Here is a 51,728-nt window from a genome sequence, read left to right as displayed (position 1 = left end):
AATCCTGATATTGTTTCTTTAAGCGGCACAAAAGTGCGTGAGATGCTGGCAAACGGCCAACGTCCGCCTTCTGAATTTTCACGCCCGCTGGTAGCCGATATTTTAATTGAATGGGCAACTAAAAAAGCAGCTGCTTCTGCTTAATTGTTTTCTGTATAAATTAAAAAAGCTGTTCCTTCCGGAACAGCTTTTTTGTTAGTTATAAATTAAAGCAGAAACCAATATTCAATAATTCAATTTTATTTACCCTGACTTTACCCTTCAAAACTGCTGTAGAAATACGGAGTTTTGGCTTCAAACTCTGCGCTGCAGGTATCAACCATTTTATAAATACGGGTTATGCCGAGCGCCTTACGTTTCTCATACACCTCTTCATCCGTGCAGCGGTCAATTAAAATACGGGCAATTTGCTCGTCACTGAAACCATTATGCTTGGCTTCTCTTAAAAGATCTTCCGGCAGGTTTTCCAGCGTATGCTGTGCAATCAGCTTTTCAATTCTTACAATTTCCTGTATCTGGTAAATAAACCAGCGGTCTATGCGGGTGGCCTGCACAATTGTTTTAATGGTTACGCCCTGCATTAGTGCATCTTTTATGCGGAAAATACGGTCCCACTTCGGCGTTTTGATGTATTCGATCAGCTCATCGCTTTTCATCATGCTCTTTCCATAATAACCTAAACCAACAGCTTCATTCTCCAGGCTCTGGCAGGCTTTCTGAATGGCTTCTGTAAAGCTCCTGCCGATGGCCATTACCTCGCCAACACTTTTCATTTGCAGGCCCAGCGTATCATCGGCGCCTTTGAATTTATCAAAATTCCAGCGTGGCACTTTTACAATTACATAATCCAGTGCCGGTTCAAAATAGGCTGAAGTTGTTTTGGTGATCTGATTCTTGAGTTCATCCAATGTAAAACCAATAGCCAGTTTCGCTGCAATTTTTGCAATTGGATAACCTGTTGCCTTACTTGCTAAAGCCGAAGACCGGCTTACACGCGGGTTAATCTCAACCGAAATAATATCTTCTGTTTCAGGATCAATAGCAAACTGCACATTACAGCCACCCGCAAAATTGCCGAGGCTGCGCATCATTTTGATGGCCTGGTTACGCATTTCCTGGAAAGCAGAATCACTTAATGTCATGGCCGGAGCAACGGTGATGGAGTCGCCGGTATGAACGCCCATAGGATCTACGTTTTCAACCGTGCAGATAATAACCACATTATCATTTCTATCGCGCAGCAATTCCAGTTCAAACTCTTTCCAGCCAAGTACCGCTTTTTCAACCAGCACCTCATGAATGGGCGACGCCTGCAAACCGCGCTGCAGGGCTTCATCCAGTTCGCCTTTATCGTGCACAAAACCGCCGCCAGTGCCGCCAAGGGTGAATGAAGGGCGGATTACCAGCGGGAAACCAATTTCCTGGGCGAATTCTTTTCCTTCCAGGAAACTGTTCGCCACCCTGCTGGGCGCCACTTTAATATCTATATCAAGCATTAACTGCCTGAACTTTTCGCGGTCTTCGGCCACTTTTATAGCGTCTATATCAACACCGATGAGGCGTACATTATATTTTTCCCAAATACCCAGTTCATCTGTTTCAATGCAGAGGTTCAATGCTGTTTGCCCGCCCATGGTTGGTAATACAGCATCTATCTCGTTCTCCTGTAAAATCTGCTCAATGCTTTCAGGCGTTAGGGGCAAAAGATAAACCTTGTCGGCCATCATTGGGTCGGTCATAATAGTGGCGGGATTGCTGTTGATAAGCGTAACCCTGATGCCTTCTTCACGCAGGCTGCGGGCTGCCTGCGAGCCGCTGTAATCAAATTCGCAGGCCTGGCCAATAATGATAGGTCCTGAACCAATAATTAAAACCGATTGAATGGAATTGTCTTTAGGCATAGAAATATAAATTGCGCAAATGTAACCTGCTGAAATTTATTTTGGGCAACCTTAAGTTTTTTATGTGAATTTTTTAGGGAGAACTTTTGAAACGGTTTCCTTATAAAGATGGGAACCTGCTTATATATATAAATATTATCTTTCGCAAAATAGTATCATCATTAAATTTATTCTATGCCGGATTATGAAGTAATAAATAATGAGCAGCAGCAACAGTTTGAAGTGCATGCTGAAGGTGAAGTGGCCATTTTAGTGTATCGTTTTTATAAACATGATATTGCATTGATGCACACAGAAGTGCCGCCTAAGCTTGAAGGCAAAGGCATTGCGTCGGTATTGGCAAAACATGCTTTGGAGTGGGCAAAGGCGCATAAGAAAAAAGTAATGGTGTATTGCCCCTTTGTAGCCTCCTATTTAAAACGCCATCCTGAATACAATGAGGTAGTTGATAAAAGCTTTAGTTAGCCCGGTTAGCATATCAGCTAAACAATGAACCTGCAAAACCTGCATTGCCTGGTTTTTTGCCTAAATGTTCATATGCTTTATGGGTTACTTCCCTTCCACGCGGCGTGCGTTGCAAAAAACCTTCCTGTATTAAAAAAGGTTCGTAAACTTCTTCAATGGTTCCCGGTTCTTCACCAACGGCGGTTGCAATGGTTGTAATACCAACAGGGCCGCCCTTGAATTTTTCGATGATGGCTGATAAAATACGGTTATCCATTTCATCTAATCCATGTTCATCCACATTCAGCGCTTTTAATGCATGTTGGGTAATGCCAATATCGATAATACCATCATTCAATACCTGGGCAAAATCCCTTACACGGCGCAGCAAGCCATTGGCAATTCTTGGCGTGCCGCGGCTGCGGCCTGCAATTTCACTGGCGGCATCTGTTGAAATGGAGGTATTTAATATAGAAGCACTGCGCTCAATAATCCTCTTCAGGGTTTCAGCATTATAATATTCAAGCCTCGATTTAATGCCAAACCTTGACAGCAGCGGCGCTGTTAGCAAACCGCTTCGCGTGGTTGCACCAATCAATGTAAAGGGATTGAGATTAAGCTGTATGCTTCTTGCATTTGGTCCGCTGTCAATCATAATATCAATCCGGAAATCTTCCATTGCCGCATACAAATATTCTTCCACAACGGTGCTTAAACGATGTATCTCATCAATAAACAAAACATCATTCGGCTCAAGGTTCGTTAATAAACCCGCAAGATCGCCGGGCTTTTCAATTACAGGGCCGCTGGTTTCCTTGATGTTTACGCCAAGCTCATTCGCTACAATCCTGCTCAGCGTTGTTTTGCCCAAACCCGGCGGGCCATGAAATAAAACATGATCCAGCGCTTCGCCGCGGATTTTCGCCGCTTTAATAAATATGATAAGATTTTCTATCAGTTGCTGCTGCCCTGCAAACTCAACAATCTGTTTAGGCCGAATGTTGTTTTCAAACTCTTTTTCGTCAACACTCAACTGCGATTTCTCATTATGTAAATTAGGATTCGCCATGTTAGTTAATCAAAATAATATCGCCAATAATTTTCTCAAAGTTATCGTTCTTACAGCAGCGCAGGATCAGCCATCAATCATTTTATATAAAACAGCACGCTGTTTATTGATGAAATAGAATGAGACCGCCTACTGAATATGCATTGAGCTTCGTTGCGTCGCACACTGCAGCCGCCTATCATTATTCAGCCAATGCCTGCCGCCCTGCAGTCTCCGGGCTTTTCTTAATATCAACCCGGATTCCTTTTAAAGCTGCAAAACAAAAAATTCTGTTTCGTATTAAACGGTGTTATATGATCTTCTGTTATGCATTTTAATTTATCAAATCCATCTTGCAATTGTGCAGTTAAAGATTGTTCATCATACTGTTTTATTTCCAGCCCGCTGCATTTCAAAGGGCCAGTTGTTGAGAACGTACCAAGCATCATAAATCCCCTTACACATCTTCGTGCAATATCCAGATATTTTGATACCTGTGCTGCCTCTGTAAGAAAATGAAACGCAGCGCGGTCATGCCAAACATCATAAATAGTGGTTGGTTCAAATTCAGTCACTTCGCACACTATCCATTTCACTTTTTCAGCTCTGTTGCCCAAACGTTGTTTTGCTTTTTCAAGCGCTTTGGAAGAAATATCAAGCACCGTAATATTTTCATATCCTTCATCAAGCAGGAAATCCGCCAGCCGGCTGTCGCCGCCGCCAACATCAATTATCTGCGCATCTTTTCTTAATGAAAATGAATGAATAAAATCAAGGGAAGTTTTTGGCACATCCTGCGTCCAGCTTACTTCATCAGAATTTTTGGTTTCGTAAATTGATTCCCAGTGTTTTTTATTAGTAATATTCCCCATAGTTGAATTTTATAGGAACTTATGCATTCTGCGAAGCCTCCGGGCTTTAAAAACACAAACATATTACCGCCCGTAGAAACTTGAGGCACTTACATTTGCGTAAACAGTCTAAATTAATTACAAAGTACAAACTTCACTTCAGGAAACTGCGTATGCATATTCACTTCATACAACACATGCCATTTGAACATCCCGCTTCCATTGCAGACCGGGCGGCAGCAAAAAATTATACCACCTCTTATACAAAAGTTTTTGAAGCCGCTACTTTCCCTTCATTAGGTTCTTTTAATATGCTCGTAATTATGGGCGGCACTATGGGTGTATATGAAGAAGATAAATATAGCTGGATGGCTGCTGAAAAAGATTTCATCAAACAATCTATCAACGCCGGAAAAAAAGTACTGGGCATTTGCCTTGGTGCGCAATTTATAGCGGAGGCTTTAGGCGCAGGCGTATTCCCGCATACAACAAAAGAAATCGGCTGGTTGCCGGTTGAAAAAGTTGCGCTGCATCCGCTTACTGATGGACTGCCCCAAACATTCACCACTTTTCACTGGCATGGAGATACATTCACCCTTCCACCAAACGCAATTCATCTTTTTAAAACAAAAGGTTGTGCGCAACAGGGTTTTGTATATAATAATCATGTGGCAGGTTTGCAATTTCATATGGAAGTAAAAGAAGATTTGCTGGATGGCATGACAGCGCATGAACGGGCAGAGCTGGCAAAAGATGAGTATGTGCAAACGAAAGAAGAATTAAAAATATTAACGCAGCGGCATATAAGTTTACAAAAAGGTTACATGTATAAATTGTTAGACACTTTTGTTGACCTGCATTGATACTATGGCTGCCCGCATAGCTTTTGTACCGTTCATGGCAGCTTTATAGCAATTGATGCAGCTTGTGTTTTATGCAATACATTCAAATAATAATGTTTGCTTAAAACATAATAATGAAAAAATTATTTGCAATTTGTATGGCAGCCTTATTCTTCGCATCGTGTGAAAAAGATGTGGTACGGGGCACGGGCAGCATAATTACAGAAGAAAGAAGCACCGGAAATTTCAATGCAATAAGCACGTTTGGAAGTGCAAAGATATATGTGTCTTATGCCCCTGAAATTACAGTGAAAGTAAAAGGTTACCAGAACCTTGTTTCCAATTATAAAACAGATGTAAGTGGCAATACACTTAACCTGCGTTACCGCGATAATCTTAATGTAAGGAACGATAATATTGAAGTGTATATAACCATGCCGGGCTTTAATGCGCTAACCTCAAATGGTTCTTCGCCAATAAAAGCCACCGGCAGTTATAATAATACGGAAAGCCTTGCCATTTCAACATCCGGCAATGCTGATATAAGTATTGATGAAATGAATGTGAACAACTATACTATTCAGTCAAGCGGCAACAGCGATATTGCAACGTTGGGCGTTACATCAAAATCGGCCAAAGTGGAATTATCAGGCAATGGAACAATAACACTTTCCGTTCAGGATAAACTTGACGTGCATATTTCAGGTAATGGGAAAGTGTCTTATAAAGGAGAGCCGGGTGAGATTACAACCGATATCAGTGGCAGCGGCACAGTGGTTAAATTATAACAAAATATCATTTGTAAAAAAGCCTCAATCAAGGATTTGATTGAGGCTTTTTATTTACAGGAAAAGTGAATAAATTATTGCGGGTTTTATTTAAATAAATTTTGCTGCCATTACAGCATTTCCTACGTTTAATACTGAAAATACTTAGTTCCGGAAAAATTACAGGCCCTGAATTAAATGTTAGCTTTTTTAAACTAAACCAATCATTAAACATTCTTAAACCATATCTTATGAAAAGAACCAATATCGCCGCATGCGCATGCATGCTCTTACTGCTCAATTCTTGCATAAAAGAAACAGCAGACATAAACCAGGTATCATCAAATAAAAACAGCCTGGCCTCATCCACCGACGGGCCTGTAAAAACGCCCGGCATAGACTGGGCTTCCACAACCAAAACACAATTTATAGCCAATGCAGATGGCAATGGCACAGCTGAATTCACGCTGAACTTTGCGGCAAAGAAACCAGGCATACAAATACAGGCATTTACCTTTCTTGCATATGAAACGAATGAAAATGATGCTTTGTCAATTTTCACAAAAGATATACCTGCCTTTTTCAGCCCCACATCTTATTATGGACAAGCTAAAGCTATTACCACCATCAACGGCACCGATATTGAATTACCTGGTGATGGCAGTATGGTACCGGTTACATTCACTATTCATTACAATGTGCCTTCAGTAACGGGCAATGTAAAAAGCGGCGACACTGTTTCTGTGCAGTTGATCAGTATTGATTTCGTTAATAAAACAAGCCCTTATATTTTATTGCAAAGCCTTGCTTCTCCGCTGTCACCGCAAATGATGATAACAGGCGCCAGGCCCCAATTAGGACTTAATATCTATGATCCCGACGTTTTGCATTTGGGCTTAACCCGCATAATGGAACTTCAATATATTTCCAAAGGCGGCTCGCTGGGCATTAATAATTTACCATTGCATATTAACTGTTCAAACACAAGGATAAGAAACAAACTGATTGTTAAAGATGAATATGGCCAAACGATAAATACAACAACCGTGCGTGATGGAGACAACTATATGATACATTTCCCGCAAGACTATAACCTGAATGGAATAAATACGCATACTTTTTATGTATATGCCAGTGTTTATCTCATGTATGGTCATGCGTCAATACGCACCAAACTGCAACCCGCTTCTTCCTTTGCATGGATGGATATTGCAGGCGGCCAAACCATGCCTTTTACAAATGAAAACGAAGTTTATTATCGTGATTATCCAAAAGGGCTGGTAACGGTTACGAAGAATTATTGATAGTGAAAACTCAATAAAAAAGTTTAGCCACAGATGCACAGATAAAAATCTATGCATCTGTAGCTTTTATACCAGTATCAATATTTCTCAATCACTCCCAAACCAAACAAGGCAAAATCATATTTAACAGGATCATTGGCATCAAATTTTTCAAGCTCTGTTGTCAATTCAACGGCGGCATTCCCAGTCGGTTTGCTTTCGATGATAGCGTATGAACCCGAAATGTAATTTTTAAAGAAAGGTAGACCTTAAATAAAATTATCATTAAATTAGCATACCAATTTTATCAACCTTAATGACTGCATTATGCTAAAACTAAATACCGTATATCGAAATAACCATACCCATATTAATAGATTTATCTTCTTTTTGCTTTTAATAACTGCGGGTATAAGAAGTTATGAGCAACAAAATCAAATTGATTCATTACAAATCGAATTACTTAAATCAAGAAGAGACACCAACAAAGTAAAAACCATTCTTCGCAATTCAAATTACTACTCTATAAGCGGCAATATTTTAAATGGCCTGTATTATGTAAATGGGGAGAAGAGTTAGCTGACAGTTTACATTGTGCAGAAGGAAAATGCAGGAAATATCGACTGGCAAAAGGTTTGGGTGGCAATGATGATGAATATGCTTTCAGTCCAACAAACTAAAAACTTTCACTATGAAAACAAATTCAACCGCCAGCAACGTTTTTAGGCGCATATTACCGGCTGGATATCCGTCCCTTTTACTACGGAAAATGCCATCTATTTTAATAACTACCCGAAGGTGCAATAACTGTAACACAAAACTGATTGCTTTCACAAATATTTTAAAATATACTTCTATGAAAAAAACTTTAGCCACTCTAATTGCCTTAATGACAATTATTTCTTTTTTATATGCACAACCCGGAAGCTTAGACAGCAATTTTGGGGTAAATGGAAAGACAGTGATTACCGGCGGTCAATCAATTGCGCTACAGCCAGATGGCAAGATCCTGATTACTACCAGCAGCGGGAGCAATCGGGTTAGTATAACGCGTTATTTAAAGAACGGCAAAATAGACAGGAACTTTGGAAACAGAGGAACAGCATCAACAGTATTTATGGCTTCATATTTACTGCAATCATCAAACCAGGTTGCAGCAATGCCCGACGGGAAAATCATTGTTGCATCAGGTGTGTTTAATGGGGATATACAGGAAGCTTTTCTTTGTGTAGCCTGTTTTAAATCAACAGGTTTGATAGACAGCAGTTTTGGCACCAACGGACAGGTTGAAGTGCCTGTGGCACAATGGGGCGCAACTGCTTCGGGTATTATAATTCAACCCAATGGAAATTTTATTATATCCATCGCAAACAATGATTTTAGCATACAGCGCATAGCAGCAATACGATTTAAAAAAAACGGAGTTGAAGATAAAGACTTTTATATACAATTCAGTATATATGATATATGCAATGCTATGGACGCGCAGGCTGATGGCAGAGTTATTATAACAGGAAGTTCTGAAGGAAAATTCAATTTATTCAGGTTTAACAAGAATGGTTTAATAGATAAGACTTTTGGGAAAAAAGGCAATACGGTACTTCAAAATAATTTAGAAGGATTGGATGTAGCAGTATTACCTGATGATAAAATTGTTGTAGTTACAGCTGATTCTACATTAATACAATTTCAGTCAAACGGGAAAATTGATACCTCTTTTGGAGAAAGGGGGAAAAAGCACCTTTCGTTTAAAGCCAATTCAGTTGCAATACAAAAAGACGGAAAAATAATTATCGCAGGCAGCATAAATAATGGAACAAATACAGATTTTGCCATAGCCCGTTACCTTCCTTCAGGTCTTCCTGATAAAAAATTTGGCAGCAACGGAATAACGATTACCGATTTTGGTGGTTCAGAACAAGCGTTGGATATGGCTATTCAAACAGATAATAAGATTATAGTCAGTGGCAGCGGCGGGCTGGCAAGATACAAAGCCGGCCATGTTGCTTCTTTTCAAAATATTTCTACAGAAATACAATTATCATCCAACATTATGCTACAGCCTAACCCTGCAAATAACTATATCACTATTACAGGGTTGAAACAACACACTAAAAAAATAGTTGAGATTACCAATGCTTTCGGAATGTTGGTATTTAAACAAATTAGCAACGATGAAAGTTTACGATGTGATATAAGCAGCTTACATCCTGGCATTTATTATGTTTCTGTGAGCGACGCGACAGGAATAGTAAAAAAGAGTTTTATAAAGGAATAAATTATATTATTAAAACGGATAAAGCTGTACACATTGGCAAAAAGCTTTAGCGGATAGTAGTAATAATTATACTAACTACTCTGATGCAACAGATGAGGTTATATTACAGATTAATAGCGATAATACAGACTGGCCCAGTCTTTTGAAACTAAGCCAGTCTGATACCGCTGAGAATGAAACAGGAAAATTTGCTTTAATAAGAGACTTGGTTTCTCATCTTTATATCAATACTTCTCCATCACTCCCAAGCCAAACAAGGCAAAATCATATTTAACAGGATCGTTGGCATCTAACTTTTTAAGCTGTGCTGTTAATTCAAGTGCAGCATTCCAATCGGTTTGTTTACGTTGCAATAAATTCAAGCGTTTCGCAACCCTTGCTACATGCAAATCAACCGGGCAAATTAATTGGGAAGGACTGATATTTTTCCATAAGCCAAAATCAACGCCTTTATTATCATTGCGCACCATCCACCGCAAAAACATATTCAAGCGTTTACAGTTTGATTTTTTTTCTGGCGTTGCAATATGTTTTTTAGTTCGAAGCGGCACATCTTCCAAACTAAAAAAATAATGATGAAACCCGGTTAACATTTGCTCAACAGTACCGCCCCATTTGGTGAATGCAGTTTCCAGGGAATTATTATGACGATAATGATATTGCAAAAATTCAATAAAGTATAAAAGATCGGTTGTATTAAAAGTGCGATGTTTAAATTCCAATAATTTTTTCAGTCTTTTCAAATCTTCATTCACGCAAAATTCATGCGGCTGCATATCCATCAACTTCATCAATTCCTTTGACTTATTGATAATTGTTTTCCGGTTACCCCAGGCAAAAATGCTGGCAAAAAAACCCGCGATTTCTATGTCCTGCTTTTTGGTAAAAAGATGGGGAATGCTGATGGGGTCATCCTTGATAAAAGAAGGCTGGTTGTATAATTCAAATTTGCTGTTGAGAAATTCTTTCAATCGGTACATACTTATATACTGCTCAAACAAAGGCAGGAAATTAATTTAATGTGATTCGTGCAAAAACCATTTTGTTTTTATAACTACAAGGTGCAATAATATTATTCGGGTCTATGCTCACAGCTTTATCAATTAATAAATGATATTTTAAATTCATTACAATCAAATGCGCATATTTAAACCGGTTGTCGTTTGTTAATACAATATATCCTGTAGTTTTTTTATTGCCGTGGTATTGATCAAACAAGATATTAAACCCCGTTGTTGATTGAAATATAGTAGCATTATTGATTAAAGATGTCGTTTCTTTATCCAGCTCTCCTGTAAAACATTCTACACTTTTTACATCTTTTTGTTTTTCTAACACGATTGAAAAAAGCCGGAGATCTTCGGGGTTTGGCTTTGCAGTCGGGATTACGGTTTCTACATAATCATAAGTACCATTTGTTAGAAAGTCATTGAACCCGAAATAATACCGCTGCTGACTATATAAAATATTGAAAAGAACATTACTGTTATATTTTCTGGATAATAAAACCGAGTCTTTAACAGGCTTATTGACAGATTTAATAAAAAGATTCATCCGATTCTTATTTTCATAACCGATTATTTGAAAGTTTTTTGTTTTTTTGAATACTGAATCTTGTATGAATTTATTTGTTATGACAGTATCAGGTTGTATATCTTCCAGATCTGCGTTAAGATGCCATAAAAAAATGCCTTTGGTTGAATCTGCTTCAAAACCTGCACAAACCGTATAGTTGCCATGATACTCAGAAATAGTAAAACTTTCGTTCATCAGGCTCCCATAATTTAATTGCTTCAAAGAATTAATTGTATGATTGTTGTTCAGATTTATCCTATACATCGTGAGCGTGTAAATTTGGCTTTCCTGTTTACTTAATGCAAGAAAAAGATTGCCATCTTCATTCAGCATCAAGCTATTGATGGAAGATGTATTCACATAAAACGGCAGATGTTGGGAGCCGCTGTGCATGTTATCAAATCCAAAATACCTGTAATCAATATCTATCACACCAGGCGAAGCGCTTATGAATTTCACCAGTGCAAACGTTTTTTTATCTTTCGACGTGATAATATTATAAGTATAATCGTTAACGCCGGTTCCTGCTTCCGCGGATATACTGTCAATTGCCTGGAAATTTATGCACTTGCCCACCTCATTAAATACTGCGCGTTTACAGAAGTACACACCTTTATTTAAATATTGGTAGATAACTTCAAATGAATCATTTCTGTTGATAAAGGCAACATTGTACTGTTCACCGTATTGCAGGATATGTGTTTTCACATGCTTCTTTACATGCATATCCTTATCATATATAATAATTTCCGATTTTTTAGGCTTACCGTCCGGCGTTTTCCAAATAAGAATATCATCTTTTACCTGACCTATAATATTAAACTTTGAAATAATGGCATATGACTCCGGCAACGAGTAACGAATTTTTTGACCGGCAGAGATAAAAGGCAGGCAGAAAAATAAACTAAGAGTAATAAGATTGAAAGCTACTTTCATACAATATATTAAAGGTGTAATGTTGAACTAAAACATCCCAAATATACAGTGTGTATAAATTAAATGTTATTCCGGGATTTTGATTTTCGGCAATCACTAAATTGCATTTTTCTATGGATAAGTTTATTGTTTCAGCGAGAAAGTACAGGCCGCAAACTTTTGATACGGTTGTGGGCCAGCAGCATATTACGACTACTTTAAAAAATGCCATCAAAAACAAGCAGTTGGCGCATGCATTTTTGTTCTGCGGGCCGCGTGGTGTAGGTAAAACAACCTGTGCCCGTATTCTTGCCAAAACCATCAACTGTGAAAACCCGCAGCCGGATGGTGAAGCCTGCAATGAATGTAATTCCTGCAAAAGTTTTAACGAAGGCACTTCGCTGAACATACATGAATTGGATGCGGCGAGTAATAATTCTGTTGATGATATAAGAACGCTCGTTGAACAGGTGCGTTTTATGCCACAGGCAGGCAAATACAAAGTCTATATAGTGGATGAGGTGCACATGCTGAGCGCTTCAGCTTTCAACGCTTTCCTGAAAACGCTGGAAGAACCGCCACCCTATGCCATTTTTATTTTAGCCACAACAGAGAAACATAAAATCCTGCCTACCATTTTATCGCGTTGCCAGATATTCGATTTCAAGCGTATTACTACTAATGATACGGTCGAACATCTACAGGAGATTGCTGATAAAGAAAATATAAAAGCAGAAAAATCAGCGTTGCAAATCATTGCGCAAAAGAGCGAAGGCTGTATGCGTGACGCCCTGAGTATTCTTGATAAAATTGTAAGCTTCACCAATGGAGAAGTAAATTACCGGAATACGCTTGAGCACCTGAACATCCTGGATGAAGATTACTATTTTAAATTACTCGATAGTTTATTACAGCAGGATATTGGCGCAGCCATGTTACTGTACGATGAAATAAACAGCAAGGGTTTTGAAGGCGATATGGTGCTGAACGGCTTTGCTGAATTTTTGCGTAACCTTTTGGTGAGCAAAAACGCGAAGGCTGCTTCTTTGCTGGAAGTGGTAGAAGGCATGCAGGAAAAATATATCGTCAAAGCCGAACAGGTGAGCATGAGTTACCTGGTGAGCGCACTCAATATTTTAAATGAGTTTGAGATAAATTATAAAATGGCGCGTAATAAAAGGCTGCATGTTGAGCTGGCACTCATTAAATTAAATTATCTGCAGCAGGCGCTTGAACTGGTGATTGAAAACGGGAATGTTGTTAAAAAAAAACGGGTTGATGCACCCGTAATCTACAAGAGCAAAACCATTGAGCAAACGCAGGGCGCACCGGTAAAAAAAACAGAAGCAAAGGTTATTATTCAGCAGCCGGCAAAAGGAAAAATTGCATCAGCATCGCCACCACAACCTGCTTCAACTAAAGCTGCAAACACAGTTAAAGAACCTTCGGTAAAATATGCTGCTCCTAAAAATACCAATGGCAAAAACCTGTTGGAGGCTTTGCGTGAAAAGGTTGGCGCAGATTATAATGTTGAAGAAGTAAAAGATGCTGAGCCGTTAACACAGGAAAGGCTCAATGAAGTGTGGAATGATTATGCAGCCACGCTGGAAGCACAGCCGAATAAGCACTCTACTTACCAAACATTCAGGATTGCTAAACTGAACGTGGAAACAGATAATCTCTTCACCGTAACCGTTCATGCATTAACCCAGCAAAAATTTGTTGAACAGGAAAAAACATTGCTCTGCGATTTTATACAACGTGCATTTTATAACCGCAGCATTAACTTTAAAATTCTGATTGAAGCAGGCGAAGAAGAAGAAGTACCTATTCATCTTACACTAAACAGCCGCCAGAAATTTGAACGCATTGCTGAAAAATATCCGCTTGTAAGAGAATTAAAAAACAGGCTGAACCTGGATATTGATTATTAGGAAAGAGAAGTTGATTGGCTGATAAGGTAAGAATCAGGAAGTGAACCCGTAAACTTTGAAACAACATTCAAAATTCACGGGTTCATTTTTAATAACAATTGCGCCATCTTATTTTTCAAACACTTCCTCAATTACTTTTCCTATGCAACCGCTGGGCATTTGAATATGCAGCATGGCTGCAACAGTTGCCGCAATATCTGTCATATAAGTTTCGCGGTTGGTTTTTCCCTGTTTTACATTCCACCCGTAAAACAATAAAGGAATGTGCGAATCGTAAGGGTTCCAGAGGCCATGGGATGTGCCAATACCGGAGCCGCTCACATAACCAGGTTTTAGTTCAATAAGAATATCTGAACTGCGCGGCGGGAAATAAGAATTGCTGAACATTAATTTCTGCACATCGGGCAAAGTTGTGGTGCTTACATTTCTCATGGAAACGGCTCTTGCCACACCCGGTTGAAGCTCTGCAAAATCAATGATAGTTCTTTCCACTGCATTCCTGTCAAGATTTAAAGAATCTATCACTTTATTGTTTAAAAGTACCTGGCCATTATACTGGCCTTTTATCAGCCTGCCTGATTTATATTTTTCCAATAACAATTCATTTAACCCTTTACCGAAAGTTGCAGAGCTGAACGGCCCGCCTGGTAAATTATGTTTTACTGAATAACCAGGGCTGTTCGCACCTGCATGATCTGCCGTAAGAAATACTAGGTAATTTCCTTCACCCACCTGTTTGTCAAGAAAAGAGAGGAATCTTCCCAACGTTGAATCAAGTTTTATATAATCATCCATTTGTTCCCAGGAATCGGGGCCAAAGGCATGGCCCACATAATCAGGAGAAGAAAAACTCACTGCCAAAAAATCTGTAGCGTTGCCGCTGCCGAGGTTTTCATTAATAACGGCAGCTTCAGCCATCGCTTCCAAAAAAGTATTGCCATACGGCGTGGATGTAATTTTTGAATAATCTTTCTGAATATAATCAGTGAGTTTATAAGGAAAATGTGTTTGTTCTTTTCCAAAAGGTTTTGCTTCGTAAGGTTGTTCATCATCTCCCGCATATTCTTTATAAAGATTTTCAGACAGGCTTAAGGTCCAGTTAAGTTTATACAAAGAATCCTGCAGGCGGCGGTTGTTGAAAGCATTAACCCACTGCGGCAATTCATTCATGTAATAAGTGCTCGTTATAAATTTGCCTGCTTTGGCATTATACCAGTAAGCTGCATTGGCCACATGGCCTGCAGGCAATATAGAGCCACGGTCTTTCATAGAGATACCAATTACTTTAGATGCGTAATTGGTAGCAATTCTTAATTCATCTGTTATGGTGGTAACAATATTATTACGCGGGCTCATTTTGCCAGCATCGTCTGAAGCGCCAACTGTATTCACAGAATTGTCTTCCACGCAATAGACTTCCCTGTCTTGAATATTATCATACCAGTCATTACCAACAATACCATTAATAGCGGGCACCGAGCCTGTATATACGCAGGCATGGCCTGCGGCTGTTACAGTGGGTGTATAAGGTATAAAAGTATTTTCGGCACTAAAGCCTTTATTCAGCATTCTTTTAAACCCGCCGCTGTTGCTGTATAACGGATAATATTTATACAGGTAATCCCAGCGCATCTGGTCAACAACAATTCCTACAACAAGTTTAGGCCGCTGCACCTTATCTGTTACAGATGGCTGTGCAAAGCTGGTGGCATATAACAAAACTGCAATCGTTATTAAATATGTATATTTCATCATAACTAAAAATAATTAAGGGCAAATGTAAAACCTGCCCATAATCTTAATGCCGGTATTGTAATTATTAACTATCGAATAATATAGAAGTGCTGCTAAATTAAATGCTATTGTGAAGAGTGATACCACGCACAACTGACCACGCACTTTAATTACCACTACTTATAAAGTTTCTCATAATATTCATGTGCCATGCGGTTACTGTCGAACTGTACACGCACGTCACGCATGCCATTCTTTCTTATCTGGCGCCACGTATCAGGCTGATCGTAGTACAAAGGCAATATCTGCTGTTCCAGTATCTCATATATCTTATCAAGATCATAGGTATCCTGCTCCTGCACATTCATATTCCTGTAATCTGCCTTTGGCACCACAAAACCATTATTTCCATTATTAATAAACTCCGGTATCCAGCCATCATCAGTAGAAAAATTAATAGCCCCGTTCATAGCAGCCGTCATACCGCTTGTGCCGGAGGCCTCCCGGGGCACACGTGGGTTATTCAGCCAGATATCCGAGGCCTGTTTCAAACGTTTGCTCAGCGCCAGTTCATATCCAACGAGCACTGCAACATTTTTATAATTCTTGCTTAATTGAACAAGGTTGTTGAATTGTGTAATGGCAGGATAATCCACAGGATAAGGCTTGCCTGCCCAGATGATTTGCACCGGGTATTTTTTATTGTTTATCAGCGCATTAAAACGCTCCATATCCCACGAGAGAAAGTCTGCCCTTTTATATCCTGCAAAACGGCGTGCCCAAACTATGGTTAAAATACTGGGGTTAAACAGCTTGCCGGTTTGATCGGCAACAATCTCAAAAGCACGTTTTTTCAAATACCATTTACGGTCATCAAAACGCCAGTCGTTGTTTTCATCCATAGAAGCATATAACTGCTTATCGGCCCAATAGCGCCAGTTTTGCGCATTGGTGATGGAAGTGATAGGGGCAATACCGCTGTATTTACTCCACATTTCATTCGCTACTTTTCCATGCAGTTTTGAAACACCGTTAGCCATTTTTGCAAACCGCAGCGCCGTCAGCGAATGGTTAAACTGGTCATCTTCAATGCCTGTTAGCTTTCTAACTTCATCAATGCTAAAGCCGCAGAAATAACTCATTTTCTGACACAGGTAGATATCGTGTTTTTCATTTCCCGCTTCTTCAGGTGTATGCGTGGTAAATACCAGGTGCTGCCTGAGTTTCTCAACGCTTTTATATTTCTGCAATAAATAAAACGCAGATGAAATGCCATGCGCTTCATTTAAATGATATAAATCGGGATTGAAATTTAATTCATCTATCAGTTTGGCGCCGCCAATGCCCAGCAGCATAAACTGCGCAACTTTTGTGGAAACATTGGCATCGTATAAACGGTGACAGATAGTTTGAGACACATAATCATTCTCCGGTAAATCGGTGCTTAATAAAAATAGAGGCGCCGAATTAAATGTTTCGGGATTGAGATAATAGGCCTTCACCCAAACAGGCACATCGTGCACAGTTATCTGGAATTTTATGCCTGTATCTTCAAGGAAGCTATATCTTTTTTCCATCCAGGTTACCTGCAGGGTTTGATCCTGGTTGCGGGCCTGGTCGTAATATCCGTATTTCCATAAAATGCCAATGCCTATAAGATTTTGTTTTAGCTCATAAGCGCTGCGAAGATGTGAACCTGAAAGAAAGCCCAGGCCGCCGCTGTAAATTTTCAATGGCTGATGTATGGCAAACTCCATTGAGAAATAAGCAACTTTTTTAGAATAACGATCGTCTGATGTATAGGGAACTTTAAAATTTTTAAAATCCATAGCTCTGTTGATTTTTTATAAAAAGCGCCGCAATATAACGTTAAAATGATAAACGTACTTTTTACACAATCAGCAAGTAATTCACGCGCTATTCGGGTTTTGCTTTTTTGGCGCGCTTTTTCTTTTTAAAAGTAAAATCGAAGGGGCAGGTTATGCCGCGATGGTTGCCGCAGTTATTTTCTTCTTTTACCGTAACGGCGGTTGTTGTAAACTTAAAACGGATTACACAGGGATCTCCGCTTTCTGTAAAGATGCCATCTTTTTCACCTGTTAAGTTCAATGTGCCTTTCAATTCACCAATACAATCACTGCCTTTTTCAAAATGCACAAAAAAGAAATAAGAGTTTGCATTTTTTCCATCACGTATAGAAATAAAATTCTTTTTATCTTTTATATAATCACCGCTGTATTTGTTGGCAACGGGAAGCGTATCTATCGGGTTAATAATTTCGTTATTTCTCGCCGTGTCTTCATTTGAATCACTTAACACTTTTGAAAAATTTCCGGCAGACGCACTGTAGGCAAATCCATTTCTCGTATAAAGGCTCACATTATTAATTATCTTTTCCTTTTTGAGAATAAATGTGGGTTCTGTAGTTATAGAAACACTATGATTATAACCGTCTTTTTCATTGGAAACCAATAGCGGGAATGATGAAAGGAATGCGTGCTTATCATTCAAAACAAAAACCCCGAGGCTTGTTTGCCGGCTTTCTGAAAAAGTTGCCAGTAAAAAATCTTTATCATTTGTATGGATAATACCAGCTGGGTGAATAACCGTTTTCTCCGCATTTTTTACAAACCCTTTCCATGCGGTATCAGCAATAAATTGAGTAAAAACAGCAGCACTTATAACCGTTGAATCACCAAAATTTTTCAAAACAGTGTCACGGATATAAGCGGGAAGTTTCAGGTTTGGGAATGCTGCAAGAAAATCTTCGGCTTTGATCTTTTCATTGCCGGCGAGGTCTGCTTTACCATGCTTACAGCCATAAAAAAACAAGAAGAATACGAATAACACGCAGGTTTTCTGCATAGAAGTATTTAATAATTGCATAAACTTATAAAAATCCCGGCACTTTTAAAAGCGGAATTAACGTATTCTATATTTCAAAATTTGTGCATAATTATTTGCCGCTATATCTTTGCACATGGCAACAATAAATAAAGATTCAAAAGCAACCCGTTTTTTTGGTGAAGGTTTAACCTTCGATGACGTTCTCCTGATGCCTGCTTACAGCCAGGTTCTTCCCCGGGAAACCAACATTTCAACAAGACTTACAAAATCACTTAAACTTAATATTCCCATGCTGTCTGCAGCCATGGACACTGTTACAGACGCCAGTCTTGCCATTGCTTTGGCAAGAGAAGGCGGGCTGGGCATTTTGCATAAAAATATGTCGGTTGAAAGACAGGCTGAGCAGGTGAGAAAGGTAAAACGCAGCGAAAGCGGTTTAATTGTTGACCCTATTACGCTTACGCCCGATGCAACCATTGGCGATGTATTCAAACTGATGAAAGATAATAAGATCGGCGGCATTCCGATTGTTGACAAGAACAATTTTCTCGTTGGTATTCTCACTAATCGCGATTTAAGGTTTGAAACGGATAAGAAGAAAAAGGTAAGTGAGGCTATGACAAAAGAAAACCTTATTACCGCGCCTGATGGCACTGATCTCAAAAAAGCAGAAACCATTCTGCATAAATATAAAATTGAAAAGCTGCCAGTTGTAAACAAAGCCGGCAAGCTTACGGGGTTGATTACCTACAGGGATATTTTACAACTCCGCAATTATCCGCATGCTGTTAAAGATGAGTTTGGAAGACTGCTGGTTGGTGCAGCCTTAGGCATTACAAGAGATTTAAATGACCGGGCGGCAGCGCTCGTAAATGTAGGTGTTGACATTGTAACCTTAGACAGTGCCCACGGCCACAGCAAAGGCGTAATTACCGCTTTAAAAGGATTGAAGAAAAACTTTAAAAACCTGCAGGTTATTGCCGGTAATATAGGCACGGCGGCAGGCGCGAAAGCTTTAGCAGAAGCAGGCGCTGACGCCGTGAAAGTAGGCATTGGCCCGGGTTCAATTTGCACCACAAGAATTGTGGCAGGCACCGGCGTGCCGCAGCTAACTGCCATTATGGAAGCAGCCAATGCCTTAAAATCTTCAGGCACACCGTTAATTGCAGATGGGGGCATTCGCTATACAGGCGATATGGTAAAAGCACTGGCCGCCGGCGCTGATACGGTGATGATGGGAAGCATTTTTGCCGGCACGGAAGAAAGCCCCGGCCAAACCATTATTTATGAAGGAAGGAAGTTTAAAGAATATCGCGGCATGGGAAGCATTTCGGCTATGGCACAAGGCAGCAGCGACCGTTATTTCCAGGACGTGGAAGACGACATTAAAAAGTTCGTGCCAGAAGGCATTGAAGGCCGCGTTGCCTACAAAGGATTTTTAAGTGAAGTGGTTGCCCAGTTTAACGGCGGTTTGCGTGCAGGTATGGGTTATTGCGGCGCAAAAACAATTGCTGATTTGCAAAAGGCCACCTTCGTAAAAATTACCAATGCAGGCATGCGGGAAAGCCACGCACATGACATTGAAATTACACGGGAAGCACCTAATTACAGCAGGAAGTAGAAGTCGGTTTACAGCCTAAAGAAGGAAAGAAAGAAAGTTGTATTGACACAACAATGATACAAAAACAGCGAAGATTAAAAATTGGTTTTCAATAGTCAAAATTCTTTGATGTTTCTTGCCATAAATATATGTGTTATGGGCAAGTTTGCTGATGCACTTCTTAAAATGGATTGTTTTCAAAATAAATAAATTATGAAAAGAAGTTTCATAACAGCACTACTTTCAATTTTACTCGGCTTTTATTGTATTGCTCAAGATACCATTACACTAAAAAATAGTGATGACATTAAAGCAAAAGTTTTAGAAGTGACAACTACAGAAATAAAATACAAAAAATTTGAAAACCTTAATGGTCCAACTTATTCAATATTAAAATCTGACATATTATTAATACGTTATGAAAATGGCACGAAAGATATTTTTAATGAAGAAAAAAATAATAATGGAAATTATCTTCCTTTAAATAAATCATTTTCTGAAAGAACTTTTTATGTGGAAAAAACATCAGAAGGTTATGAGCAAGCAATAATTGATAAGTTATTAAAGCTAAATATAATTGTCACCACAAATAAAGAAACATCTGACTATACTATTAAATGCATAATATCCAAAAATGGTGGTTGGGGTGTACCTGCAGAAGGAAGTATTGTAATTCTTGAATCAAAGACCGAAAATTCGCTTTTAGTATCAAAGTCTGCGAAAGGAATGGTTAACATGTTTAGAGGATTTCAAAATCCCCGTTTTATTATAATGAAAAAAATTGCAGACAATTATCTAGAGGATTTAATTGAGCAACTTAAAAGCCAAACCAATTTACAGAAATAACTCATTTTTCCTGTGCTGCTAAAACGAACAATATGTTTAATCTTCTCTGTTCTTGAAAACTCAGGTATAGCCAGAGAAAATGATATTGCTAATCCGTTAATCTAACCGCAACATGTAAAAGACACAATAACTATTAGACCAATAATTAGTATCAGTAAAAACAAAACGATCTTCTTTTTTACCTGGAAGTTAAATTGCGGATCATCCATTATTAAACCAGTTTGGCAGATAATGCTTTGCTAAAAACAAAAATAATTCTCATCTTATCAGCACCACCGTTCCTTTTTTCATGTAAGGTTTACCGGTATAATCAACGGCTTTTACCATCCACACAAAAGTGCCTGCGCCTTGCTGTTTACCATTTACAGTTCCATCCCAGCCTTTGCCATTTACAGAAGTGCGGAATACCAGTTGCCCCCAACGATTATAAACATTAAACAATTCAACACGCTGCATACCGGCAGCTATGGGTTTTAAAATATCATTTCTTCCGTCACCGTTGGGGGTAAAGCCGGTTGGCACAAATACCGTTGGTGAAGTGGCATAGACTTTTACAGTAAGCGAAGCTGTATCAACACAACCCGCCTCATTATACACAAAAACCGTATAGTGAATGCTTTCATCAGGCATTGTATAAAGAGCAACAGGGTTTGAAATGCCGGCATTTGAAAGGGAAGCTGGTGGCTGCCATTCGTATCTCACCCCGCCCGTTGCATTTAACTGTAAAGGTTGATTAATAACAACCGCCGTATCATTTCCGGCATAAGCTTTCAGAATTGGCAAAACCGTAACCGTTACTGTATCTACACCCGGTTTAGGGCAACCTTTTGTGTCGTAGGCAGTTAATATGTAAGATGCGGTTTTGCCCGGATAAGCCGCCGTTGTAAGCGAGGCAGGGTTTTGCAAACCCGTTTGAGGCGACCAGGCAAATGAACTACCATCGGTGAATCCATGAAGCGTGGCCGATGTGTTAAAACAGATCATTGTATCGTTACCGGCGGCAGCAACAGGATAATCAACTGTTGAAACAAGTATGTTATCCTTTGCAGTGCAGCTTCCAATTGCTGCAATCACTTCATAACTGGTGGTGCCAGGCGGTGTTGCCGCCGGCGTCTTTTCAAAAGCATTGTTTAAAGATGCAGCCGGCGACCAGGTATATTTCAATGCATCGGACACAATGTTTAATGAAATAACATCACCGCTGCAAATAGTTGTATCAGCCATAACATTCAGCTCCACATGATCTGTTACATTTACAATAACAGAATCCCGGTTAAGGCATCCGTTATCATCCAGATCAACATAATAAACAGTTGTTGCAGGTGGCGCTACAACAGGCGATTGTGTATTATTATTGTTCATAAACATAACCGGGGACCATGTTAATGCGCCGCCGGTATTTGCAGATAACTGCACAGAATCTGATTTACAGATAAGCGTATCCTTAAACAAGAGGTTAACCGGCGGCTTGTCCATAATGTTCACCGTATTAAAAACAGTATCCATACAACCCTTCGTATCTGCAGCAATCAACCTTACATTCTTCAGGCTGTTGGAAGTATAGGTATAAGATGGATGTTGCAATTGCGAAACATCCGTAGCCGTATTATCATCAAAATCCCAATCCCAATAATTAATCAGCCCATAAACGGAAGAAGATGTATCCGTGAATTGTGTTGGCTTGTTCGTGCACAATCCGTTAAACATAAAACCTGCTTTAAAGCCCGGGTAAACCCTGATAGATGAGGATGTTGAATCAGCGCATTCGCCACCTTTATTAATCACCAGTTTCACACGATATACACCCGTGTCTGTAAAAGTAAAACCGGGCTGCTGCTGTGTTGTAGTAAAAACGGTATTCCCTTCATTATTGATAAACTGCCAATTCCATGTATTTATCAACGGGCTGGTTGAAAGATTGGCAAGGCTGATGGTTTTCGTATCAGCGCATAATCTATATTCAGGCAGCAATGTAGCAGCCGCAATAGTGCAGGAGGTAATGGTTACCTGTAAATCTTTTCGCTGTGTGGCAATTACAACGTTATTACGTATTTCATCAACGCAAACGGCTATTACATAAGTACCCGCAGGCGGTGCAAGGCCTGTTATAACACCTGTATTGGGATTGATAGAAACATTAGGGCCCAATGGTGAACCGCCACTATAACCTTGCCCATAAGGCACAGAACTGTAAGGCGGCGGGCTGGGCGGATTACTGCGCTCCCCTCCAAACCCGCCACCGGCTGATTCACGGTATGCATTGCTGAACGTGTAACGCAGTTTATCACCGTCATCGTCTTTTGCGGCAAAACTGTAAGAGAAAGAATTATTGGCGCACATTACTACCAGGTCATCTCCTGTAAACCTTGCGCTGTTATTGGCCGGCGCATTTGCAATGCCTGTATTGCCCGGTATTTCTGCCGTATAGGTAGCCCCAATCTGGTTGTAACCGGCCACAAGGTTACGCATATCATCAACCCGGTATACAACACTCGACGATAGCACATAACCATTTTGAGAAGCAGGCAGCGTTACAGAGAAATTGTAATAACCGGCACGATAGCAGATAAGCGGCGGATTGGTCATGCATGGGCCGCCGGCCTGCTCACTGATAACCTGCGTTGACGATAAAATAACGCTTACATCTTTTATTCTCGCATTCGTACCCCTGTCAAAAAAAGATATATAAGTAGGATTATTAAATTCTCTTGCCGTATTACAAATCATAAAGAGTTTAAGGGTAATATTATAAGTATACTGGCCTGAAGAAGAACCGGTAAGTGTATAATATATCTCACCGCCTGTAATGTGGTCTGCCACGGCAGCTTTGGCCGAGGAAAGCAGGATATATAGTAAAAAAAACTTTTTCACATGCCGGTAAGAAAGGTACAATTTTCTTCAATCAGCACAATGCCGTTATTCAACAGGAATATGCAATTACAATAACCGGGTAATAAGCAAAAGCGTTGTTTGAATGTAATTTTTTTTAGAGAAGATGGCGCCTGCAGTTCTCCTCACTCCAGCCACACCGTTTGTGTAAAGGCGCCGTTAACGGCAATATCCCATACTTCGGCGCGAACCCATTTCCTGTTTTTTAAATTGATATTGAATGTAAAATCCTTATCACCAAAAGCAGTGGTATAGTTTAAGCTGATGCTATCGCGATAAACATTTTTTCCGTCACCGGAAATTATTTCCACAAACTGCAAAGGGAAAGTCCAGTTTAAATGCATATTAATTTTTACGTTGCCGTTTGCATCAGTCTTTGCCATTTCATTTGTTGATTTGCCATTCACGGTAAATGAAGGGATCAATACTTCACCCGTTGTTGTAAAGAATTTTCCCTGCTGCATGGCAGTTAAAACCGGTTGCCAGCCATCATCAAACTTTGGCAATGTTTTTAATTGCAGGTAATTCACATTCAAATGTGCATACATTTCATTTTCAGGTTCAATGGTGAAAACATCGGCTTCACCAATTACATGCTTTTTCAAACCCCAGTTATTCATATCATCCATTAAATCCAAAACACGTTTACCCAAACGCGGTTGTGAAAGATCGGCTGGCATTGCCTTCCAGGCTGCCCCTAAAAAATGATCAGAAGCAAAGAAAGATGCGTTCTTATATTTATCAGGATAATCAACAGACCCCTTTGTACGCGGATGCGCCGTCCAGGCCAATCCATTTTCATCTTTCAATAAATTGAACATGTCTGTTGTATCACCAATATGATAAATCTTTCCATGTTGTTTATCAAAACTCAAATAAGGTGTATTTGTATTTCTGCTCATGATCCAATACACCGGTTTTGGAAAAAACGCCAGCCAATGACCGCCAAAAAACTCATTGGGCTCTTCTCCCGGCAACAATAAAAAATCGTTACCCGATAATCTTTTGCATTGCTCAAACAGCGCCTGCAATTCATTCAGCCTTGTACTGTCAGGCCCTTTTGGATGAGCAGTATAATGAAACTCTGCAAGGTGAACAATGTCGATGCCGGTATTCTTAAAAACATCAACAAATGCAGGGCGTTCAGGTACCGGTTTTCCCTTCAGCACCACATTTATAATAAACTCATTATGAAAATGGCTGCTCATGGTTTTATAACCGGGCAGTGCAACATACCGGTCGTTATGCGTAAACTTTTTTACGGCATCCAAATTTTTACCGGCGTTGCTGCTGCTTATCAAACAAAAGAAATTTAAACGCTGCTGTGTACCCGGCGGTGCATTAAACCAGGGCACAAAGCGTTTATCACCTTCGGGCTCCTGCCTTATACCCATGCCAAAACCTTTCAGCATGTTCCGGTAATTATTGCCATACCAAGTAAACTTCAAATTAAAAGCTTCATCCAGCGGGTAAAAATATTGATGCGGCGCAGGGAATACGGCAATACTGCCACTTGTATTATCAGCAGCAATTGTTCTGTATTTTACTGCTATATTTTTTGCTGTATCAGAAGCGTTAAGAGCAGTAGTAACCAGTTCATTGTTTGTGTTATTCCATACAATGTTATTCCATTCTTCCGCTTTACTTATTAAACCCGCATCATATAAAATAGCTGTTGAATCAATATTAGCAGAAAGCACGGCAGCCACATTAAATAAGGGGCTTCCGTTATAAACCGTTATTTCCAGGAAACCATTAAAAGAAGCAGCCTGCACATTATAAATCCTGATTATGGTATGTGAGCCTTCTGTAATAACCGCCGCACTGTCTTTCAAAAAATTTACAACATAAGACTGATGCGGTTTCAACGGTACTTTATCAAAAAAAATATTCCAGCCATTTTGAGAAACAAGGTCACGTTTGCCAACAGTTAATATAAAGGCAGGATCAATGTTATTAGCAATATTCTTTAATGATGTTTTATCACCTGCTGAAATTGCTTTAAACAACGGCTTATTTTTTGAAAGATCAAGTAACATCTTTCCATAATCATCATTGCCTGTTGGCCAGCTTATTGAAATAACACTATCGGTAACAAATAATGACGTTTTACCTTTTTTATCATACTGGTTAGTGCGAACAAGACCTTGCGAATAACCAATAACGGAAATGCATAAACAAATGGCGGGTAATAAATATTTCATGCGTGCATATTTCTTTTAAATTGTCTTATGGAACCTCGCTATGTATTCCCTGGTGTGGGAGAAATTATCAAGCCGGTTTCATCAGTTTTAATTACTGTTACAGAATTCGATTAAAGCAGCAACCGTTTCCGGCTTTTTGAAATTCACCTTATTCTTTTTTGTATAATCTTCTATCACGCTTTCTTTATCGGCAAAAACTTTTTTTATATCTTTTATATTGGTGATCAAAATGTATTTTCCTTCTTTCTTTAAAAAGCATGCCGTTTTGTTCTTAAAGCTATATTCATCCGGAAGCGATAAGGAATAAGCCCTTCCGCCCCGCTTAAGGTCTGTAATATTTGTAACTGCGGTTGTTTGCGATTTGCCAAAACCGGTTTCATTACCCGATGGAATAATATCAGATGTATGTTGTAAAAGCAAAGCAACAGGCGTTTGCGTGGCTACTTCGTAAAACAGGTTATCGCCCGGCACAAACTTTTTACCGTTCAGGTAAACCGTATCTATTTCCTGTATCTTATCCAATGCGAGCAATTGTTCACCCTGTTTAAATACCATTTCCTGCGTGAGTGTGTTATAGTTGAGCTGCGTTTTTGTAACTGTTCCCGATTTTTGTAATACACTTCCTTCCGTAAATTCCGGAAATAAAAATTGGGTTAATTGTCTCTGGGCAAATACGCCGTTATATGCAAGCATTACGGCAAGTATTAATACATACTTTTTCATGATTGATATATTGCAGGATTAATAAATCTTTTCAACAACCGGCCATCCATTTTTATATACAACCGGTTGAATACACATTACACGCCGTACATACTTATTTTTCTTTTCTGCCCTTGAAGCAGCCGCTTCCCTGTTCCATATGGCATGGTAAGCCATCCATATATGTCCATCCTTATCGTGCACAATTGAATTATGGCCGGGCGCAAACCATGTATCATCTTTTGCAAGAATAACGCTGCTGCTGTCCGCGCGGGTTTCTCCCAGTCTTGTAAACGGGCCAAAAGCATTGTCGGCACGTGCAACCATTACTGCATAGTTAGCATTATCACCACAACAATTATCGCCTGAATAATACAAATAATATTGGCCGTCATGATAATCGACCCAGGCGCCTTCAATAAGTTTTGTATATTCTTTTTCAGTGTTGGTAAATAATAAAGGAATGGCTTTACTTCCTGCAACGGTATCTTTCCAGTCATCTGTTAATTCACTTATGCTAATGGGTGCAAAAGCAGAGCCCCAATACATAATTTTCTTTTTTGTCTTTGGGTCGGTCATTGCCATCGGGTCAAGTACTTTAAAATCTTTTCCTTTCATCAGCGGCGATCCTTTATCAACAAAAGGGCCGGTTGGTTTTGATGCAAACGCAACACCAATACACATGCCATACGTTGTATCATCGCTTTTTGCACAATAAAACATTACATATTGTTTTATGTCTTCATCATATAAAACATGTGGCGCCCAGTAATTCTGTGTAGTGCCTGCCCATGAAGCTTTTTGCGGCAGGGCATCGCCAAGATAGGTCCAGTTAAAAAGATCAGTTGAAGAGGCAAGCTGAATATTATTCAGTTTGCCATCATGCCTGCCGTTGGTGGCATAAGCATAATATTTTCCATCGTGCGCAAGTATCACAGTTGGATCAGGAAAGTCTGTATTGATTACAGGATTGTGTTTTGTTTGCGCATGGCTAACTATCGAAATGAATAAGATAAAAATGATTGAAAAATATTTCATGAGTTGATGAGTTTAATGAATGATGTTTTTGAACTTTCAACGTCATTTCGACGATAGGAGAAATCTCTTGAATTATCAACAACTTTAATTTCCAGAGATGTCTCGTACCTCGACATGACGAGTCACAATCTTAACGTTTATTCAAACTATCATTCAAATTATTCGTATCATAAAACAAACGGCAGGCACCGTTTACTTTCTTTAATGCAAGCCCTAAAACTTTTTGTTTATTCAACAACAACAATTGCGAACTATAATTCTCGCAAGGGTTTTTTCCATCCGACGGTGAAGCAACAGGCGCTTTCACTTCAGTCCACAAACCTTTGCCATTATTACGGTTTATCATAAACACATTGCCATTTTCATCAGCCAATTTGTTATCATTATTTTTATTCAACACCTGTCCTATCAACAACAATATACCATTCTTTGTTCCGTCATCAAACCATGCAATTGTTGGCGCATGTGAAAAATGATTTCCATTAGTTGATTCAACTCTCACACCCAAATCTTTTGCATCGCCCCAATCATCGCCATCTTTTGAGTAACGTATATACGTATCGCAGTTGTTGCCGCATACTTCATAACACATAATATACCTGCCATCAGGAAGCTTCGCTACTGTTGGCATTCCGGGGCGTTTGATATTATCATTTACGGCAACATCTTTTATATCATTACTCCAGGTTAAACCTCCATCTGTTGAAATGCGGTGGGCTATTATTTGATTATAACCTTGTGCTTTATATTCTTCGCTTGAAAAAAACATTAATAAATTTTGTTTATCATCCACCATAAACTCAGGTTCCCATAAACCAACCTTACCTTCAACTGCAGTGGAATAAAACTGCCATGTGCGTGCCTGATCTTCGCTTTTATAAATGCGGATAGAACAAGGGGTTCTTGGTGTTTGATCTGTGCCAACAGAAGTTGCCCAAAACAATGTACCGGCTTTGTTACCGCTTATTTTTTTTGGGAACGCATACAATTCGCTGCAGCAATTGCGTGGCGGAGTAATTTCTTCAAGGTTTGAAACAGGCTTCCATGTTTTACCGCTGTCTTTACTTTCATAAAATGCGCCGGTATTGCCATTATCAAAGCTTGCAATAAAGTCGCCGTTTTGCATTTGCGCTACTCTTGGATAATAAGCAACCTTATCTGCAAGCATTGTTTGCGAAAAAATATTATTCATCACAACAGAAAAAGCCATCAACAGGAAAATATATTTTAATTGACTGGGCATAAACAACAGGCTGTTATTGAACTTACATTCACGATTCACTAAAAATCATTCCGCAGGCACATCTAATTGCACACCTTCAGCAACAGGCTCGCCAAAATTGGGCGTTCCATCTGCGTTCCATGTAAACTTTTGTGCACGCGGGCTGCGTTTATTGCCGCAGCCATCACCGGGATTACTGTTGGCATGATATAATATCCAGTTTTCTTTTCCGTTTGGTGAAACAAAAAAGCTGTTATGTCCCGGAGCATATACTTTGTTTGCTGCAGAAGATTGAAATACAGGCGTTGCAGATTTTTTCCAGGAAGCAGCATCCAGTAAATCTGCATCAACATTCGCTGTTAACATACCCAGTGCATAACGATCCGTCCAGCAACCGCTGGCAGAATAGATCAAAAATATTTTGTCATTATGCACTAAAAATTCAGGACCTTCATTCACACTCACATGTGCAGGATCATTCGGTGAATTCAGATCACCGTTTAACTCCCATTCATATTCAGGCTTCGATAACAATGTACGGTTACCTTCAATCGTCCATGGGTTTTTCATGGCAGCAATGTATATATCCTGCTCGCCATTCACATCGCCTTTCCATCCGCTCCATATAAAATACAATTTGCCATTCAATTCGATGGCCGATCCGTCAATACTCCATTTATCTTCCGGCGTTGTAAGCTTGCCTTTCAATATCCATTCGCCCTGCAAAGGATCAGCCGATGCATTCTCCAGCACGTACATGCGGTGATCATTATTGTTTCCGCTGTCTGCAGCAAAATATACATACCATTTATTTTGAAAGAAATGAATTTCAGGCGCCCATAATTCTTTTGAATATTCTTTACCAGGCGATGGTGTCCACACAACTTTTTTCTCTGCTGAAGACAGGTAAGCAATATTTTTTGTTTTCCATATAGTAATGTTGTGCCCGGTTGAATTGGTGTAATAATAATAGCCGTCTTTATAAATCGCCCAGGGGTCAGGCCCCGTTGGCAGCAAAGGATTCGTAAATGTTTTTTGTGCATTGGCTATTGTTCCAAACAGCACTAAAAAAACCGCAATAATGTGTGCCTTCATAATTATTTTATTTAAACAACTTCGTTGTTTTTTAATAATGATATGCTACATGCGACAGAACAGATGGCAGTCCACCGCGACGGGTCACTTCTTTGCACATTATATTTTTATATCAGCTAAACCCGGGGTTACCTATCTGAACACTCATTTCACCGCCTGCAATCTTGCGCAAATCTCCAGCATTGCCGCCTGGTCAATAAGGCTTTTCTTTTTTGCATTACGCCCCAATAAACCATTGGTATCTTTTTCTTCATGCCATATCCTTTCCGCTTCGTTATGCCATAAATGAAGCAACTGTTTATCGTGATTGATATTGTACAATTCTATATAACCTCTCAGCATAACAGCATTAAACCAGTAATGGCCAGGCAGTTTATTCTTTTTATAAAAAAATTTTGTTGCTGATGCAGCAATGCCTTCCGCACGTTGTAAATATTTTTTATCGTGCGTAATATTATACAGCAAAACATTCGATTGCAGCATGGTGCCGGTGTTGTAGGTGTATTTGGCTGAATCAATTTTAAGCGAAGGGATCTTTATGTTATCATAATACAATCCATCCGGTGATTGCAAATGTGCATTTACCCAATCGTATAACTGCAACGCTCTTTGCATATACTTTTTATCGCCCTTTATTTTATACAACTGCAATGCTATTAAAATTCCCGGCCCGTTGGAGCAGGTGTTCTTGGTTGTTTTATCTGCATACTTCCAATATAAGCCACCGCCGGCAGCGGTATCATAACCCGTCATCATAAAATCATAGATCGCCTTCGCCACATTTAAATATTTCATTTCATGTGTACGGTTATAAATATCTATATACGCAATAGCGATCCATTGATTATCGTCATAAAAAGCATCATCTTTTTTTTCCTTTACAACAGAAGCCTGGTAAGAAGGCAATGATGTTGCAGTAGTATAATATTGATCAACAGCATCAACAACAGGCTCAATGTAATTAACTGAAGGATTAATAACAGAAGCTTCGTTTGCAGCCTGTATCAATGCGCACAAAGGCCATAAAAATGAATGCACCTGCTTTTCGCCAGGCGCGTATTCTTCATAATATAGTTTATTGCCCGCATCATAAAAATAGCGGTTAATATTACCATATACTGAATCAATGCATGGCCTGTAATCTTTTGCCGGCTGTGCATTGCAGTAATAAGAACAAGCGATAAAAAAACAATATGTAAAATATCTTTTTAAACTACTCATGATATAAACTGGTGACGGTTGCTGCTATGCAGGCGCCGTCTTCTATTGAAGCCACATAAGCGGCAAGATTAAAACCTGTTTTTTCCCTGTAAGCTTCCCGCACCTCATAGATCAGTTCTTCCACGGCATCTTCTTTTACAATATTGATGGTGCAGCCGCCAAAACCGCCACCCATCATACGGGCGCCAATAACATTGGAATTATTTTTAACAAGATCAACCAATATGTCAAGCTCCGTGCAGCTTACTTCAAACAGTTTACTCAGCCCTTTATGGGTGGCATACATTTTTTTGCCAAAAGCAGCAATATCGTTGTTCTGCAAATCGATGCAGCCGGCAAGCAGTCTTTCATTCTCTTCTAAAACAAAACGGCAGCGGTTATATACAACTTTATCGTGTGCAACATATTTATCAAGCATCTCCATATTTACATCACGCAGGCTTTGCACGTGCGGATGATGCTGCTGAACCAAGGCCACTCCCTGCTCACATTCCCTTCTCCTGCTGTTGTATTCTGAAAAGGCAAGTGAATGGCGGATGCTGCTGTTTAGCAAAACAATTTTAACGCCGTCCTGCTTAAAAGGAAAATATTCATATTCATAAGATCGGCAATCAAGGCATATTACATGATCTTTTTTGCCGAACATACTGGTAAACATATCCATGATGCCGCATTGTAAACCCACAAATTCCTGCTCAGCTTTCTGTGCAATCTTCACCATATCAAGGCGGCTTAGCCTAAGATCGAATAATGTATTCAAAGCAAGCGCTGTGGCGCATTCAATAGCGGCAGAAGAAGCCATACCGCCGCCAACAGGCACATCCCCGTCAATCACTATATTAAACCCGGTAATTGCATAATTTCTTTTTATCAACTGCTCCACAACGCCCAATACATAACAACTCCAGTTAAATTTAGGCTGTCGCAGTTTTTCAATATCAGCAATGTAATTTTCGTTGTATTCTTCTGCGTAGAGATGAATCTTATGATCGTTACGTTTATTTACGGCAACATAAATGGCCTTGTCAATAGCAGCCGGCAACACAAACCCGTTGTTGTAATCAGTATGTTCGCCAATAAGATTTATTCTTCCCGGTGCACGTATTATCAGGGGATCTGTATGATGCATTTGCCGGAAAAGCTTTTGCAATCTGTCTGTATCACACATACAAAAAAAGTTTAGACCGCACTCTTTTTCTCCTAATAAACCGGAGACATCTCAATATATAGTTTCATTATATCATGCGAGAGCGGGTGTTTGATCATTTTAAAGTTGATATTATTTATCTCTGTTTTTTATTAAGTGATTGCCAGGCATTAAAATCATTACATGCACACACATTCGCGTTTGACAATTCACGATCACGTCAATCTTTGTAACCAGCTTCCATTCTCCCCCTTATATATTCTGCGCCAAATGGCAAATGATGCTAATGCAACAATGATTATTGGCGATATGATGAATAAGATTTTTTTCATACCTCACGCTCATTCCCTCTCCATAAATGAAGAGGATGCCCGCTTTGAAGTTTGATCATAAAATTTAAGAGCGGGTGCATGATTTATTCTAGCAGTTGATGCTTACTTATAAATGAATTGCTTGCCTGATATGGATGCAACGCTTAATCATACAACGCACATTCACTTTCACGACACCACTCATAACAGACAATTCATCACTTACTTCGTCATCTTATCTTTCAGCACTTTCATAAAATAGCCGCCAACAACACTGCGTGCCTGGAAGCCAACCTGCCTGCCATCTGTTGTTTCATGCCAATCGCTCAAAGGCACACGGGTGGGCGTTTCTGTTGCATATTTATATAATGGATCTACCAGTGCATCAAAATCATTTTTATTATTGGTTAAACCGGCTGTCCACATTATCCAGTCACTCTTTGTATAAGTTTTACGGCTATCCAAAGGCAAACCAAAAGCGTTTTGTTTGGTGAGATAATATTTAATTTCTTTATCATAAACTTCCTGTGGAAAAAGATGTAAGCCAAGCACCTTATCCCAAACCAGGTTATACTTCTGGCTCCAGGTATTGCCTTTATCAAACGTGAGTGCATAATGATCACCCACATCAGCCATTTGCATCCAGCGCAAAGCCATTGCCTTTGCTGTATCGGTAAATTGCCGTGCTATTGCTTTTTCGCCCAGCATATCAGCCATCATACCATAACACGCAATACCAACAATTGCTTTTGCAGAAAGGTTTGCATTGCGGGCAAGATGCCCTGCAAAATCATCCGTACATAACTGGTTGGCAGGATCAAAGCCATCCTTCACTAAAAAGTTAACCCATTGTGTTAATGTATTCCAATGTTTTTTTGCATATTCCGCATTGCCTTGCGCTTTGCAAAGTGCGGCAGTCGTAATGATCATATTACCGCTTTCTTCCACCGGCATTCCTTCACCATAAGTTTGACCGTTTGCAATTGGATAAGTGCCAAGATCATGCGCTGCATAAGCTTCTTTAAAATTGCCGCTTTCTGTATAATAAAAAATGCCATTCAGCATGCCTTTGATCAACTCAGGATTATAAGTGAGGTATAAAGGCGCTGAAGGATAAGTAATATCAACCGTATTGATTGAACCATTGCTGAAGTTTTCTTTTGACAGGAAAAGAATTTCACCATCCGGGCTTTTTGTAACAGCATGTGCAGCGATTGACTGACGATAAGCCGTTACACAAAGTTTTGCATACGTTTCGCCACCAGCAGCCACTGCATCGTTCCAAATCATTTTATTTACGGCATCGCATTTGGCTAACACATCATTGTATTCTTTATAAGATTGATTCAATAAGCCTTCAATCGTAACGCCGTCTTTTAATTTCCACCAGCTTTTCAAATTTTGATGAAAATATTGAACGGCATATAAATCATCATAGCCAACCATTACGAGTTTTTCAGTAGCCGTTGTTCCAACTTTTTCTGAAGGAAAAACAGTGTTCAGCATTAATTGTTTACCTGCCGATATATTTTTTGCTGCTGCATTGGTAATAAAATCTTTCAGGCCATTATCAACAGATGTAATGCTTTGCTTTGGTTTTGAAGATAAGGGAGCGGCTACGTAAACATAACCCCAGTCGATGCGAAGATTATCGCCTTTCTTTTGCAATACAGGTTGTTCAACGGTGCCCGCTTTCAACAAAGCAAGTGCGCCATTATTATATTGAGATGCGTTAACCGGTTGTGCAGGCACATTTACAGCCAGGTCTGTTGTTGTGCCAAAATACAATTGCACATTATGCTGTGCGCCATCATTGGATTTTGTTTTGAATGATATATATGAAACGGGCCTTGTCATTACGTCAAGGTCGTTTATCAATAATGGTGAAGTAAAGGTTACATCAAGGTCAACAGCGCCGCAGGTAAATGTATAAGCGGTTTGTGTTGCATTCATATCCAGGCCTGTTTGTTTAGCCGGCTGAATACTGTTGAGTGAAGCATCAGGTTTTGGATCAATACTTAAACCAAAATCCAAACCCTGCCCGCCGGCAGTATTGGCCACATGAATGGCGATGATATTTTTTCCTTTTACCAGCTTGCTTTTAACGGCATCATTCATTTCAAAATATTCATTTTGATTATTCCATCCGTGCTTACTGTATATTTTTTCACCATTCAGGTAAACTTCCACATTATCATCATGAAACAATTTCAGGTATAACTTCCTGTCGGGAACCGCATTCAATGTAAATGTTCTGCGCACCCAAAGATCAGCGCTTTTCCAAAGTGTTTTTGCATGCCTGTCATTATCGCTGAAGGGCGCTGCGCCCGTTTTCCATTTACTATCATCAAATGAGGTATTCATCCAGCCACCGGCGGGCTGCACTTCAGTATATTTAACGTTATAACCCGCTTCATCTGATGCAGGCAGTATAGTCTCAGGCGCTTTTTCTTCCTTTCCCAAAAAACGATATACCTTATTGTCAACTTTTATTAAACCTATCAGCGACTGATTCGTGCCTGTCCAGTGTTTCGTGGGCGATGCATTCAGCTCATCGGTAAAACTCCATACACAGAAGTATGGGTTGTGTGTGATCAACGGATAGGCGGGCGCTTTTGCAACCTGCGCAGAAAGTTGTTGTGATACTAATAAGAGTGCTAACAATTTGAATGCTTTCATAACCTCAACCTCGCTCCCTCTCCACAAGTGGCGAAGGATGCCTCTGTGTAATAACATTATATTATTTCAAGAAGCAATGTTTAATTTTTATTTTAAAAATTGTTTTGAACTATCAGTTTTCAGCGACTTACAAAGCCCCACTCCGGGAGTGGAGAGCTGCTCTATTTGCCTGTTAAAGACTTTATCAGCTTCACTTCATCTTCACTATATGGCGTGCCATCTTTCCTGAAAATATCATGAAACCAAACTTTAGGCTCCTTACCATCGGGCATTGGCGTATCCCATGCATACATGGTATTCGTTTTTCCTGCCACGAGCCCCCAGTTGATAGCGCCTACGTTTTCCTTCTTCAGCAAAGGCATAATGTTGCTGAACAGGCTGCCCCTTGTGCGTGCCATATATTCAGTGCAAATAAGCGGACGGCCATATTTCTTAAGTGAATCGATCACTTTTGCGTGCTCATCTTCTTTATTATAGTTATGATAAGTGATAACATCAGAGTTCTCTAACTGAAATTTATTTAAATCGGTAAGCTCCGGCTTCCAAACGCCTGCAGATAAAGGCTGATCGGGATTAACCTGCCTGCTCCAGCTAAACACCTTTCGCAGCAACGGCATGCTTTTGTTGCCATAACCTGAATTGCCCGGTTCATTATACAGATCCCAGAGTAAAATGCGTTTATCATTTTTAAACGTTGTAAGCACATCTTTTACATACATTTCCAATGTATCAACTAAAGAAGGTTCATCGTAATACAACTTACCCGGATCTCTCACCCAGCCTGAATTATGTATGCCGGGTTTAGGTTCACGTTGTTTACCCGCATGATAAACAGAATCCCAAACATCATCAAAAAACACAAACATGGTTTGTATGTGATGTTTATCGGCAATGCCTAAATAAGTATCCATTCTGTTTTTAAAACCATCTTTATCCACCTGCCATGCCAGGTGATGCAAAAACACACGCATCACATTAAAACCAATGCCTTCAGCATAACCTAATTCTTTGTCAATTGTTGCTGTATCAAATGTTTCAGCCTGCCAGAATTCTAATTGATTAATGGCAGTGCTCGGTGTGAAATTACTGCCCGCCAGCCAGCCTTTTGTTGCGTACCAGTCATTTGCTTTTTCTTTGCTCCATACTTCCCGCTCTTTTGTGGCGGTGCCTGTATCTTCACTTTTGTTTTCCTGCTGCCCGCACGATGCAGCAATAACAATCATTAACAGCGGTAATAAATATTTCTTCATCATTTCAGGATTAAATTTTTATTTTTTATGTTTTCAACCAATGAACTTCTATTAAGCTTCCGTTGTGTCATCTATCCCGATTTTAATCGTGGACTCCCTTGTGCTGCATATTTTCATAGCAGCGATGGGTTGCTGTTTTAAAACGTTAATCGAATTCAATCAACTACATCGATCGTCATTTCGACGACAGGAGAAATCTCTTAAAGTATCAACAACTTCAAATTCTGGAGATGTCTCGTTACCTCGACATGACGTTCAAAGAACATTACTAATAATAATCACTTTAAATTATTAACGTTATTGTAATCATCATAAAAGCATTAATTGAATTCAATCAACCACATCGATCGTCATTTCGACGACAGGAGAAATCTCTTAAAGTATCAACAACTTCGAATTCTGGAGATGTCTCGTTACCTCAACATGACGTTCAAAGAACATTACTAATAATAATCACTTAAAACATCAACGTCATTAAAAGAACTTGCTCTGCGAAGTCTGGAGACTTCGCAGTTGCTATGCGCAAAGTCTTTGACTTTTCAATGCCTAACAGGTTTTGAAAACCTGTTAGGCCTGCGTTTATTTATTCAACCCCTTACTACTTTTTATCACTGCTTCATTAATCTCATGCACTTTCTCATAATCCATTTTCTCAACCTGCCTGTCGTATGTGAGAATACCATTGATCTCATGCTCAACATCGGTTGTTTGCGTATAGATCGCAACGCTTAAACCTTTATACTTTACTAACTGCTCCACTTCATTCAATAACAAAACATATTTATTGGTAAGATCTTCTTTTGTTGCCATCATATCATAAGCATTATTGGCCACAGGATATAAATGGCCACGCACAAACAAACCAACGCCGCCAAATTCACCTAACGACGCAGCACGATTTTTATCAGGAACCGATGCGCCATATGGCCCGACATAAATATGTGTATCCACATAATCACCGTTGCCAGGATCGCCATAGGCCTTTTGATAAGAGGGGTTATTGTTGAACCCGGAGTTACCGTTTACCAATCTTGACGGATCATATTGCTTTGTCCAGGCAGTGATTTCTTTCACATCAAATGCGCCCCAGTTTTCATTGAAAGGAACCCATGTAATAATGGATGGCGCATTATAATGTTCATCAATTATTTCTTTCCATTCGTTGCGAAAGCGGCTGCGTACAACAGCGGTATCTTCATCCTGGTACCAGATACAGGGCATATCCTGCCAAACCATCAAACCCATTTTATCACACCAGTAATACCAACGCTGTGGTTCCGTTTTCATGTGCTTGCGGATAAGATTGAAGCCGGCCTTCTTGCTTTCTTCAATATCAAACTTTAAAGCATCATCGGTTGGTGCAGCATAAATTCCGTCGGGCCAATAACCCTGGTCCAGTAAACCCAGTTGCAACACAAATTCATCATTCAGCAAAGCCCTTTTCACACCATTCACATCGCCCAATGTTATTGACCGCATTCCAAAATAGCTATTGATCTCGTCTTGTGTTTTGCCTGACCGGTCTTTTAACTGAATTTTCAAATCATACAAAAAAGGATTTTCAGGCGACCATAAAATTGGATCAGTTATGTTGATTGAAAATTCATTATTGCTTTTACCATTTGCAGTTGCAATTTCTTTGTTCTGAGAAGAAGCAATTGCAACAACCGGTGCAACATTATTGGTAATAATTTTTATTGCAAGTTTTTTATTTACAACATCAGGCGTTAAACGGATACTTTGAATATAATTTGCTGAAACCGGTTCCAGCCAAACGGTTTGCCAAATGCCTGAAGTAAAAGTATAATCGCCACGCGGGCCGTTTTTTCCTGACACGGAGCGGCCATCATTTTTATCCTGCACACCCACAACAATTGTGTTTTCGCCTTTTTGTAAATATGCAGTTATATCAAAGCTGAAAGCATCATATCCGCCAATATGTGTTCCTGCTTTTTTATTATTAATAAAAACGATTGTTTGATAATCTGCAGCGCCAAAATTCAACAACACATGTTTGCCATTGTAAGATGAGGGCAATGTAAATGTGCGTTTGTACCACATGTTTATTTCCTGGTTTCTTTGAATACCGGATAAATATGATTCAGGCGGATAAGGGACCTTAATTTTTTCAGCCTTATCAAACGATGGCGGTTGTGTTGCAGCAATGGCATCCGTTACATTTTTACCACCAATATAATCCCATGTTCCGTTTAAGTTCATCCAGTCAGCGCGTTGCATTTGCGGACGCGGATATTCAGCAAAAGGTGTTGATGTTTTTTCTGCCGCATCTGTAAATGGCGTCTTCATCACAACTTTTGTTTGCGCAAACACAGCTGTTGATGTTGTTACAAATGCCATAAAAAGGAATGAATAAAAATGTTTCATTAATTACTTTAATTCCTGTTTATCTATTATGATAATTTTAATTCAATCATTAACTAAAAATTCAAACTCGTTCAATTTTAAGAGATGTCTCGTTACCTCGACATGACGTTCAAGCTTATAACTAAATACAACAACTTCAAACATCATTCGTCATTTCGACGACAGGAGAAATCTCTCGTCATTAAACAAACTCAAAGGCCTAACAGGTTTTAAAAGCCTGTTAGGTCTAACGTTACTTACTGAACTATTGTATATAATTTTTCGTTCGCCGCTTTCAATTTGTCTATCGGCATCTTCATTACTTTCCTGTCATACGTCATAAAACCATTTATTTCACCTTCCACATCTGTTGTTTGTGTATAAACCGCGGCCGATAAACCATGCCTGATTAATTCAGCGAGCCGGTCGTCCATTCCGCTATAACGATTGAATAGACTATCTTTTGCTTTAAAGCTTTGATAGCCCCAGTTTTTCTCCTGCCATAAATGGCCTTCCACAGGTAATCCAAGCCCGCCGTATTCACCCAGTACCAATGCCTGCTTTGCGCCGAATATTTCAGGGCGCGGCATAGCAGGGTCAGGATAGTTATGTAAATCGACAACATGGCCGGTTAGATAGAAATTGCCGCCACTGGCGCTGTTCACTAATCTTGTTGGATCTTTTTTCATGGTCCATTCTGTTATTTCAACAGTTTTAAATTGTCCCCAGGCCTCATTAAAAGGCTGCCATGAAACAATGCTTGGGAAATTATATAAAGCATCTATGATTGCGTTCCATTCTTTACGGTAATAGCCTTCACTTTCAGGAGTGCGGTCTTTATCGGTTGCACGGCCCAATACACCTGGCCTGGTTTCCCACTGGTTACCTAAATCACCGCTTGGCATATCCTGCCATACCAGCATGCCTATGCTGTCGCAGTAATAATACCAGCGTGCAGGTTCTACTTTAATATGCTTGCGTATCATATTAAAGCCCATTTCTTTTGTTTTTTCTATATCGAATTTTAAAGCTGCATCTGTTGGCGCTGTATATAAACCGTCGGGCCACCAACCCTGGTCGAGCGGGCCAAACTGGAATAAGAATTTATTGTTGAGCATCATTTTTAAAATACCGTTTGCATCGGGTGCAACCGATATTTTACGCATAGCGAAATAGCTTTTTACTTCATCAACTGTTTTGCCCTTGCGTTCAATTGAGATTTTAAGATCGTATAAAAAAGGATTGGAGGGCGACCATGCTTCAGGGTTATCAACCTGTAAAAACATAGTTGCGTCCGTGCCTGATTTTTCAGCAACCTTTTCATCGCCTTTCCAGGCGCTTATATGTATAAGATCGCCGGGCAATAAATTTTCTGTTGAAGTTGTTACCGTAATGGTTTTAGCATCCAGGTCTGGTGTGTGTTTGGTTGAAATGATATAAGTTTCCGGCACTGTTTCCAGCCAAACCGTTTGCCATATACCGGTTACAGGCGTGTACCATATGCCATGCGGGTTAATGATTTGTTTACCCCGAGGCTGAGGGCCTTCATCGGTAGGGTCCCAAACATGCACAGCGAGTTCCTGTTTGCTGCCTTTTTTTAAAGCTGATGTTATATCAACGCTGAACGGATCAAAGCCGCCTTCATGCGTTGTAACCTTATTGCCATTTACATACACATCAGCGCGCCAGTCAACAGCACCAAAATGCAATAATACTTTTTTACCTTTTGTTTTTGTATTAATGCTGAATGTTGTTTTATACCACAACACGCTGTCTTTACCAACTGTTTTGCCAACGCCGGATAATGCAGATTCAACACAAAACGGCACTAAAATATTTCCCTGAAAAGCGGATGGCATCACTTCACCTTCAGCTTTTGGCAGTATGCTATATTGCCAAAGCCCGTTTAAGTTTTGCCATCCATTTCTTTGCAGTTGGGGGCGTGGATAATCAGGTAAAACATTTTTGGTAGTTACACTATCTGCCCATGGCGATTTAATTTTTCCGCCAACTATATGCCAGGCGTCATCCTGTGCCTGAACAATACCAATACTACCCGCTACAACTAATGCTACTAATAAAACTTTTTTCATTAATAAGGTTTATCGTTTATAATACAGCCGGCGTTTTTGCGTCGCCTGCTTCTTTTCATCATTAAAAAAAGTGAGGGAAGAATAAATTTTCACGACTAAAAATTTATTTACTGCTCTCCCCTCAGTAAACAACTGCTTATGAGAAAAAGTTTCTCCCAAACCCTCTCAGGGGAAAGGGCCTGGCCTCCTGCCATTAACAGAGATAATCCTTTATTGCACCTTGCTTTTAAATTATAAGAACTTACTTAAATAAAACACCTGCATTTTCGCGCTCTTCAAAGTCCTTTCCCTTAAGACTTAAGTCGGGCTGCTACTGCACTACAGGAAAAGCTGAGATGCGCAACCTCGCAGCGCCCATTGGAATTAATTCTATTGCTTCTTCTTTGGTTGATACAGCAACGGGGCTTTGCGGCAACGTGTCGCATAAACCATATTTATCTATCGTCCATCCAGGTATAAGTTTTCCTTTCGCCTCTATCACTATCGGTGTTGATTTTGGTGTAAAAGGAAAATTATCAGCAGGCCACTGGCGTTTTATAATTTTAAACTCATCGGCGAGTGATTGCTTATTTAAGTACAAGCCATAATTCCAGGCACTTGCAGGATAAATATCATACGCCGGCCATTTGCTCTGGTCTGCGCCGGGCTGCCATTTTGAATCCCACTGAATACTTTTCTTACTGTCGGCCAATTTATAATCTTCATCAATTTTTAAGGAGAAAGAAAGCGGGCCATAATAAAGGCTTACGCTGTTTTTATTCTTTTGCCATACCTGCAATTTCAACTGCATGGGCAGTGTTAATTCAATTACATCGCCATTTTTCCAGTTGTTTTCCAGCCGTACATAAGATGAAGCCATTATACTATCTGCCTTAACAGACTTTCCGTTAACGCTTACCATTGCATTATTGCACCAATGTGGTATGCGCAGGTATAAAGGGAAGTTTGCATTTTTTGAAGTACTTACTTCAATTTTAATATGTTCATCAAAAGGATAATTGGTTGTTTGTTTTAACGTAACATCGTCGCCTTCACCAACCTTTGCAGTTACCTCGCTGCTGCTGTAAAAGATGGCTGCAATACCATTATCAGGTGTTGCCATCCATAAATGTTCTGCATAATAAGGCCAGCCCTGTGCATGGTTATGCTGGCAGCAACGACTGCTGAAAGGGTTCATCATTAAAAAAGGTCCTTCATTCTCAATACCCGGTGCATGGTTTTTACTATCGCTTACCACCATATTGGGCGCCGTTAAATAACGCAATGCTTTAAAGTCAGGCATAACAGCAGCGGGATAAGTATTGAAGGCAACATCTTCAGCATTGTCGGCCCACATGGGGTCGCCGGTAATACCGGTTAAAATTTCATCAGAGGCCATTTGCTCCACCAGGCCGCAGGTTTCAACTGCCTGCCGCGGGTCATCATAACCTTTACGTGCATTTTCATCGGCGCCAAACATACCGCCCGGCACCTGCCCATATAAATTTCGTATTAAATTAAAATTGTTGTAAGTGGCATGCAGGAAAGACGAATCTTTTGCCTGCATATAATAAGTGGCGGGCTCGCGGAAACACTGTGCAATATTCACATTATGCCAGTTGGGAAGATTATCCGGCTGCATCCAGTTGGCAGTATTATTATGAATTTTAGTGGCAAGGTCAAGCAGCCATTTTTCGCCGGTTTGGTTATACAGCCAATAAATGCTGTAGAGATTATCGCCGCCGCGGCTGTTCTCCCAATAGGTTTCAAGCAAATTGCTATCGGGCAGCTTGGATTGCCATTTAAAATATTTAGTCATGAAAGGAATAACACGCGGGTCTTTGCTGTATTCATAAAAAGACTGCATCGTCCACAGCATGATCATATTCGGCCACAGGTCGAAATGGCCATTTTTATCCGGCCTTATTTTAGGCCCGAAATAACCATCGGGCTGCTGGCTTTGAAACACTTTATCCAGCCAGCTTTTTGTTTCATTAATTATGGTATCATCGTTCAGAATATAACCCAGGTTTCCATAGCCTTTCAGCCAGTAAGGCACTTCTTCCCACCCATGATCACCTTCGCCATCACCGCTAAACCATGCATTATTATTCTTCTCCAGCCAGGCGCTTATTTCACCAAGATGGCCAGTTAAGCCATCGCGCTGCAACTGCAGGTATTTTAATACCCAGCCTTCAGGTTTAATACTTCCGATGGGCAATTTTATAAAATGCAACGGAAGTAAAGGTTGTTTGTTGCTTACATAAAAAGTATTGGTAGCTGTGGTGGAAGGAGATTCTACAACACTCAGTTTTAAAGTTTGTTCCTGTGTTGAATTGCATGCACAAAAAAGAACGCTAAAAAAGAGTATGTTTAAAAATTTGTTCATCCGCTAATAAACTGTTTTTTGAGCATCGCTGATGTTAATTAAGCCTTAATGCTTTTATAGTAATTCATTGATAAAACAACTTGTAAGTTGTTTTGATTTTTTGTTACCAGCCAATAAACGGGTAGCGTCACGGTTGCGTCGCATTACCGTCATCAGCATACCGTTGTTCAGCCAGGAATTGTTGCTCATATTTTTCGAACTGCTACCGGTCTAACGCTTTTGAAGCGTCTGACCGCGTTATCATTTAAACAACTACTTATCTATATCCGGTAACCAGAAATCAAAAGGCTTATTCCTGTCGCACGCCAATGTTCCGTTTTTAAATTCAAGTTGCGCCGCCTGTATAGACGACCTGCGCAAATTAAAAGGGATAATACCATTCTCATCTGCGGGCGCTTCGCCATGCGATCTTCTGCCGGGGTGCGTAAAGTAAAAAATATAGGCTTTATTATTTACCACAATTACATCACCGTGGGCGCCGCTTGGCTTGTCTTCCGGCCGTGAAGATGCTGAATCTAATACCAGGCCTTGTTTTTCCCATGTTAAACCATCTTTTGAGCGATATACCCGCATGCCGCGCCATTCATTAGTAAGCATCCAGTAATAATTTTCATACTGAAATATCTTGGGCCCTTCCTGGCGGCTATCGCTGATAACAGGCTGATGAATCAACTTCCATTTATACAGGTCATGGCTTTCTGCCAGCATAATCCTGGCATTATTTGCATCATCTTTATACCACATACGCCAAATGCCGTTTGGCATTTTAAACAACGATGCATCAATCACATCTTCAGAAGAAAGCTTTAAAAAATCAATGAACTTCCAGTCCCATAAATTGGTGCTGGTATAATGCGCCATTCTTTTGTTGCCGCCCCAATGTATTCTTGCACCTTGTATGTATACTACAAACATGTGGTACAAGCCATTTTCATACACCACATCGGGTGCCCAGAAAGTATTATGGCCCTTCTCCATTTCAAGCTCGAGCGTGCCGCGGTAAACCCAGGTTTGCCCGTGATCTTTTGTTGAGGCAATGCCAATATCATTTCCATAACAATAGGCAACGTCGGGCGCTTCGGTATTGGCACGACGTTGGGAATACAACATCCACCAACTCTTTTCTTCACGGTTCCATATAACAACAGGATCGGCAGCGCCGTCTGTTATGGGGTCCCGGAATAAAGGGGCCGGCGCAGCATGCAGGAAGTTATCCGCATGCTGCGCAGCAACCACTTTGTAAAAGGCCGTTATGCTAACTAATAAAAGAACTTTTTTAAATGCACTTGTTTTCTGCGATTGCATTATCAGAAATCAAGCTTAAATAATGGTGAGAATATCATGTCTTCAACACCGGCTATTTTTAAACCGAAGCGGGCAAACACATAATTCTGCGCCGGCGTTATTGAAGGTATGCTTACTGATAAATTTACGTTGTTGGGATCGGCAATATCAGCGCCTGCAACACTTGCAGATGCTATATTATTTGCACCTGAAACAAATTGTGTTTTGTTGATGTACAGCGTTACGCTTTCAATATCTTTTGCATTGGCGTCAGTAATAACCTTTTCAATTTTACACGTACCCGAAACGTTGCCGCCACTTGCAGAAATGCTGGCATTGCGAACCATGTAGTATGGCGTTACTTCAATGTTCAGTTGCTGGCTGCCACTAACAGTTACATCTAAAGAATCCGGGGCGCCGCTGCCTGTTTTAGGCCAGAGAAAGGGCCCCTGGCCGTTAGGCACAATAAACTTATAACTGCCATTGAACAATACGGCACTTATTCCACCGCTTTGGGTAAACGTTTGTTCAACCGGCCCCACCTTACCAAAACCATACTGGTAAAACTGGTAGGGCACGCGGTTATATTCAAGATAAATGCTATCACCTTTATATAGGATGGCTCCATTGATCTGTTCTTTTGGAGGATCATAATTATCTTTTTTACTGCAGGCACTTGCTGCAACCATCAATAGGATAAGAGAAAAATATGATATGGTCTTCATAATAATTTTTTTTGCTTTTACTTATTGATTTGGCTGTCTTACAATTTTTGGGTTGGCCGCAATAACATCATCATTAATGCGTGAATAATAATTACCAAGCTGGAAGAGGTTGCTGCCGGTAACGGTGCTGGGCAAGGTTTCTTTAAATATCCATTTACCGTTATTAGCACCACCAGGATTGTAATATTTGTAAGGCCATAAACCCCAGGGTTGCGTATTCTTTTTGGTAGCGGAACCGATATTGCTTACCAGGTCATTTTTGCTCATGGGTGAGCCATTCCATACCTGGTGTGCAAGCCGCCAGCGTTTCATGTCATAAAAATAATGGCCTTCAAATGCGAGCTCCACTCTCCTCTCATGTACAATACGGTCGAAGGTTATTTCACCTGGTGCAAGCGGTGTGGTTAAGCCTGCCCTTGCACGCACCTGGTTCATATAACCGGCTGCTGTTGTCTTATCGCCTAACTCGAATGCGGCTTCCGCAGCGTTTAATAAAACTTCAGCATAACGGTAACGAATAAAAGCAACATCGCTGCCACGGCCGCGCCTGCCGGAGCCAACCGTTGGATCTAGCCATTTGCGTATGTAAAAACCTGTTTGAGTGCGCAAAACCAGGCCATTTATGGGCCCATCTTTGCCAACCACCTGTACAGCCACATCTGTACCGGGTAAAGGCTTTGTATTTACGGCATTATCGCTGCTTATAATATTACCATTTGGTTGGATATAACCGGCCCAAATATCAACTTTATTTGCCTTGAATATTGCGCCGGGAATCATTACGGTACCAAGAAGGCGGGCATCCCTGCCGGCAAAAATATCATACACGGTATCATAAAAAATTGGATTGCCGGATGCATCTGTTGTGGTTAACGGTGCAAAAGTGTTATCCAGTTTTTCAAATGACTCCACCAGGTTTAAAGAAGGGTTTAAACGGCCGGCATCATCACCTTCATCCGAAAAAGAAAAAGGCTGGTCATTCGTGGTAAATCCATGTGTTTTACCACCGTTGGCTTTAAAGTCTTCTATAAAAATTGCTTCCTGGTTTACGCTGGTTTTATCTAAAAAAAGTGAAGCGAAGTTGTCTGATAAGTTGGGCAATACTTCATATAATTTATAACTACCGGCACTGCCATTTATAATTTCCTGTGCCGCATCCAGCGCAATTTTATAATAATCATCAGCTTTATCGGCAGCAATACCAACTTCCCCGCCGGGCAAAGAAACCTGTGGGGTATTTTTACCATACTTTGCAATAGAACCGGCATATAAAGCTGCCCTTGATTCCATAGCGAGTGCCGCAGCTTTAGTTGCCCGTGACTTTTCATTCACATCGGCAGGCAAATCATTTTTAATGGCTTCTGCTTCGCTGATAACAAAATCATAAATATCAGATTCTTTAGCACGTGGATATTGAAGAGAACTTACATCACCTTTAGCCGGATCATAAATTAAAGGTTGAAGCACCAGCGGCACACCACCCATTCTTTTTACCATTTCAAAATAAAAGTTAGCGCGAAGGAACCTGCCTTCAGCCATGAACCTTGCTTTATCACCAGCAGATAGTTCAGTAGAAGCGCTATCTCTCTGTATAAAAAGATTCAGGTCTTTAATGTATGCATAACTATCGAACCAATTAACCTGCCATTCGCCATAGCCCCAGCCTGTTCTTTGCACAATATATTTGCTGTCTGCATCAGACGGGAAACTCTCACTAAAATCAGCAAAGGTTGACCAGCCTCCATCCAGGCTTGAGAAATCAAGCTGGCGGTTATACAAGTCACCCAATACTGCCAGCACCAGGGCCGGATCGGAGAAGGCCACATCTGCCGGTATTACCGAAGTTGGCGGAATGTCTAAAAATTCATCATCCGTTTTGCTGCATCCGGTTGCGATAACAACCAATGCAAGTGATATGATGGAAATATATTTTTTCATGATCGTATTAAAATTTTGTCGTTTAATTATTGTACGTGCTGCTTTGTTCAACGCTTTAGAATGTAATGTTTGCGCCTACATTAATCACCCGGTTTTGCGGAAACTGCAAACCGTTATCATCTATCACTTCCGGATCCAGGTTATACTGGGCCAGGTTATCGAGAGAGAAAGCGTTAAACACGTTTAAATAGAACCTTGCTTTTTGAATTTTAATTTTATCTATCCATTTTGATGGCAGTGTATAGCCTAACTCGAGCGTTCTTGCCCTGAACTGTTTTACGTTATGCAGCCAGAAAGTGGAGTTCCTGTCGTAATCGCTGTGACCGGTGCCGGGATTGTACCTGTTGGCAGGATATTTACCGGGTATCCATTCACTGTTAAGATCAAACGGATCTGCGCGGTGCCACCTGTCTTTAAATATTTCATTAAGGTTACCATTACCCTGGAAGGCCCAGCGTTGTTCCCAGTTCTGGAACCAGGTGTAACCTGTAGCGCCGGAGAAGTCGGCATGGAAATCAAACCCTTTGTATGCCATGCCAATCGATAAGCCAAAATTGGTAGTAGGTTGTGAACCGTATCCATAGCCAATTGGTCTTGTATCCAGTCCATCAATTTTATTATCGCCGTTTAGATCCTTGTAGATCAGGTCACCCGGCAATAGCGTCCTGTTACCCTGCCCGTCAATATTTATTGGATAATTGTTAATCTGCTCCATTGACTGGAATTGCCCTTCAACTATATAACCAAAGGTTTTATTATTCAGCCTGCCTTCAGCAGAATTATAGTATTCATCAATTGAGTTAAAGAATAAAGGATTATATGTAGCCAACGATTTTGAGCGGGCAATGGAAATATTTCCGCTAACATTAAACATCAAATCCTGTCCTATCTTTCCATTATAACCTACTGAAAATTCACCACCATACTGCGCATCGCTGTTCACATTTTCCTGGGGTAAATTATAACCCAGTTCAACAGGTATCAATATATCATTCTTGCTGCCCAAAAGGCCGGTACGCTTCCTGTAGAAGTAATCGAATGAACCAGTTATTTTTCCATTCAGGAAACTGTAGTCAAGGCCCACATCTGTGAGCTTGCTTTTCAGCCATGTAATCTTAGTAGTAGGTACACCTTTATCTCTTGCTACCGTAACCGAGTTGCCATCCAGGATAGCTACACCGTTGTTTCCATATGTATAACCCTGGAGATAAGCGTAAGGCGCAACAATGGGATTGTTATTATCATAGGGATTGGTATCATCACCCAATACACCATAAGAAGCCCTGATCTTTAAATCGGTAAGTATTTTTGTACTGTTATTAAGCAGCCTTTTAAAGAAAGGCTCTTCTGTAATTCTCCAGCCACCTGACACACCGGGGAAATAGCCTACACGGTAACCAGGCGCAAACAGGTAAGAAGCATCGCGCCTTACCGAACCTTCTATAAAGTATTTATTAGCGAAACTGTAGTTTACCCTGGCGAGATAACCCACCCTTGCTGTTTTATCATCGCTGTTTTGATACTGATCAATTATAGGGAAGTAAATAAGCGGAAGGTTATTGGAAATTGGATTGGCATGCACCCAGTTCCTGGCACGCCTGGTATCTAATCTTTCAGCCACAACCGTTGCACCTACTGTATGCTCACCAAATGTATTATTATAATTTAACTGGCCCTGGGTTGTAGTATTGATCTGTTTGATCTGTTCCTTTTCGCGCCAGGGGTTAGTGCTGCCGCCTGAGGGCTTATATGTATCTGTCGAGTCAATATACACGTATCCATTGTAGGTATACTCCTGGTTGTCCAGTACATTATCAGCAATATAATAAGAATATAAACCGCGCAACGTAAGACCTTTTATACCGGGTATCTGCCATTCCGCGTGAAAATTTGTTTGCAATACACGCCAGTTGCTTTGCAGGTGGCCGGCTATTTTATTGTTTAAATAAGCATAGTTGGTTTCAATATGGCCTATATCATTTAAATAGGCAGGGTTATCGTTGGCATAAGGCCTTTCGGTAGGATTATTTCTCAATACAGCGTAGCGCGCCAGCCAGTAATCATCGCCGCCTGGTACGCCCGGGTTTTCCCTTGTTTCTATTCTGCCGTTAATATCCATTCCCACCTTTAAACTGTTAGCCAGTTTTGCTGTAACGTTTGACTGGATATTGGTGCGCTTAAACAAATATTCTGCACCCAGTACAGAGTTCTGATAAAAGTGTGTGCCCGAAACATAATAGTTCACTTTATCCGAGCCGCCATTGATGTTTATGTTCATGGAGTTTTGCGGTGCATTGTTATTCCTGGTAATAAACTTGCGCCAGTCGAAGCTCCTGTATTGTTTGCCTGCACTTTCTCCCTGTTTATATTTATCCAGTTCTTCCTGTGTAATGTTGGTTGTACCGTTGCTGTTCATCTGCGCATCGGCCACATAATACATATAATCGTAAGAGTTAGTCAGCACTTTGGGAAAGCGAAACCATTGCTGCCATCCATAATATGCATCAAGGTTCACATTGTTTTTCCCTGTCGTACCTTTTTTAGTGGTAACCACTACTACGCCATTACCGCCGCGCACACCATATATGGCTGCAGAGGCATCTTTCAATATACTGATACTTTCAATATCGTTTGGCGCCAGGTTATTGAACTGTCCTGCATCCTGCTGAATGCCATCAATTACATACAAAGGGTTACCCATGTTGCGTATCTGGATATTGGCTGAAGCACCGGGCCTGCCATCCGGCATCCTGAAAGTAACACCGGGCAGCTTGCCGGCCAGTGTTGTACTTACCGTGGAGCCGCCATGCACACGGTCAATATCTTTGCTGGTAATGGTAGAAATGGCGCCGGTAACAGATCCCTTTTTCTGTGTACCATAACCAACCACCACCACATCACTAAGACCGGATATATCGTTGTTCAAAACAACTTCTATGAAAGACTGGCCTGCCAGGCTTTGTGTAACCGACGACATGCCTACATAAGAAAACAGCAGGCTTTTATCGGCCGGGGTAACCGTAATGGAGAAGTTACCATCATTATCTGTTGTAGCAAACTTTTTTGATTTGTCTGTGGAAACAGTAACACCCGGTAAAGCTTTTGCCGTTGAATCGGTAACATGCCCGGTTATGACAGCATTCTGGGCATTAGCCTGCGTTTGCATTAAAGCAAAAACAAAAACAAGCAGTGTAACCGCTACTGTTTTTGCAAGTTTGCTTTCAGAAAAATTTAAATAATAAAATGATTGATTGCGCAATCGTAAATATTGTTTCATAATATTACAGTTTGTGGTTTGTTCATGTTTTTATAGTTAGTGATTCAATACAATATTTTCAAGTTGAATTATTGATGAAGCGTTTCAGTTTTCCCATAAATTTTTTATTGATACAGCATAATAACAACCTTATCTTCTGCACAAAACATTACCGCATCAACATTATGTTGCTGATGTACAGGTATCATTTACTATGTATTGTTTTTTTAAGTAACCCGGTTTCGCACTACAAGCAATATTTCATACGGCCTTTTCAGCCGGCATACAATTTCAGAACGTAAAAAAAGTTATAATTCATAACTTATGCCTGGTTATTTGTATCAATCTTTCATCAAAAAATCTCAATTTGTTTTTGCTGATTGAGATGTTATGATAATTTAGCCGCGTTTAACTGTATAAATCATACATATTAATTTGAACCGTATTGCAGCCATATTAATTGCTTTATTTTTTATACATGCAAGCATTTATTGCCAGTCGTACCAGTTTAAACATTACCAGGTAGAAAATGGCCTTTCCAACAATACCGTGCAGTGCAGCGTGCAGGATGACCGCGGCTTTATGTGGTTTGGAACAAAAGATGGATTGAACAGGTTTGACGGGTATAATTTTAAAACATTCAGGCACGATGCGGAAGACAGCACTTCGCTGGATAATAATTTTATAAGAGGTTTATATAAAGATGCACATGGGAAAATATATATCGGCAGTTCTGCGGGTATATCAGTGTATAATGAACGGCAGGAAAATTTTAAAGAGCTTGTTGCAACAAGAAATACAATTCGTGAAATGGTTGGAGATACGGCAGGCAATCTTTGGTTCAGCGACGGGCTTGAACTGAAATGCTATCTATCAAAAACAAAACAGGTGCATGTTTATAAGAACGATGCATACGGTGATGCCAATACAGTTTGCCGCTCAGCCGATGGTACAATATGGGTAGGCACCACTAACGGTTATTTAAAAAAATATAATGCCGCCACAGATACTTTTACTGTTTATAATATTTTCTCTCATTCAACCCCGGCAACATCAAAATGGATAGAAAAAATATAT

At 40.1% G+C, this 51,728-nt stretch carries 36 protein-coding genes (1 of these 36 only partly in view); 10 read left to right on the top strand and 26 right to left on the bottom strand.

Annotated features, from left to right (window positions below; all coding sequences use genetic code 11):
* Positions 1-9: 9 nt before the first annotated feature.
* Positions 10-144: a hypothetical protein gene (locus tag ACTHN6_RS15735; RefSeq protein ID WP_440436728.1), complete on the top strand. Its 135-nt coding sequence runs from the start codon at positions 10-12 to the stop codon at positions 142-144.
* Positions 145-254: 110 nt separating this feature from the next.
* Here ACTHN6_RS15735 and carB read toward each other — a convergent pair whose 3' ends face one another.
* Positions 255-1,901, bottom strand: coding sequence for a carbamoyl-phosphate synthase large subunit (gene carB, locus ACTHN6_RS15730; RefSeq protein ID WP_440436726.1), 1,647 nt, complete (start codon positions 1,899-1,901; stop codon positions 255-257).
* A 174-nt stretch (positions 1,902-2,075) separates the two neighbouring features.
* Here carB and ACTHN6_RS15725 point away from each other — a divergent pair, with 174 nt between their 5' ends.
* A complete protein-coding gene (locus ACTHN6_RS15725) occupies positions 2,076-2,366 on the top strand; it encodes a GNAT family N-acetyltransferase (protein WP_440436725.1) in 291 nt (96 codons plus the stop codon).
* A 13-nt stretch (positions 2,367-2,379) separates the two neighbouring features.
* On the opposite strand, the gene ruvB is transcribed toward ACTHN6_RS15725, so the two are convergent.
* Both ruvB and ACTHN6_RS15715 read right to left on the bottom strand, forming a co-directional pair.
* Positions 2,380-3,414 carry a Holliday junction branch migration DNA helicase RuvB gene (gene ruvB / locus ACTHN6_RS15720; RefSeq protein WP_440436724.1) on the bottom strand — a complete coding sequence of 345 codons (1,035 nt, stop codon included), beginning with the start codon at positions 3,412-3,414 and terminating at the stop codon, positions 2,380-2,382.
* Positions 3,415-3,644: 230 nt separating this feature from the next.
* Positions 3,645-4,265 (bottom strand): class I SAM-dependent methyltransferase, encoded by a 621-nt coding sequence (locus ACTHN6_RS15715; protein ID WP_440436723.1) that lies wholly within the window; start codon positions 4,263-4,265, stop codon positions 3,645-3,647.
* 176 nt (positions 4,266-4,441) lie between these two features.
* On the opposite strand from ACTHN6_RS15715, the gene ACTHN6_RS15710 reads away from it, so the two are divergent.
* The 3 genes from ACTHN6_RS15710 to ACTHN6_RS15700 all read left to right on the top strand — a co-directional run bounded on the left by ACTHN6_RS15710 (position 4,442) and on the right by ACTHN6_RS15700 (position 7,157).
* Positions 4,442-5,107, top strand: a complete 666-nt coding sequence (locus tag ACTHN6_RS15710; protein WP_440436722.1) for a type 1 glutamine amidotransferase — start codon at positions 4,442-4,444, stop codon at positions 5,105-5,107.
* 113 nt (positions 5,108-5,220) lie between these two features.
* On the top strand, positions 5,221-5,874 hold the full coding sequence (locus ACTHN6_RS15705) for a GIN domain-containing protein (RefSeq protein WP_440436721.1): 654 nt from the start codon (positions 5,221-5,223) through the stop codon (positions 5,872-5,874).
* A 230-nt stretch (positions 5,875-6,104) separates the two neighbouring features.
* Positions 6,105-7,157, top strand: a complete 1,053-nt coding sequence (locus ACTHN6_RS15700; protein ID WP_440436720.1) for a hypothetical protein — start codon at positions 6,105-6,107, stop codon at positions 7,155-7,157.
* Positions 7,158-7,234: 77 nt separating this feature from the next.
* On the opposite strand, the gene ACTHN6_RS15695 is transcribed toward ACTHN6_RS15700, so the two are convergent.
* Positions 7,235-7,324: a DUF2400 family protein gene (locus ACTHN6_RS15695; protein WP_440436719.1), complete on the bottom strand. Its 90-nt coding sequence runs from the start codon at positions 7,322-7,324 to the stop codon at positions 7,235-7,237.
* A 668-nt stretch (positions 7,325-7,992) separates the two neighbouring features.
* On the opposite strand from ACTHN6_RS15695, the gene ACTHN6_RS15690 reads away from it, so the two are divergent.
* On the top strand, positions 7,993-9,414 hold the full coding sequence (locus tag ACTHN6_RS15690) for a T9SS type A sorting domain-containing protein (RefSeq protein ID WP_440436718.1): 1,422 nt from the start codon (positions 7,993-7,995) through the stop codon (positions 9,412-9,414).
* Positions 9,415-9,638: 224 nt separating this feature from the next.
* On the opposite strand, the gene ACTHN6_RS15685 is transcribed toward ACTHN6_RS15690, so the two are convergent.
* Positions 9,639-10,394 (bottom strand): TIGR02757 family protein, encoded by a 756-nt coding sequence (locus tag ACTHN6_RS15685; protein ID WP_440436717.1) that lies wholly within the window; start codon positions 10,392-10,394, stop codon positions 9,639-9,641.
* A gap of 31 nt (positions 10,395-10,425) precedes the next feature.
* Positions 10,426-11,925, bottom strand: a complete 1,500-nt coding sequence (locus ACTHN6_RS15680; RefSeq protein ID WP_440436716.1) for a hypothetical protein — start codon at positions 11,923-11,925, stop codon at positions 10,426-10,428.
* 113 nt (positions 11,926-12,038) lie between these two features.
* On the opposite strand from ACTHN6_RS15680, the gene ACTHN6_RS15675 reads away from it, so the two are divergent.
* A complete protein-coding gene (locus ACTHN6_RS15675) occupies positions 12,039-13,838 on the top strand; it encodes a DNA polymerase III subunit gamma/tau (RefSeq protein ID WP_440436715.1) in 1,800 nt (599 codons plus the stop codon).
* Positions 13,839-13,946: 108 nt separating this feature from the next.
* Here ACTHN6_RS15675 and pafA read toward each other — a convergent pair whose 3' ends face one another.
* From pafA to ACTHN6_RS15660, 3 genes are all read right to left on the bottom strand, one after another.
* A complete protein-coding gene (gene pafA, locus ACTHN6_RS15670; protein WP_440436714.1) occupies positions 13,947-15,593 on the bottom strand; it encodes an alkaline phosphatase PafA in 1,647 nt (548 codons plus the stop codon).
* Positions 15,594-15,748: 155 nt separating this feature from the next.
* Positions 15,749-17,401 carry an alpha-glucan family phosphorylase gene (gene glgP / locus ACTHN6_RS15665; RefSeq protein ID WP_440436713.1) on the bottom strand — a complete coding sequence of 551 codons (1,653 nt, stop codon included), beginning with the start codon at positions 17,399-17,401 and terminating at the stop codon, positions 15,749-15,751.
* Between the two features lie 88 nt (positions 17,402-17,489).
* Positions 17,490-18,437, bottom strand: a complete 948-nt coding sequence (locus tag ACTHN6_RS15660; RefSeq protein ID WP_440436712.1) for a hypothetical protein — start codon at positions 18,435-18,437, stop codon at positions 17,490-17,492.
* Between the two features lie 115 nt (positions 18,438-18,552).
* Here ACTHN6_RS15660 and guaB point away from each other — a divergent pair, with 115 nt between their 5' ends.
* The gene (guaB, locus tag ACTHN6_RS15655; RefSeq protein ID WP_440436711.1) at positions 18,553-20,040 is read left to right on the top strand and encodes an IMP dehydrogenase; all 1,488 of its coding nucleotides are present in this window, start codon (positions 18,553-18,555) and stop codon (positions 20,038-20,040) included.
* 192 nt (positions 20,041-20,232) lie between these two features.
* The gene (locus ACTHN6_RS15650) at positions 20,233-20,865 is read left to right on the top strand and encodes a hypothetical protein (protein ID WP_440436710.1); all 633 of its coding nucleotides are present in this window, start codon (positions 20,233-20,235) and stop codon (positions 20,863-20,865) included.
* 258 nt (positions 20,866-21,123) lie between these two features.
* Here ACTHN6_RS15650 and ACTHN6_RS15645 read toward each other — a convergent pair whose 3' ends face one another.
* The 17 genes from ACTHN6_RS15645 to ACTHN6_RS15565 form a co-directional block, all read right to left on the bottom strand.
* Entirely contained in the window at positions 21,124-23,736 is a 2,613-nt protein-coding gene (locus tag ACTHN6_RS15645) for a gliding motility-associated C-terminal domain-containing protein (protein WP_440436709.1), read from the bottom strand.
* 143 nt (positions 23,737-23,879) lie between these two features.
* Entirely contained in the window at positions 23,880-25,958 is a 2,079-nt protein-coding gene (locus ACTHN6_RS15640) for a hypothetical protein (protein WP_440436708.1), read from the bottom strand.
* Positions 25,959-26,045: 87 nt separating this feature from the next.
* A complete protein-coding gene (locus ACTHN6_RS15635) occupies positions 26,046-26,681 on the bottom strand; it encodes a hypothetical protein (RefSeq protein WP_440436707.1) in 636 nt (211 codons plus the stop codon).
* Positions 26,682-26,699: 18 nt separating this feature from the next.
* Positions 26,700-27,698 (bottom strand): glycoside hydrolase family 43 protein, encoded by a 999-nt coding sequence (locus ACTHN6_RS15630; protein WP_440436706.1) that lies wholly within the window; start codon positions 27,696-27,698, stop codon positions 26,700-26,702.
* 130 nt (positions 27,699-27,828) lie between these two features.
* On the bottom strand, positions 27,829-28,908 hold the full coding sequence (locus tag ACTHN6_RS15625; RefSeq protein WP_440436705.1) for a sialidase family protein: 1,080 nt from the start codon (positions 28,906-28,908) through the stop codon (positions 27,829-27,831).
* Between the two features lie 78 nt (positions 28,909-28,986).
* Positions 28,987-30,015, bottom strand: coding sequence for a glycoside hydrolase family 43 protein (locus tag ACTHN6_RS15620; RefSeq protein WP_440436704.1), 1,029 nt, complete (start codon positions 30,013-30,015; stop codon positions 28,987-28,989).
* A 144-nt stretch (positions 30,016-30,159) separates the two neighbouring features.
* Positions 30,160-31,236, bottom strand: a complete 1,077-nt coding sequence (locus ACTHN6_RS15615) for a glycoside hydrolase family 76 protein (RefSeq protein ID WP_440436703.1) — start codon at positions 31,234-31,236, stop codon at positions 30,160-30,162.
* Entirely contained in the window at positions 31,229-32,404 is a 1,176-nt protein-coding gene (galK, locus tag ACTHN6_RS15610) for a galactokinase (RefSeq protein ID WP_440436702.1), read from the bottom strand. The genes ACTHN6_RS15615 and galK overlap by 8 nt, the downstream gene beginning before the upstream one ends.
* 512 nt (positions 32,405-32,916) lie before the next feature.
* Positions 32,917-35,373: a glutaminase domain-containing protein gene (locus tag ACTHN6_RS15605; protein ID WP_440436727.1), complete on the bottom strand. Its 2,457-nt coding sequence runs from the start codon at positions 35,371-35,373 to the stop codon at positions 32,917-32,919.
* Positions 35,374-35,534: 161 nt separating this feature from the next.
* Positions 35,535-36,626, bottom strand: a complete 1,092-nt coding sequence (locus ACTHN6_RS15600; RefSeq protein ID WP_440436701.1) for a glycoside hydrolase family 2 TIM barrel-domain containing protein — start codon at positions 36,624-36,626, stop codon at positions 35,535-35,537.
* 576 nt (positions 36,627-37,202) lie between these two features.
* Positions 37,203-39,008, bottom strand: a complete 1,806-nt coding sequence (locus tag ACTHN6_RS15595; RefSeq protein ID WP_440436700.1) for a glycoside hydrolase family 2 protein — start codon at positions 39,006-39,008, stop codon at positions 37,203-37,205.
* A gap of 236 nt (positions 39,009-39,244) precedes the next feature.
* Entirely contained in the window at positions 39,245-41,080 is a 1,836-nt protein-coding gene (locus ACTHN6_RS15590; RefSeq protein WP_440436699.1) for a glycoside hydrolase family 2 protein, read from the bottom strand.
* Positions 41,081-41,390: 310 nt separating this feature from the next.
* The gene (locus ACTHN6_RS15585) at positions 41,391-43,448 is read right to left on the bottom strand and encodes a beta-L-arabinofuranosidase domain-containing protein (RefSeq protein ID WP_440436698.1); all 2,058 of its coding nucleotides are present in this window, start codon (positions 43,446-43,448) and stop codon (positions 41,391-41,393) included.
* Positions 43,449-43,700: 252 nt separating this feature from the next.
* On the bottom strand, positions 43,701-44,753 hold the full coding sequence (locus ACTHN6_RS15580; protein ID WP_440436697.1) for a glycosyl hydrolase: 1,053 nt from the start codon (positions 44,751-44,753) through the stop codon (positions 43,701-43,703).
* A 2-nt stretch (positions 44,754-44,755) separates the two neighbouring features.
* Positions 44,756-45,457, bottom strand: coding sequence for a DUF3823 domain-containing protein (locus ACTHN6_RS15575; RefSeq protein WP_440436696.1), 702 nt, complete (start codon positions 45,455-45,457; stop codon positions 44,756-44,758).
* Between the two features lie 21 nt (positions 45,458-45,478).
* Positions 45,479-47,395 (bottom strand): RagB/SusD family nutrient uptake outer membrane protein, encoded by a 1,917-nt coding sequence (locus ACTHN6_RS15570; protein ID WP_440436695.1) that lies wholly within the window; start codon positions 47,393-47,395, stop codon positions 45,479-45,481.
* Positions 47,396-47,450: 55 nt separating this feature from the next.
* A complete protein-coding gene (locus ACTHN6_RS15565) occupies positions 47,451-50,672 on the bottom strand; it encodes a SusC/RagA family TonB-linked outer membrane protein (RefSeq protein ID WP_440436694.1) in 3,222 nt (1,073 codons plus the stop codon).
* A 414-nt stretch (positions 50,673-51,086) separates the two neighbouring features.
* Here ACTHN6_RS15565 and ACTHN6_RS15560 point away from each other — a divergent pair, with 414 nt between their 5' ends.
* On the top strand, positions 51,087-51,728 hold the start of the coding sequence (locus tag ACTHN6_RS15560) for a ligand-binding sensor domain-containing protein (protein WP_440436693.1). The gene runs 2,517 nt beyond the window's last position; 642 of the gene's 3,159 nt are visible here — the first part of the coding sequence; it begins with the start codon at positions 51,087-51,089; the stop codon falls past the right edge of the window.

This window comes from Parafilimonas sp. (genome assembly GCF_051953455.1).
Taxonomy (GTDB): Bacteria; Bacteroidota; Bacteroidia; order Chitinophagales; family Chitinophagaceae; genus Parafilimonas.
This window is presented reverse-complemented; position numbering and strand designations above follow the sequence as displayed.

Coding starts and splice junctions, on each gene's coding strand:
- carB (WP_440436726.1), bottom strand. CDS start 1,901: ATGCCTAAAGACAATTCCATTCAATCGGTTTTAATTATTGGTTCAGGA.
- ACTHN6_RS15725 (WP_440436725.1), top strand. CDS start 2,076: ATGCCGGATTATGAAGTAATAAATAATGAGCAGCAGCAACAGTTTGAA.
- ruvB (WP_440436724.1), bottom strand. CDS start 3,414: ATGGCGAATCCTAATTTACATAATGAGAAATCGCAGTTGAGTGTTGAC.
- ACTHN6_RS15715 (WP_440436723.1), bottom strand. CDS start 4,265: ATGGGGAATATTACTAATAAAAAACACTGGGAATCAATTTACGAAACC.
- ACTHN6_RS15710 (WP_440436722.1), top strand. CDS start 4,442: ATGCCATTTGAACATCCCGCTTCCATTGCAGACCGGGCGGCAGCAAAA.
- ACTHN6_RS15705 (WP_440436721.1), top strand. CDS start 5,221: ATGAAAAAATTATTTGCAATTTGTATGGCAGCCTTATTCTTCGCATCG.
- ACTHN6_RS15700 (WP_440436720.1), top strand. CDS start 6,105: ATGAAAAGAACCAATATCGCCGCATGCGCATGCATGCTCTTACTGCTC.
- ACTHN6_RS15690 (WP_440436718.1), top strand. CDS start 7,993: ATGAAAAAAACTTTAGCCACTCTAATTGCCTTAATGACAATTATTTCT.
- ACTHN6_RS15685 (WP_440436717.1), bottom strand. CDS start 10,394: ATGTACCGATTGAAAGAATTTCTCAACAGCAAATTTGAATTATACAAC.
- ACTHN6_RS15680 (WP_440436716.1), bottom strand. CDS start 11,925: ATGAAAGTAGCTTTCAATCTTATTACTCTTAGTTTATTTTTCTGCCTG.
- ACTHN6_RS15675 (WP_440436715.1), top strand. CDS start 12,039: ATGGATAAGTTTATTGTTTCAGCGAGAAAGTACAGGCCGCAAACTTTT.
- pafA (WP_440436714.1), bottom strand. CDS start 15,593: ATGATGAAATATACATATTTAATAACGATTGCAGTTTTGTTATATGCC.
- glgP (WP_440436713.1), bottom strand. CDS start 17,401: ATGGATTTTAAAAATTTTAAAGTTCCCTATACATCAGACGATCGTTAT.
- ACTHN6_RS15660 (WP_440436712.1), bottom strand. CDS start 18,437: ATGCAGAAAACCTGCGTGTTATTCGTATTCTTCTTGTTTTTTTATGGC.
- guaB (WP_440436711.1), top strand. CDS start 18,553: ATGGCAACAATAAATAAAGATTCAAAAGCAACCCGTTTTTTTGGTGAA.
- ACTHN6_RS15650 (WP_440436710.1), top strand. CDS start 20,233: ATGAAAAGAAGTTTCATAACAGCACTACTTTCAATTTTACTCGGCTTT.
- ACTHN6_RS15640 (WP_440436708.1), bottom strand. CDS start 25,958: ATGAAATATTTATTACCCGCCATTTGTTTATGCATTTCCGTTATTGGT.
- ACTHN6_RS15635 (WP_440436707.1), bottom strand. CDS start 26,681: ATGAAAAAGTATGTATTAATACTTGCCGTAATGCTTGCATATAACGGC.
- ACTHN6_RS15630 (WP_440436706.1), bottom strand. CDS start 27,698: ATGAAATATTTTTCAATCATTTTTATCTTATTCATTTCGATAGTTAGC.
- ACTHN6_RS15625 (WP_440436705.1), bottom strand. CDS start 28,908: ATGGCTTTTTCTGTTGTGATGAATAATATTTTTTCGCAAACAATGCTT.
- ACTHN6_RS15620 (WP_440436704.1), bottom strand. CDS start 30,015: ATGAAGGCACACATTATTGCGGTTTTTTTAGTGCTGTTTGGAACAATA.
- ACTHN6_RS15615 (WP_440436703.1), bottom strand. CDS start 31,236: ATGAGTAGTTTAAAAAGATATTTTACATATTGTTTTTTTATCGCTTGT.
- galK (WP_440436702.1), bottom strand. CDS start 32,404: ATGTGTGATACAGACAGATTGCAAAAGCTTTTCCGGCAAATGCATCAT.
- ACTHN6_RS15605 (WP_440436727.1), bottom strand. CDS start 35,373: ATGAAAGCATTCAAATTGTTAGCACTCTTATTAGTATCACAACAACTT.
- ACTHN6_RS15600 (WP_440436701.1), bottom strand. CDS start 36,626: ATGATGAAGAAATATTTATTACCGCTGTTAATGATTGTTATTGCTGCA.
- ACTHN6_RS15595 (WP_440436700.1), bottom strand. CDS start 39,008: ATGAAACATTTTTATTCATTCCTTTTTATGGCATTTGTAACAACATCA.
- ACTHN6_RS15590 (WP_440436699.1), bottom strand. CDS start 41,080: ATGAAAAAAGTTTTATTAGTAGCATTAGTTGTAGCGGGTAGTATTGGT.
- ACTHN6_RS15585 (WP_440436698.1), bottom strand. CDS start 43,448: ATGAACAAATTTTTAAACATACTCTTTTTTAGCGTTCTTTTTTGTGCA.
- ACTHN6_RS15580 (WP_440436697.1), bottom strand. CDS start 44,753: ATGCAATCGCAGAAAACAAGTGCATTTAAAAAAGTTCTTTTATTAGTT.
- ACTHN6_RS15575 (WP_440436696.1), bottom strand. CDS start 45,457: ATGAAGACCATATCATATTTTTCTCTTATCCTATTGATGGTTGCAGCA.
- ACTHN6_RS15570 (WP_440436695.1), bottom strand. CDS start 47,395: ATGAAAAAATATATTTCCATCATATCACTTGCATTGGTTGTTATCGCA.
- ACTHN6_RS15565 (WP_440436694.1), bottom strand. CDS start 50,672: ATGAAACAATATTTACGATTGCGCAATCAATCATTTTATTATTTAAAT.